Below are 56625 nucleotides of genomic sequence, written 5' to 3' on the forward strand. Positions count from 1 at the left end.
AGTGGTACGAGGACGGGAAGTTTCTGCAAAAGAAAAATACCTTCAATGATTACCTTGATGTCTGTGATGCACTGCTAAAACTGGGCTATGGCTCGCCTTCATTGTGCTACGGCATGGGGGGAAGCGCCGGAGGAATGCTGATGGGCGTTGCCATTAATGAACGCCCGGAGTTGTTTCACGGCGTAATTGCCCAGGTGCCGTTTGTCGATGTGGTGACCACGATGCTGGATGAGTCCATTCCACTGACCACCGGGGAGTTCGAAGAGTGGGGCAATCCGCAGGACGCCGAGTATTACACCTACATGAAAAGTTACAGTCCGTACGACAATGTAACCCGGCAGTCTTACCCGCATCTGCTGGTGACAACCGGGTTACACGATTCGCAGGTGCAGTACTGGGAACCGGCAAAGTGGGTGGCGAAACTGCGAGAGCTGAAAACGGACGACCACCTGCTGCTGCTATGCACGGATATGGATTCCGGGCATGGCGGTAAGTCCGGTCGTTTTAAATCCTATGAAGGTGTGGCCCTTGAATTCGCATTTTTAATAGGACTGGCGCAAGGGACACTGCCTGGTCAGGCTATAACTCAGGCGTTATCCAGATAGTGCTTGAGGGTCAGTCGCAGTTCCGGGCTCATATTGTCAAGGTTATTAAATAACCAACGCAAATAGCCCGGATCGCGTTCAGCCACTTCAGATACCGCTTTACCGCGGTATTTACCGAAGGTAAAGGTGGTCAACAACGCGGGACGGCCAGTTATGTCGACCATTTGTTCTGCTGACCAGCCAGAGGTGTTCATGATGTCGATCAGCAGGGCTGCCGTGATGTAGCAATCATAAAGCGCGCGGTGATGATGCAGGCCAGATGGCGTCTGCACGTTCAGTTTGCGGGACTTATAAAGCGCCATGTTACTGTATTTAATTCCCGGCCACAGGCGGCGGGAGAGTTTCATGGTGCAAATCCATTCACCGGGCATCTCGGGCAGAACCCGACGGTCAAAGCTCGCATTATGCGCCACATACCATTCGCTGCCGTAATAGTGCGGGATGACCTCTTCAATCCACGGCTTGTCCGCCACCATGGCTTCAGTGATACGGTGAATCGCCATCGCCTGAGGGCTGATAGGACGGTCGGGGCGCACCAGGTGGCTCATAGGATTGACAATCTTTCCGTCCACCACATCGACAGACGCGATCTCAACAATGCCTCCCTGCAGGCCACAGGTTTCAGTATCTATTATGCGCAACATGCCGGGCTCCTGACCGAAAACGACTAGCGTAATGGAATGATATCACCTTGCCAACCCTGAGCGGTGCGTTGACCGGTTAAGAGCAGTGAACCGCGATCGGCGCGGACAATCAGGCGGCCACGTTCATCCCATAAAGCGCTACTGCCGCGCGCATTGGCCATCAGTACTGCGATGGCGAATTTATGTGAAAAACTTTGCAGGCGTGAGGTTGAGGAGAGTAACTCGGGTTCGCTGACGCTTTGGCTGGTGGTAAACAGCGAAAACGTTGGATCAATATCGATACCTTCCGGCTGGCTGTCTACTACGCTGATGGCATTTTGCTGTCTGGCAATGCAGGCCCCGTGGCTTTGATGAAACGTTAATGGTGACGTCAACCAAGGGGAAAAAATGGCAATGCCTTTTACAAAGCGATTGTTATGTTCGACCGGTAAACCCGCGATAATGGTCATGCGATATGTTGCCGCGGCATGGGCGAGTGGCTGTAAGAATATATCATCAGGCGGGGCGGGAAGCGCGTCGCTCTCATCAACGCAGCCTAATAGCGACAGGGACGGAAAAACCAACAACTCACATTGGCATCTCGCCGCCGCCTGAATAAACTGCAGGTGATGTGCGACGTGTTCCGTAAGGGATTGTTTCAGAGGTTCGTACTGTGCTGCAGCTATTTTCCAGTGTGACATAATGACTTCCTTTTCATAGTGTCTACAATCATCCTTAAATTATAGATTAAGAATGTACTTATACTGTAGCAGGCATCATGTAAGGAATCGTAACGTAATATAAGGTTTATTTAACTTTCGGCTCGTAAGGTAAACGCGAGAGGGAAACAGACGCCAGACGGTGTGCAATTAACCGTTCACGAAACCAGTCGCGTAAATGTTCAGGTTGCTCACGCTCAACGACTTCGGCAACGACAGGCATGTTATAACGCTCTTTAAAGGCAACGCCAGCCGCGGCAAGGTCCACATTGACCTTATCCATTTCTGCTTGTTCAAGTTTGGCCAGATTGATGTTCATGCGTTTCTCCTTATCTGTATCCATCGGGCGCAGACGTTACTAAGAGTGGGCATTAATGGCAAGCCCGGCGTGATCATTCTCGACTCGATCATTGTAGAAGGTTATTCTCTATAGATTAGACATAACAAAAAGGAATAGTTGATATGGCTTCTTCTGCATCTTCACTTCGCTACACTCTCATCGCACTCGCTTCCGTTCTGACCGCTCCCGCTGCTTTCGCACATGCTCACCTCACGCAGCAAAATCCGGCGGCGAATGCACAAGTCTCAGCCTCCCCACAAGCGCTGACGATGACCTTTTCAGAAGGGATTGAACCGGCATTCAGCGGCGCGACGCTGACGGGGCCAAAACAGGAACAGATCAAAACAGGCAAGGCGACACGTAATGAACAGGATAAGAAGCAGTTGATTATCCCGCTCGCTCAGTCGCTGGATGCGGGGACCTATACCGTTGACTGGCACGTCGTGTCAGTCGATGGTCATAAGACAAAGGGACACTATACCTTCAGCGTGAAATAACCATGCTGGCATTTACCTGGGTCGCGCTGCGTTTTATTCACTTCATCGCGTTGATGCTGGTGTTTGGCTTTGCGCTGTACGGCGCCTGGCTGGCCCCGGTTTCGGTCCGTCGTTTAATGATGCGCCGTTTTCTACGTCTGCAACGGCATGCGGCAGCGTGGAGCTTTATAAGCGCAACGTTGATGCTGGCGATCCAGGGGGGATTAATGGGCGCTGGCTGGCAGGATGTGCTCTCCGTGGATGTGTGGGGAACCGTCCTGCAAACGCAGTTTGGCGGGGTATGGCTGTGGCAAATTATTCTCGCGCTGGTCACACTGGTGGTGACCCTCATCGTGCCGCGCAGTTTGTCACGGTTGTTGCTGATGCTGACGGTTGCGCAGTTTGTTCTGTTGGCGGGTGTTGGTCATGCGACGTTGCATGAAGGCGTGTCGCGGGCTGTGCAACAGATTAATCATTCTCTGCATTTGGTGTGTGCCGCAGCCTGGTTTGGTGGCTTGCTGCCCGTCCTCTACTGCATGAGAATGGCACAAGGTCGTTGGCGACAGCAGGCTATCTGCACGATGATGCGCTTTTCCCGCTACGGGCATCTTTTCGTTACGGGCGTATTGCTGACCGGCATCATCAATGTGCTGTTTATTGTGGGGTTGTCCATTCCTTGGCATGCGGCTTATGGGCAGTTACTGTTACTGAAATGCGCTCTGGTCGCGCTCATGGTGGCGATTGCGCTCGCAAATCGGTATGTTCTTGTACCCCGTATGCAGCAGGATAATCGTGCTATGACGGACTATTTCATTTGGATGACGAAGCTTGAATGGGGCATAGGGGCCGTAGTGCTGGCCATCGTCAGCCTGTTTGCAACCCTGGAACCTTTCTGATGGACTGGCAAAACGTATGAAAAAATTAGTTATCTCTTTATTATTACTGACAAGTTCAGGTGCTGCGCTGGCTGCGCCGCAGGTCATTACCGTCAGCCGTTTTGAGGTGGGTAAAGATAAGTGGGCATTTAATCGTGAAGAGGTGATGTTGACCTGCAGACCGGGCAATGCGTTGTATGTCATCAATCCCAGCACGTTGGTACAGTATCCGTTAAATGACATTGCAAGACAGCAGGTTGAAAGCGGTAAAACCACCGCAAAACCGATCGACATCATCCAGATTGACGATCCGGCAAAACCCGGTGAAAAAATGAGCCTTGCTCCGTTTGTCGAGCGCGCAGAAAAGCTCTGTTAATTGTCAGATGTACCACTCTGATTTCCAATAAAAAACCGCAAGGATCTCTTCAGAGAACTTGCGGTTTTTGCGTTGTTGCGGGTGACAATCTTCCTTTTTTTCAGGCCACTTTAGTCGCGGACTGGAAAACCTGGCGCTGTCATCTATTCTTAAATGGCAGGGTAACTTAGCCTGCATTAATGCCAACTTTTAGCGCACGGCTCTCTCCCAAGAGCCATTTCCCTGGACCGAATACAGGAATCGTATTCGGTCTCTTTTTATGTCTTTGTTTTTTCATGGGGGTTTTCAGTGCTATCACGAAATCCCACGAAAGTTACTTGAAATTTCCATATCCTGTCTAAACCATATCATATTCTGTACGGCGTTCGTCCAGGTATTTTTGGGGCATTGTTCACTTTTTCTACCTGAACAGCCTTCAGGGATCATTCCCGGCGCGTGACTATCAATCTGAACGCTATGATGACGCTCTGAAAATGTCCTGTAAAACTGAACGAACGCCAGACGGCCAGTTTTTTTGTACGTCGCTCTGAACGTGATGTAAGGACAAATGTCGGCACGCTTTTGTGTGATAAAAAATAAAGTCCAGAGGGCAATTTTGATAATAATGGACATTTTGAGTAATGATTGCTTAATGTTCGCCACGAATGCCAGGTTGCATAGCAGGGTAAACATTCAGTAATATTAATTTGTTTAATTATCATTGATAATGTAATGTGATAATATAAATACCCAAATAATCAATGCTATGTAAGAACGTTTGCATCTGGAAAGGTGAGTCTGATGTTATAAGACCATACCAGAAGTTAATGTTGATATTAATGCGCTGTGATTAGTTATAGATTAATAATGTATATTTTAATCGTTTATTATGTGGCATTAGTACCTTACAAATATGATTCTAACTTTTAAAGTATGTGAGTTAAATGAAAAAAAACAGTTCAAAATACTCATTCTTTTTTATCTCAATTGTTTTTTCCATTCCATTCTTGATCTTTTCTTTTGCTTCTTATTTGTACGTAAAAAAATCAACGGAAAGTAATTTAATTAGCACGATGTCACGGTTTAATGCTAATTCCGCTGCTGCAAGTATCGACAGACCTGTAGATGAAATGACTTTGTTGTTAAGAACGATGTCGAGTAATTTAACTCAGGAGTCAATTGAGCATTATTTATCGCAAAAAAATCTTGATATTGACAGTGTCTTGCCCTCAATAGTGAATTCTACCTTTTTTTTCAGGGCCGCGTTGCTGGCCGACAGCGATAACAAGTTTAAAACCTATCCTGCCGTTTACCCTGATGATTTCGAACCACGTGAAAGACCCTGGTATTATTCATCAGGTATAAAAGATGAAATTACATTTTCAGATCCCTACAAAAATAAACTGCCTCCGTATGAAAATGAAATTACGGTAGATATGAATTTGTTTGATAGCAAATCCAACATCATCGGGAATGTTGCATTCGTTCTCGATTTAAAGGCCATGAGTCGTCCGCTGAAGTCTATCAACGCTCCTTATAATGGTAGGTTTAAGATTGTCTCAGCAGATGGTTCAGTCATCTTATACAAAAATACGAATGAAATATTTCGTCGCAAGGTTCCTCTCAGTTGGCTCGAAAAAGCAAAAGAAAACGAGGGACATTTTTATGACGCCACAGCCAGAGAGTTTGTCTTTTATCGTACTTACAGCAATCCAAACTGGATTGCATTTTCAGTTGTTGACTACGACGAGTTTAAAAACTCAACCGATACAGTGTATGAAATTTTCTATGCATTGTTTGCGGTCTGTCTGACGTTGTATGCGTTAACAGTATATTTGTTTAACTTATATTATAAACGCTTTATGACGAATTTGTTTATGAGTATTAATGGAATGCAGCTTGTCGAAGAAAAAGGGATTGGTGAAGTTTATAATAAGTTAAAAGAACATAATAAAAAATTAACAGAAGCGGTACATGAATCAGAGACGGATACATTAACCGGCATCAGTAATCGTAAGAAATTTAATGCTGATTTGATCGCTGCAGTCGATAAGAAGCATCCTTTCTATTTGGCGATTATCGATATAGATAATTTCAAAACTAGTAATGACACGTTTGGTCATGATATCGGTGACATTGTTTTGACCACGGTATGCGGTATTGGTAAAAAAGTGGTCGAAGATAATCAAGGATCGCATATCTACCGCTATGGTGGAGAAGAAATATGCGTATTGATTTTAAGCGACGATGAAGATGAATGTTTTCAGGTTTTAGAAACGTGGCGTAATATCATTAACCTGAGAAAATGGCGTGAAGAGGGTATGCACGTGAGTTTCAGTGCCGGTCTGACTAAATGGAACGAAACGGATACGCCTGAGCAAATTATCAAAAGAGCCGATGTTTGCTTATACAACGCAAAAACGACCGGGAAAAATAAAATCGTTCTTGGCTGAGTTTGTTAACAGCAACGCATAATAGCCCATATTTCATGGGCTATTATGCGTACACACGACAAATCATGTCTGAAATACCTTCGGTTCACCTCACTCCGCCCCCTGATCGCCCAGACTTTTGCTGCTATGGTTACAGTTAAGTGAAGGTGATATTGGCACTCAGGAGGTCACATGAGACAGCCTGATACGATTTACCAGCGAATTGAAGGCACACGCTGGCGTCATGTCTGGGTCGTGGGGGATATTCACGGTTGCTTTTCCATGTTGATGGATAAATTGCGCCAATGCCGCTTTGACCCGTGGCAGGATTTACTGGTGTCTGTCGGAGATGTTATCGACCGCGGCCCAGACAGTCTGCGTTGCCTGGCGTTGCTGCCTGAAGCCTGGGTTGTGGCTGTCAGAGGTAATCATGAGCAAATGGCGCTGGATGCGCTGGCGAGTGGAGAACAATTACTGTGGGAGATGAACGGGGGAACATGGTATACGCAGGCGGCGCAACCGGCAGCCCGGATCGCGCTTGAAGAGTGTCAGCGATTACCCTGGGTTCTGGAACTGCATTGTCAGCATGGCGTCCATGTCATTGCGCATGCTGATTATCCGAGTGATGAATATAGCTGGCAAAAAGCGATCGATTTACAGCAGGTATTGTGGGATCGCACCCGATTGATGAATAAACGTGGCGGTATTCGCGGGGCGGATCATTTTTGGTTTGGCCATACGCCGCTGCGACATCGTCTGGATATTGAGAATCTGCACTATATTGATACTGGCGCGGTATTTGGCGGAGAACTAACGCTGGTGCAATTGCAATGATTAAAAATCACTGTATTCCTGTGCAGGACGCCAGAAGCGGTCAATATAGTCATCCGCAGGCAAACATCCGCCATTACGAATACGCTGATCGTCCATCGAAATAAGACACTGCTGCTCAGTTTTGTAGACATCGACCACGATATCTTCACAACCGCCATCCAGATAGCAAACAAAAAGAATCAGCGTGAACATTACACCCTCATATCGTACTGCCGTACCGATAGTGTAGAAGAGGTTAGAGCGAGGGGGAAATGAAGGGAAGAAATAACCCGCCTGGCGACGGGTTCTTTTTGGTATCAGGCAAAACGCATGATCCAGGCATCTGACTTACGATCGTAGTGCTCACGGAATAGAACGGAATGTTCCCCATTAAGGAGGGCCGGGACGCTGGTTTCGGCATCCCATGCGTCCAGTTGCATACATAAATCCGGGTCTGATTTACACGGGATGATTAACGTTCGGTCCCCTGGCGTTTCGCCATGTAACTCGGCGTCGTCGATTTCAAAAGCGCCAATGCGCACACTGGTTTTCATGATCGTGCTCTCCGTTAATTTGCTGGTTGTGGTACGACCAGTTAGGTCGCCCATTTTTCAGCGTAGTCAACGTCAGCAAAAGCGCCAGTAAAAACGTGCGTTATCCTGTAAAGAGTTTGCCATCCCGGACAAGATCGCGCGGGTAGCTGTTCTTTAACCGTGAGCCAATGCGTTTTGCCAGACCAATCGGCTGATGCTGGAATGTCACCAGGACATCATCGGCTGTCGGTGCCGTTTGCGGATAGACATCTCTGCCGCGATACCACTCCTCCGCTTCTTCAAGCGTCAGCTCAAACGCAATACGGTGATTGGGGTCGGCGAGAGCGACAACGGCCTCGTGCTGCCAGCGGTAACCTTTATTGTGGGTTTCAGCCAGTTTGATCCCTAGACGGGAAAAACGCACTTTGCCAATCAGTGGTTCAATGTGCGCCGGGAATAACCAGACTTCTTTGTCGCGTTGCCAGAGATGCAGATTGCTATCCCATTGTAGGCCACAAGCGTTAGCCGCTTCGGTGATGTGCGCTGTTTCGCGTCCTTTCAGCGGGCTGAAGGGAAAATTACCAACCTTGTATTTGGGGGCTGGCAGAGAAGGAATTGAGGTGGTTTTACGCAGACGGGCGACGAAGAACCCTTCACAGTCGTAAATCTGCGGGAAGACATGCAGAAACCCTTCCGGCGTCAGGGCACGTTCTGCTTCAGGGAATAAATCTCCGAGCGGAAGAAACTCGACCGCGTCCGGGTAGGTTTCTATCAGCCATTGCATGATAGATTCGTTTTCGTCACGGTTGAGTGTGCAGGTGGAATAGACCAGCGTACCGCCGGGACGTAAGGCATGAAATGCGCTGTCGAGCAGTTCGCGCTGTGTGGCTGCAATCTCGAGATTACTTTCTACGGACCAGTTTTTCAGCGCATCGGGATCTTTACGTACGACACCTTCGCCAGAACACGGCGCGTCCAGCAAAATGGCATCGAAAGTCTCAGGTAGCGCTGCACCAAACACGCGTCCGTCGAAATGGGTTAAGGCAACGTTACTGATCCCACAGCGACTGATATTCGCATGCAGAACTTTGACGCGGCTGGCGGAAAACTCATTGGCCAGAATCGCGCCTTCATTGCGCATGTTGGCGGCAATCTGTGTTGTTTTAGAGCCGGGTGCTGCCGCTACGTCCATGACACGATCCGGCATATTGCCATCGGCAAACAATGCGGCAACCGGCAGCATAGAGCTGGCTTCCTGAATATAAAACAAACCGCTTAAATGCTCAGCGGTGCTGCCGAGAGGCAGAGACTCTTCATCAATGCGTTCGATCCAGAAGCCTTCTTCACACCAGGGAACCGGGGTGAGCGACCAGCCGTAAGGCGCCGTTAACGCTAGAAAATCGGCAACGGAAATTTTCAGCGTATTAATGCGAATGCTGCGTCGTAATGGACGCTGGCAGGCAGCGAGAAAATCATCGAAAGAGAGCGTGGAAGGCATTGCTTCACGCATTTGTGTCAGAAAGGCGTCAGGAAAATAAGCCACTTGGAACCACCGGCAAAAAAATAGGTGCGCAGTGTAGCACATTGGCTCCGGCGCGAGTACGCCGGAGCCGGTGAGATTAACGTGGCAGGGCAGTTCCCCATTCACGCCACTCTTTCGGTTCACTTTCCAGCAACAGGAAGTGTTTACCTTCCTGCGCTTTCGGCGCCAGTGGCGTTCCTGGCGGGGTGGCAAAGGCGATGCCGCCGCGAATGAACTGATTAAAGGTACCGGTTTTCACCACTCCGCCGGTCAGGCCAAAGTCGAGATTGTAACCAGAGGCCAGCCAGAACACGGAGTTATTACGCACCAGGTGTTGATACCGTTTGCTGATACGCATGGCGACCATCACGCGGTCGGAAAGAGAGCCCAGCGTCAACCCGGTAATGGTTCCGACTTCAATCCCGCGGAACAAGACCGGGGTGCCGATATTCAGCGAACCGGCTTCCGGCGCTTCCACCACGATACTCAGGCCATCAAGGTAACGTGAGTCAGTAATGGTCGCTTCCTGCAGTTCGAAATCACGGCGCGGATTGCCGCGTCCGGGCTCAACGTTAATGTAAGGCTGGAGGATCGTATCCAGGTGCTCGACGCCAGCAGCAGAGATTTGCGGGGTGATCACCGAGAAACGCGTGCCGTTACGCGCAAATGTCTGAACGTATTCCGGGTACAGTACCGCTTTGGCCTGAACCTCATTGCGCGTCGTAATCAGTTCAAGGGTCTGAATCTGACCAATATCGATCCCCAGATAACGAATCGGCATGCCGGCGGCGAGTTTACCCGCGTCGAAGGCATGCAGGGTAATTTGCCCACCGACCGCACGCGCAGCGGTTTCGGAGGCATACAGAATACGCTTATCGCCTTTTCGCTGACTGGCGCTGGCGCCACTCAGGTTATCAAAGCTGATTGCGCCTTTGAGCGCCCGTGACAGGGGAGAGGCCTGTACGGTAAGTCCACTGCCGTTAAGCTGAACTTTCGCACCGCCCTCGGCCCAGAACACGCTGTTGCTGGTCAGCAGGTTGCGGTATTCCGGTTTGATATGCAGATCGATATCAAAGGCGTCGGCGCGGGGACGTACGCTAATCACTTCACCCACCTCGAATTTACGGTACAACACCACTGAACCCGCCTGCACATCCGGCAGGGTCTCGGCACGCAGGCTAAGCGTGGTGGTTGGCAGATCGCTCAGGCTATTTTCGATGGCTTTTTCCAGGTTGGCGTACAGCGGGTAGCTGTCTTTCATTTCACCCTTAGTGCCTGGTAAAATGCGTATACCGCCGCTAATCCATTCGCTGGCGCTGGCCCCCAGGAATTCAACGCCATCAATTCCCACTTTGACGTCCACGCGGCTATTGACCACAAATTTACTGTCACCCTGAACCAGCGCGCGATGTTGCGGCTCAATCGCGACAGTAAACGAAACCCCTTTGCTGGACAGTGTACGATTAATAACCTGGCCGACCTGTACGCCGTGCAGGATCAGCGGTTGACCGGCATCAATACCGTAACTTTCCGGTGCGGTCAGCGTGAGTGTCATGACACCGGGGTCGTGCAGGAGAGATTGTTCGCCGGGAACGACCACAAACTGGCTACGTGACTCACCGTCCCCGGGAACCAGTTCGAAGGTTTTTCCTGTGAGCAACGCGCTGAGATTGGCATCGCTTAACGACAATTTGGGACTGTGTAATTCAATGCGTGTCTTGTCCCGTAGCAGCGTGACCACGCTGGGATCGACCGTCATTTCACCGGTGACTTTTCCACCTGGATTCAAATCCAGTTTGGTGAGTTGGCCGACTTCCAGTCCCTGATACATCAGCGAAGTTGAGCCGGCCTTGAGTCCGTCACCGTTGGGTAAATCAAGCTTCACGATCACGCCGCGCTGACTGTGAGCGAGGTCCTGATACAAACCGAAATTGTCGTCTGCGGCGGCAGGTTGAGAATCTTCAGGCGAGTCAAAGGCGATTGCGCCATTCACCAGCGCGGCCAGGCTTTCCAGTTTGACTTTCGCGCCGCTGAGACTGACATCTGCATTCACGCCGGAAACGTTCCAGAAACGGCTGCCTTTTTTCACCAGATTGGTGAATCGGCGCTCAATCAACACGTCGATCGTCACGCCCTGATGATTAGGGTTAATCGTGTAATCATAAACCCGACCGACCGGGATTTTGCGGAAATAAACCAGCGACCCGCTATTGAGAGAGCCGAGGTCGGGTGCATGCAGATGGAGCATTAAATCGCCGTTATTCAGGCGATATTTGGGTTGTGTATCGAGCGCGACAAAGTGATCTTCCGGTTCACCTGTACCAGGCATCATCCCGATATAGTTACCGCCAACCAGCGCATCGAGGCCAGAGACACCCGCCAGCGACGCTTTTGGCGTCACCAGCCAGAACTGCGTGTCTTTGCGCAGCGCATCTTTCATACTGGATTTGATGCTGACGCGTACTTCAATTTTGCGCAGATTTTTGCTGAGGCTGATATCCTGTACCGTACCGACCTCGACGCCCTGATAGCGCACAGGGGTACGGCCCGGCACAATGCCGTCCGCCGACATAAAGTCGATCGTCACGGTGCTACCGCGATCCTCATAGCTTCCCCAAATCAGCCATCCTGCGATCATCAGCGCGATGAAGGGCAGCAGCCAGAACGGAGAGATACGGCGTTTTGTTTTAATCTGCGCTTCAGTCGGCGAAGCGGGCGTTTCCTGACTCATGTGCATCCCAAAGTAATCGGCTGTCCAGCCATTCCACTGCAAGAATAGTCAATATTACCGCTGCGCCGAAATAAAACGCAGCCGGTCCCATAGTAAAAGCGAGAATCTGATCGCGGTTAATCAGCGACATCGTTAAAGCAATAACAAAGAGATCCAGCATCGACCAGCGACCAATCCAGGTCACCAGGCGCAGCAGTAGGATACGCGTACGTAAACCCTGCTCACACTTAAAATGGATGCTGAACAACAACGTAAACATGACGATCACTTTGGTGAAGGGCACCAGAATACTGGCGATAAAGACGATAGCCGCGACGCCGATATTGCTGTTCGCCAGTGACATAATGCCCGACAAAATCGTATCTTCCTGCCGGGCGCCGTTGACATAAATGACGGAAATGGGCAGCAGGTTTGCTGGCAGGAGAAAGACAATGGAGGCCAATAGTGCGGCCCAACATTTTTGGATACTCTGATTTCTGCGCCAGCGCAACGGAATGTGACAGCGAGGGCAGCGTCCACGAGCGTCTGGATAGCCCGTAAAGTGACAACCGAGACACACGCGCAACTGCTCATCTGGGCGACGGGCTGGCCGCTGCGGATAAAAGCGTTCCCACAGTTGCTCTACATTGAGATGAGACAGGGTCAGAATACTGAGGATCACCAGCGCAATAAAAGCAAAAAGTCCCACACCGGGTTGCAAAAACGCGTAGTCCTGCACTTTGATGGAGGCAACGCCGATACCCACCAGGTAGATATCCAGCATCACCCACTCTTTGAGCCTTTCCAGCATCAGCAATACCGGACGCAGGTTCATGCCCAGAATATTTCCAAACCACAGATAAGCGATTGAGGTCACGAGTATGATTGGCGCGCCTGCCACGCAAAAGAGCACGAAGGATGCGGTCAACGGATCGCCTTGTCGGGTCATCTGCCAGATCCCCTGAAGGACATTGGCGTCGATACGCACCCCTAATAAATGGATATGTAAGAGCGGTTCTCCCCAGGCGAAGGGCATCAGCAATAGCATCGTAACGGCCATTGCCGCCAGTCGTGTTAAGGACCAGTCGCGCCCGTCACGGATTTTCGCCTGGCAGCGTGGACAGTATGCACTTTGGTGCGAACGCATCTTCGGCAGGCTAAATAGCATGTCGCATTCGGGACAGCGTTGGTAATGCGCGCGCGGTAGCGCCTCACCGATGGACCTGATCGCTATTTTTTTTCGTGGCGTAATGCGTGGAGTCGTTAAGGCCATGTATCGCGGATCAAAGTGTTAGAGTAATGTTATCTTAACTCATGACGGGAATGATCTTGAGCATTAACGCATTTAATGTTTATTTTAGTAGGCTGCAGCGATAAGTAAGACAACTAAGTGATTACATAATGAACAAAACAGAGCTATACACGGATCTGAACCGTGATTTTCAGGCATTGATGGCAGGTGAAACAAGTTTTCTGGCAACGTTGGCGAATACCAGTGCGTTGCTGTACGAGCGTCTTTCAGAAGTGAACTGGGCCGGTTTTTACCTGCTTGAGAATGACACGCTGGTGCTTGGCCCTTTCCAGGGCAAGATTGCCTGTGTGCGCATCCCGGTCGGGCGTGGTGTATGTGGTACAGCGGTCGCGCAAAACCAGGTACAGCGTATTGAGGACGTTCACGCCTTTGATGGGCATATTGCTTGCGACGCTGCCAGCAATGCTGAAATAGTATTGCCGATAACGGTTGAAAATCAGCTGATCGGCGTGCTGGATATTGATAGCACGGCGTTTGGGCGATTTACCGAAAAAGATGAACAGGGGCTGCGTACGCTTGTCGCCCAGCTTGAAACCGTGCTTGCAATGACGGATTACAAAAAATTCTTTGCGCCCGTCGCAGGATAATCAACGGATAACGTAGCAATTACTGATGGCGTCATTATAATGACGCCTGTTCATGCCTGCGCTTGTTGGCTACGTCCGTTGTAATCAGGAAATTTCATGGAAAATCAACCTAAGTTGAATAGCAGTAAAGAAGTCATCGCGTTTCTGGCCGAACGCTTCCCGCAGTGTTTTAGTGCGGAAGGCGAAGCGCGCCCGCTGAAAATTGGCATTTTTCAGGATCTGGTAGAGCGAATTGAGGGGGAAATGAACCTCAGCAAGACGCAACTTCGTTCTGCCTTACGTCTCTACACTTCAAGCTGGCGCTATCTGTATGGCGTTAAGCTGGGCGCAACACGTGTCGATCTCGACGGCAACCCATGCGGTGAGCTGGATGAGCAACACGTTGAGCATGCGCGTAAACAGCTTGAAGAAGCAAAAGCCCGCGTTCAGGCGCAACGTGCAGAGCAACAGGCGAAAAAACGCGAAGCGGCAGCTGCTGCTGGTGAAAAAGAAGATGCACCGCGTCGTGAGCGTAAGCCACGTCCAGCGCCGCGTCGTAAAGAAAGCGCAGAGCGTAAACCTCGCGCTGAAAAACCAGCTGCGAAAGCACCACGCGCGCCTCGCGAAGAACAGCATACCCCAGTGTCTGATATTTCAGTGCTGACGGTAGGGCAGTCCTTGAAGGTGAAAGCAGGTAATAATGCGATGGATGCCACCGTATTAGAAATCACCAAAGATGGCGTCCGTGTACAGCTGAATTCGGGTATGTCTTTGATTGTACGCGCAGAACACCTGGTGTTCTGAAACGGAGGCCTGGCCTGGCATGAACACTTTTTTTAGGCTTACTGCGTTAGCTGGTCTGCTTGCATTTGCAGGCCAGACTCTCGCTGCAGAAGACATCACGCGTGCCGATCAAATCCCCGTATTAAAGGAAGAAACGCAACATGCGACGGTGAGCGAGCGTGTGACATCGCGTTTTACGCGTTCACACTATCGCCAGTTCGATCTGGATCAGGCGTTTTCGGCAAAAATTTTCGACCGCTATCTGAATCTGCTCGACTACAGCCATAACGTGCTGTTGGCGAGCGATATTGAGCAGTTTGCTAAAAAGAAAACTGCCCTGGCCGATGAACTGCGTACAGGCAAGCTGGATGTCTTTTACGATCTCTATAATCTGGCGCAAAAGCGCCGGTTTGAACGTTATCAGTACGCATTAAGCGTGCTGGCGCGTCCAATGGATTTCACGGGTAACGACACCTTTAACCTGGATCGCAGTAAAGCGCCATGGCCGAAAAGCGAAGCTGAGCTCAATGCGCTGTGGGATGGCAAGGTTAAATTCGATGAGCTGAGTCTGAAACTCACCGGCAAGACCGATGCTGAAATCCGCGAAACGCTGACGCGTCGTTACAAATTCGCGATTCGCCGTCTGGCGCAGACCAACAGTGAAGATGTGTTCTCACTGGCGATGACTGCCTTTGCGCGCGAAATCGATCCGCATACCAACTATTTGTCCCCGCGTAACACTGAACAATTCAATACCGAAATGAGCTTGTCTCTGGAAGGTATTGGCGCAGTTCTGCAAATGGATGATGACTATACGGTCATTAACTCCATGGTGGCGGGCGGTCCGGCAGCCAAGAGCAAGGCGATCAGCGTAGGCGATCGTATTGTCGGTGTGGGCCAGACGGGCAAAGGCATGGTTGACGTGATTGGCTGGCGTCTTGATGACGTCGTTGCGCTGATCAAAGGGCCAAAAGGCAGCAAGGTTCGTCTTGAAATTCTGCCTGCGGGTAAAGGGACGAAGACGCGTACGGTAACGTTGACGCGTGAACGTATTCGTCTTGAAGACCGTGCAGTCAAAATGTCGGTGAAGACCGTTGGCAAAGAAAAAGTTGGTGTGCTGGATATTCCTGGTTTCTACGTTGGCTTGACGGATGACGTCAAAGTTCAGTTGCAGAAACTGGAAAAACAGAACGTCAGCAGTGTGGTTATCGACCTGCGTACCAACGGCGGGGGAGCCTTGACCGAAGCGGTGTCGCTTTCTGGTCTGTTCATTCCTTCTGGCCCGGTTGTACAGGTTCGCGACAATAACGGCAAGGTACGTGAAGACAGCGATACCGACGGCGTTGTTTACTATAAAGGCCCGCTGGTCGTGCTGGTTGATCGCTTTAGCGCGTCGGCATCCGAAATTTTTGCTGCGGCAATGCAGGATTACGGTCGCGCGTTGATTGTGGGTGAACCGACCTTCGGTAAAGGTACCGTACAGCAGTACCGCTCTCTGAACCGTATTTACGATCAGATGCTGCGCCCGGAATGGCCGGCATTGGGTTCTGTGCAGTACACCATCCAGAAATTCTACCGTGTGAACGGCGGAAGCACGCAGCGTAAGGGCGTTACGCCGGACATCATCATGCCGACAGGTAATGAAGAGACTGAAACCGGTGAGAAGTTCGAAGATAACGCGCTGCCATGGGATAGTGTCGATGCGGCAACCTATACTAAGTCCGAGAATCTGACGCCGTTCGGTCCTGAATTGCTGAAAGAGCATAATGCACGTATTGCGAACGATCCTGAGTTCCAGTACATCATGAAGGACATTGCGCGTTTCAATGCGATGAAGGATAAGCGTAATATCGCCTCTCTCAATTACGCTCAGCGTGAGAAAGAGAATAACGAAGACGACGCCCTGCGTCTGGCGCGTATCAACGATCGCTTCAAACGCGAAGGCAAGCCGCTGTTGAAGAAACTGGATGATCTGCCGAAGGATTACCAGGAGCCGGATCCGTATCTGGATGAGACGGTAAAAATCGCGCTCGACCTGGCGCATCTTGAAAAAGAGAAGCCAGCGGAACAGCCCGCAACCAGTCAGTAACGTCAAACAGGCACAAGAAATTGTGCCTGTTTTTTTAACAAGCGCATGAAGTCGTCAGCCAGATACAATAAAATGTAAAGTTGTGTCTTTCTGGTGACTTAGCACCTATGGATGCTTGAAAATAGCCGCAAGACCCATACGATATGGGTAATCGCATAGTGCGTTTTGTTAAATTGAGGTTAAAAGAAAATTATGATGCGAATCGCGCTCTTCCTGCTGACGAACCTGGCTGTGATGGTCGTTTTCGGGCTGGTATTGAGCCTGACAGGGATTCAGTCAAGCAGCGTTCAAGGCTTGTTGATTATGGCACTGCTGTTTGGTTTTGGTGGTTCCTTCATTTCGCTGCTGATGTCCAAATGGATGGCGTTAAAATCCGTTGGCGGGGAAGTGATCGAGCAACCCCGTAATGAAAGAGAACGCTGGCTGATGAATACGGTAGCGAATCAGGCTCGTCAGGCCGGGATCGCTATGCCGCAGGTCGCTATCTACCATGCGCCAGATATTAACGCGTTTGCAACCGGTGCGCGCCGGGATGCCTCGCTGGTGGCGGTCAGTACCGGTCTGTTGCAAAACATGAGCCCGGATGAAGCTGAAGCCGTTATTGCCCATGAAATCAGCCACATTGCCAATGGCGATATGGTCACCATGACGCTGATCCAGGGCGTAGTGAACACCTTTGTTATCTTTATCTCGCGTATTCTTGCGCAAATTGCCGCCGGTTTCATGGGTGGAAATCGTGATGAAGGCGAGGAGAGCAATGGTAACCCGCTCATCTACTTTGCCGTCGCAACGGTACTGGAGCTGGTGTTTGGTATCCTGGCAAGCATCATTACCATGTGGTTCTCACGTCATCGTGAATTCCACGCGGATGCCGGTTCAGCAAAACTGGTAGGTCGCGAGAAAATGATTGCGGCGCTGCAACGTCTGAAAACCAGCTATGAGCCGCAGGAAGCAACCAGCATGATGGCATTCTGCATTAACGGTAAATCCAAATCGTTGAGTGAGTTGTTTATGACCCACCCGCCACTGGATAAACGTATTGAAGCCTTGCGTAGCGGTGAATACCTGAAATAAGCCGCTGCAGAACAGGAAAAGCGCGTCGTAGGACGCGCTTTTTTTACGCCTGAACCCGGGGTTGCGTAATACGCAAACCACTGACAACTGCCGCTATCGCAGCCAGTACGCCTGCGGTGATCAGCGAGACGTGTGTCCCGCTGTCGCCAAACTGGTTCAACATCAGCGCCACCAACGCCGCACCACTACTCTGTCCCAGTAAGCGTGCCGTGCCCAGCATCCCGCTTGCGCCTCCGCTGCGTTCCCGTGGCGCGGAAGTGATGATGGTGTGATTGTTTGGCGACTGGAACAGACCAAATCCCGCTCCGCAGAGAATCATCGGCCAGATGATATTAAAATCCGTGGGTGAAGAGGGCAGGAGCACCAGCGAAAATAATCCACTCGCCATAAGCGCCATTCCCAGCGCACCTAACAACCCGGCATGGACGCGTTCAATTAAATAGCCGGCCAGCGGCGCCATGACCATGGTGGCAAGCGGCCATGGCGTCAGCAGCAACCCTGTTTCGACTTCGCTACGTCCTAACACCGTTTGCAGAAAGAACGGCAATGAAACCATGGCCAGCATCTGCGCGCAAAAGGAGCAGATAGAGGTACAAATGGAGAGCGAAAAGAGCGGTATGCGCAGGAGATCGACCGGTAGTAACGGGACAGGCAGTGCAAGTTGGCGGCGGATAAAGAAAAACCCTACTATCAGTAACCCTGCAAGTTCGGCGCCTGTCAGCGTAAGTGATTGTCCTTGTGCAAATCCACTGAGTGCCGTAATCAGCAAGCCAAAGGTAAGCGCGTTCATCACCGCACTGGGCAGATCAAAGCGGGGTTTATTGCTGCGAGGGGTATTGGGTGGCAGAAAACGCATGGCTAATAGCAGCGCGATAATACCCAGCGGGACGTTAATCAGGAATAACCATTTCCACGAGGCAATAGAGAGGATTGCCGCGGCAATGGTGGGGCCCGCCGCTGAGGAAACCGCGACGATAAAGGAGTTAATGCCCATTCCTCGGCCAAGTTGGCGATGGGGATAAATCAGCCGGATCAGCGCCGTGTTGACGCTCATCAGCGCCGCACCGCCAAAGCCCTGAGCGACGCGCGCCAGCGTCAGCATGTGCAGAGAATCTGACAGGGCACAAAATAGCGAAGCCAGCAGAAAAACGACCAGACCACATTTATAAATGCGTCGATAGCCAAACATGTCACCCAAAAAGGAAAGAGATAACAACGAAACCACAATAGCAATTTGGTAGGCGTTCACGATCCAAATTGAACTGGCAGGCGATGCCTGAAGATCGGTAGCAATAGTCGGAAGGGCAACGTTAGCAATTGCGCCATCCAATACGGCCATAGAGATGCCAATAATAATGGTTAAAATTGCCCCATAACGCTGGGGCAATGGCAGACCATCTGCCTGGATTTTTTCCATAGGAAGTCGATATCGTCGGAAATTATGATGAGAATAATGATTTTAGCATTGATATTCAGGTGTTATGTCGCAGATTTGTAACTAAGTAAGCAAAGATGGATTGCGAGCGCCGGTACGTGAAATTATAATAAAAACCGGTTCTGATTTTTATAAAACACTCGTAATGAGGTGATAAATGGCTATCGCAGATCTGGACAAACAACCCGATTCTGTATCTTCCGTGCTGAAGGTTTTTGGCATTCTGCAGGCGCTGGGTGAAGAGCGCGAGATTGGTATTACCGAATTGTCGCAACGCGTCATGATGTCAAAAAGCACCGTTTATCGCTTTTTGCAGACCATGAAAACGCTGGGTTATGTGGCACAAGAAGGGGAATCCGAGAAATACTCTCTGACCCTTAAACTGTTTGAGCTGGGCGCTCGCGCGTTGCAAAACGTTGATTTGATCCGTAGCGCTGATATTCAGATGCGTGAGTTGTCGCGTCTGACAAAAGAAACCGTGCATCTTGGTGCGCTGGATGAAGACAGCATCGTTTACATCCACAAAATTGACTCGATGTACAATTTGCGTATGTATTCTCGTGTCGGTCGTCGTAACCCGCTATACAGCACCGCTATTGGTAAAGTGCTGCTGGCATGGCGTGACCGTGAAGAAGTGAAACAAATTCTGGATGGCGTTGAATACAAACAAAGTACCGATCGTACGATAACCAATACCGATGAATTGCTGGTGCTGCTGGATAAAGTTCGTGAGCAGGGTTATGGCGAAGATAATGAAGAGCAGGAAGAAGGTCTGCGCTGCATTGGCGTACCGGTGTTTGATCGTTTCGGCGTGGTCATCGCAGGGTTGAGTATTTCATTCCCGACGTTGCGTTTCTCAGAAGAACGTTTACACGAGTATGTTGAAATGCTGCATACGGCAGCGCGTAAAATTTCAGAGCAAATGGGTTATAACGACTATCCATTCTGATCTGACAAATAAGCGTCATGTAAAAAAGCCCCAGGTGTTTTTTACCGGGGCTTTTTAATGACTAATAGAAGGGGCGTAGTAACAAATACCTTACCGATTTTTCTGTTCTTATTTTAACCGTTATCGACAACCACGGTGCTTTTCCTTAACAGGGGGCAATCCGACAGGCCAATGATACCACTGTTAGTGTGGACATATTGCGCGGTACTTGTCCCGCGGGCGGTAAGATATTGACATTGCAGACCCAGACCCGCCGCATTCTCCTTACTTCCTATCAAAACACCATAGCCGCTCAGTAATAAACCGATCCAAACCAGAGCTAACAACACAATAGCGCGGATAATCAGACGCATTACAACCTCTTATCATTTTTCGTTATTATTAGATTAGCCTGTACATGGTATGAAACAAGTGAATCATTCCTAAAAACATCTAATGCCGTTACAGTTAACGCTGGGTTTAGGTACCGCATGATAATTTATCGGCATAAGATGTAGATTCGAGAGTGGAGTGGGAGTGAAAAAAATTCGGTGGGTGGTGCTGATTGTTGTCGTGTTGGTATGCATACTGATGTGGGCGCAAGTGTTCAACATCATGTGCGATCAGGATGTGCAATTTTTCAGCGGAATTTGCGCCATCAATAAATTTATTCCGTGGTAAGCGCATTTTTGCAACTGTTGATTACCTTCTTGTGCGGCAGTGGTAAACTACGCTGTCTACATTGAGGTGGTGAAATGAACGAAGTTTTGAACTCTGGCGCGTTAAGTTTTGTGCCTTTTGTTGTATCGGTGGTGGTTCTGGTTCTCGGGCTTGTGTTGTGGTTCTTCATCAATCGGGCAAGTTCGCGTACCAACGAGCAGATAGAACTGCTTGAAGCGTTGTTAGATCAGCAAAAACGACAGAATGCATTGCTGCGTCGTCTTTGTGAAGCTAACGAACCAGAAAAAGCAGCGGAGCCTGCAGCGCAAAACCAGGACAGCGATGATGATATCATTCGTCTGGTAGCGGAACGGTAGTACTCAGGAAGACAGGGTGAGTTCTGCTGAGGGTATTCTCAGAAGCATCATCCTGTCGTCAACGATGTCAGATGATTTTCTTCTGTAACCATCACATCTATGTGCACTGACGTGCATGTTACCCCATACATTTCAGATGCTCTGACCAATTAATTTCATATCCCCGGTTGGAAATAAATATAATTACCCATACGACAATAATATGATTATGTCATTTTTGTGATAATGATCGGTTTTATTATCAGCGAAACGTTTCTCTTACTTTTTTTGTGCATTGTCATCAAACTTACATTATTTTGGTGAAAAATCAGAATGCGGATCTCATTTTTACGCTTGTGACATTTTATGCATTACTAAGCATAAAAAATGATAACCAGCAAAAGCCGTGATAGATAATCTGGAACAACCGAACCTATTGAGCTATGGTAAGAATGCCCCTGCAATGGCGCCAGTCAGCGGGAGCAAGGTGAGGGCGGCGAGGATATATCACTACGCAGTCTGTCGCATAACTGTGCAGTTACCGTTTGATGAACTTCAGGAATTGTGCGACTGATCGAGACACGTTTAAAAATGGCTTGCCATTATTAACGTTGTATGTGATAACACGTTTTGGGTTAAACGAGGTACAGTTCTGTTTATGTGTGGCATTTTCAGTAAAGAAGTCCTGAGTAAACACGTTGACGTTGAATACCGCTTCTCTGCCGAACCTTATATTAGTGCCTCAAGCAGTAATGTCTCAGTTTTATCTATGTTATGCCTGCGGGCGAAGAAAATACTCTAAGGAATTTTGCAAATGGCAAAGATTAAAGGTCAAGTTAAGTGGTTCAACGAGTCTAAAGGTTTTGGTTTCATTACTCCGGCTGATGGCAGCAAAGACGTGTTCGTACACTTCTCCGCTATCCAGGGTAACGGCTTCAAAACTCTGGCTGAAGGCCAGAACGTTGAGTTCGAAATTCAGGACGGCCAGAAAGGTCCGGCTGCTGTTAACGTAACAGCTATCTGATCGATACCACTGATTTGAAGCGCCCAGGCGCAACAATCTCAGATATAAAGCCTCGCTCATGCGGGGCTTTTTAATTCAAATTACGTCTAAATGTTTCCGAAAGCCTTTCTATTAGCGCTTTGTTGCAAAGGCATGATGTTCGTAGCATTGTTTTACCCGCTTTATCCCGCCAATTCCCGTTAAATCAGTCACCTGAATAACAAGCTTGCTGGAGACCAGGTGAAAAAGAAAAACGACGGCGATGCTCGCAATTTTACACCCGTACGTTTTGCCCTGCTTTGTGTGGCAATATTATTAAGTCTGGGATTGCTACTCGGCCGGGTTGCGTGGCTACAAATTGTTACGCCGACGAATCTGGTCAAGCAAGAGGACATGCGTTCTCTCCGCGAGGTAACAACGGCCTCGCCACGCGGAATGATCACCGACCGGGAAGGGCGGCCGCTGGCGGTAAGCGTACCGGTCAACGCCGTCTGGGCCGATCCGAAAGTCATCACAAGCAAAGGCGGCGTGGGCTATGACGCGCGCTGGCAGGCGCTGGCGAAGAACCTGCACCTGTCGCTTAGCGCACTGGCGCAACGCGTTAACAGTAACCCTGCCGGACGCTTTATCTATCTGGCGCGACAAATTTCACCTCAGCAGGCTGAATGGGTTGATGATCTCAATCTGCCGGGCATTAATCTGCGCGAAGAGTCCCGTCGCTTCTATCCTGCCGGTCATGTCGCCGCCAATCTGATTGGCTTTACGAACATTGATGGTCAGGGCATTGAAGGTATTGAGAAAAGCTTCAATTCGCAGTTGATGGGAAAACCCGGCTCCCGCCTGGTGCGTAAAGATAAATTTGGGCATGTGATCGAAAACATCACGGAAGTGTTGCCAGTGCCTGCGCATGAACTGCAGCTGAGTATTGATGAGCGTTTGCAGACGGTCACGGAAGATGCGCTGGATAATGCCGTGACGTGGAATAAAGCCGAATCCGGGGCCGCCGTGCTGGTCAGTATCGCAACCGGTGAAATTCTGTCGATGGCCAGTTTCCCCGACTTCAATCCCAACAACCGTGATGGCGCAGTGCTGGATGATTTTCGCAACCGCGCGATCAGTGACACCTTTGAACCGGGCTCTACCGTCAAACCGTTGGTGATCATGACCGCACTTCAACAGGGTATTGTGCAGCCTGATAGCGTGATTGATACTCATCCCTTTAATGTAGACGGGCACCGGATTCGTGACGTCGGCTTTTACCCTGAGCTCTCGCTGACCGGTATTTTGCAAAAATCGAGCGATACCGGGGTGTCTCATCTCTCGCTGGCGATGCCTGTGCAACGCCTGCTGGATACGTACAAAAACTTTGGTTTTGGTGATCCAACGGGTCTCGGCTTAACCGGCGAAAGCAGCGGTTTAATGCCCCAGCGACGTTACTGGAGCGATCTGGATCGCGCGACCTTCGCGTTTGGCTACGGATTGATGGTGACGCCGCTACAGTTGGCGCATGTCTACGCCACGATAGGCAGCTTTGGTATCTATCGGCCGCTTTCAATTACACGTATTGACCCGCCCGTGATTGGGACGCGTGTGATGCCGGAGACACTGGTGCATCAGGTTGAACATATGATGGAAAGCGTCGCGTTGCCAGGCGGTGGGGGAACAAAAGCGGCAGTACGAGATTATCGCGTCGCTGTTAAAACCGGGACAGCGAAGAAAATTGGCGATGACGGTAAATATGTCGATAAATACGTGGCGTACACCGCAGGCGTTGCTCCGGCGAGCGACCCCAAATTCGCGCTGGTGGTGGTAATCAACAATCCGCAAAACGGGGCGTATTACGGTGGTGCGGTTTCAGCGCCTGTCTTTAGCCAGATCATGGGGGATGTTTTGCGTCTGGAAAACGTGAAACCGGATGCGATGCCTGCCAACTCGGATCATTTGCTGGTTATGCACGGCAATCACGAACTTTCTCCGTCGCTGTAAGTTATTTTCCCAGGGCGCAATTCGCGTTACACTTGCGCCCTTAAGTCACCTGCCGGAGTTGTCATGTCGTTTTCCTGTCCTCTTTGCCACCAGCCCCTCACTCAAGCGAAAAACAGTTTTGTCTGCCCTGGGCGGCATCAGTTTGATGTGGCGAAAGAAGGGTATGTCAACTTACTTCCTGTTCAGCATAAGCGCTCGCGCGACCCAGGTGACAGTGCTGAAATGATGCAGGCGCGTCGGGCATTTCTTGATGCCGGACATTATCAGCCGCTGCGTGATGCCATCGTGAATGTGCTGAAAGAAGCACTGAGTTCAGACGACGCGACGATTCTGGATATCGGCTGTGGTGAGGGGTATTACACTCATGCATTTGCCGATGTGCCGGGGGCTCGCGCAACGTTTGGCCTTGATGTCGCGAAAGTGGCGATTAAGGCCGCAGCCAGACGCTATCCGCAAGTGACCTTTTGCGTCGCCTCCAGCCATCGTCTGCCTTTTGCCGATGCGTCAATGGACGCCATCATCAGGATCTACGCGCCCTGCAAGGCGCAAGAACTGGCTCGTGTGGTGAAACCGGGAGGATGGGTGATCACGGCGACGCCGGGGCCGCGTCATTTGATGGAGCTGAAGGGCTTGATCTATGACGACGTGCGCCTGCATGCGCCACATGCCGAGCAACTGGACGGTTTTGAACTGAAACAGAGCATTGCGCTGGGGTATCAGATGCAGCTCAATGGCAGCGAGGCTGTCGCATTACTGCAAATGACGCCGTTTGCCTGGCGAGCAAAACCGGAAGTGTGGGAAGCGCTGGCGGGGGAAAAGACCTTTAACTGCCAGACAGACTTTAGCATTCATATCTGGCAGCGTATCAATTAACCGTGGAAGTGAGCCCAGAGGATCTGGGCGCCAATTCCGATCAGAACCACCCCGCCCAGGATTTCGGCCCGTTTGCCTAGCATCGGGCCAATAAAACGACCAATCATCATACCGAGTGTGGACATGATCAGCGTAGCGCAGCCGATGGCCAGCGCAGTGGCGATGATGTTTACCTGCAAGAATGCCAGGCCTACACCGACGGCCATCGCGTCAAGGCTGGTGGCGATAGCGGTAGTGACCAGTAACCAAAAACCGTGGCGACGCTGTGGCTCTTCATCTTCATCGCCATTGTCGCGGAAACCTTCGATGATCATTCGTCCGCCTAAAAATATCAGCAGGATGAAGGCAATCCAGTGGTTCCACTCGAGGACGAATTTACTTGCCAGCATGCCCATTCCCCAGCCAATTAACGGCGTCAGGGTTTCGACTGCGCCAAAAATAAGGCCAGTGCGTAGCGCTTCAGAGAATTTGGGTTTATGCAGGGTGGCACCTTTGCCAATTGATGCAGCGAAAGCATCCATCGACATGCCGAACGCGAGGAGAACAGTAGCGGTGATATTCATAACAGCATCCTGACCGGGGTATCCATTAAACACATCACTGCCCCCAGTAACCATGCACGCCAGAACACGCAGTTCATACGGTATGCATTGCAGTTGATGTGTCTATGGTCTCGCCTGACTAAACCTGAGTGTTCAGTCCGTACGCGCCACGTTTTTCAACGAGTATGTTGACACGTACATTTCCGGAGTCTGGAAATCGGCTACTCCCCAATGACGGGCGCAACCTTAACATATTTTGAGAATATAAAACAAGAAAGGAGGAAAATATTATTTGACTTCTAATTGAAAACGATTTTCATTTAGATTTAATTATGGATAAAACGTTAAATAAAATAACAAGCGGGGAAATGGAATATAGCCTTAGCTATGTTTAATGTTTACTGATATACCGAAAACATAGTTCAGGCTATATTTCTAAGTTATTGATTTGAGATTAGTAATTTATATATCTTCTCAAGGTCGTCTATATTTCGTACGCGGATGAGCAATCGCCGCTGTTCTAATTGCATAACCAGCACGCCATCTTCCGATAAATTCATCTCTTTAATCCGGTTATATTCAACCCAAACATTGGCGAAGAAAAAACCTTTTTGTTTAAAGATGATTTTGGGTGTACGGATCCAGAACAGATACAACCCCATCAATACCAGTGCACATAATAACCATGTGGTAAATTGCGCCCCGTGGCTGGTGATATTGTTGTAGATAAGAATGACGATCAACCCAATGAAGATAACGCTATCAACACGGCTGCGCGGCAGCAGGAGAACAGTAAGCAGAGTAGGGCCATTACGGCGGGGCATGATGAACTGATCGTAAATGGCGAACGCCAGTAGCGATAAGATAAAAAGAACCAGCACCAGGTCCGTGATAGTCATGAATCCTCAACCCTCTAAATAGAAAAACCGGGGGCAAGCCCCCGGTGATAGACAACACTCTTACAGGCCGAGCAGACCGACAGCGTAACCCGCGATACCGATGACGAAGAAGCCAACGATGATCCACAGTGGGTTCACTTTCTTACGCAGCAGCCACATACAGGCGAAGGTCAGCAACAGCGGTACCAGGCCAGGCATCAGCTGATCAAGGATAGTCTGTACGGTGGTAACACGTGTCTGGCCATCCTGACCCGTGATAGTAGAAACTACCAGCGGGATGTTGACGTGCGTCCACTTGTTAACCAATGCCCCCATGACAAACAGGCCGAGGATTGACGCCCCCTCAGTCAGTTTTTGCAGGAAGCCGCCGCCCATATCTTTAACGATATCGACACCTTTACGGTAACCGTATGCCACACCGTAGTAACGGGTCGCCAGACGAACCATGTTGAACAGGATAAAGAACAGCAGTGGTCCAAGCAGGCTGCCGCTCATCGCGATACCTGCGCCGAGTGCGGCGAATACCGGACGTACAGTACCCCAGAAAATCGGGTCGCCCACGCCTGCCAGCGGACCCATCAGACCAACTTTGATACCGTTGATAGCACCATCGTCAATCTCTGCGCCGTTAGCACGCTGTTCTTCCATCGCCAGCGTTACGCCCAGTACAGGCGCTGCGACGTACGGATGGGTGTTAAAGAATTCCAGGTGACGTTTAATCGCTTGTTTACGTGCGTCGTTGTTTTCCGGGTACAAGCGGCGGATAGCCGGTACCATGGAGAAACAAAAACCCAGCGCCTGCATACGTTCGAAGTTCCATGAACCCTGAAACAGGTTAGAACGAATGAACACGCCACGAATGTCACTCTGAGTGAGTTTTTTCTCGGTGGTAGTTTTAGTCATATCAACCATTTCGCTCACCTGCTAGTCCAGTTCGTTATCAAGATCGTTGTTACCCGCCGCCTGTACTGGCGCACCGGCTACGCGGTTATATTTCGGGCTCAGCTGAATGTAGAGGATGGCCATGACTGCACCAATCACACCCAGAGCAACCAGGTTGAAGTTAGTGAATGCCGCGGTGACAAAGCCGAGGTAGAAGAATGGCATCAGGTAGCCTGCGCGCATCATGTTGATGACCATCGCATAACCGACGACGACAATCATACCACCCGCAATGTTCAGACCGCCGGTCACGACTTCAGGGATGGCGTTCAGCATGCTCTGTACTTCACTGGTACCGACAGAAATCGCTACGATAACCGCCGGGATAGCGATACGCATAGCCTGCAGGAACAGCGAGGACACGTGGATCCAGGAGAGCGCTGTCAGGTTGCCGTTTTCGGCTGCCTTATCCGCTGCGTGCTGGAAGGCGACGGTGATGGTACGAACGATGATGGTCAGAACCTGGCCTGCTGCGGCCAGCGGGATTGCCAGCGCGATACCGGCACCAATGCTTTGGTGACCCGCGATAACCAGAACGGTAGAAATAATAGAGGCCAGTGCGGCATCGGGTGCAACGGCGGCACCGATGTTCATCCAGCCCAGGGCGATCATTTCCAGGGTACCACCGATGATAATACCGGTTTTCATATCCCCGAGAACGGCACCAATCAGCGTACAGGCCACCAACGGACGGTGGAACTGAAATTCATCGAGTACCGACTCCATACCCGCGATACATGCGACGATGAACACCAGCACAATCTGAAGAGTGGTAATCTCCATTGTACTTCTCCTATTGCTATACAGACTTAAGTGTGAAAACTAAGTAAATGCCTGGGGGCTATTTCGCCGCTTTGGCAATCAAATCCATCATTTTCAGTTTCTGATCGGTAGAAACCTTACGGGCCTCAAGCTCGATGCCGCGCTCGTTGAGTTTCTTGAAGGCTTCGATGTCTTTCTCATCGACAGAAATTGCGTTGTTAACCTGCGTTTTCCCCTGACGGAAAGCCATGCCGCCAATGTTTACGGAGGTAATCTTCACGCCACCTTCGACGATACGTTCAACATCGGTTGGATTGGTGAACAGCAGCATCACACGTTCGCCTGCGTATTTCGGGTTGTTGTAGACGCGGATCATTTTCGCGACATCAACCACGTGCGCTGTCACACCCGGAGGGGCGACCTGAGTCAGCAGCGTTTTACGTACGGTATCGGCAGCCACTTCATCACTGACAACAATAATGCGGGTAACGTTTGTTTCTTTGGTCCAGCGCGTTGCAACCTGACCGTGGATTAAGCGGTCATCAATACGCGCGAGGCCGATCTGCATATAATCGTTCGGGCCCATCGGTTTAGTCGGTGCGGCGGCTTTGGGTGCTGCTGCTACTGCAGCCGGCGCGGCTTTTTCGACCGGTTTGGCTTTCAGCGCTTTTACGCCTTCGCTTCCGGTTTCCACGGCCAACGCAACTAATTCGTCGAAGCTTGGATTGTCATCACGTGCCATGAACGTTTCGACCAGCATCGGAATGTTCACGCCCGCGATCACTTCGTAATGCTCTTTATCGACGACAATGCGGCTCGCAGCGTTGAATGGACTGCCTCCCCATGTGTCAACGAGAAACAGCACGCCTTTACTGGTGTCGAGTTTTGCCAACTGAGCGTTGTACTTTTCAATCAGCGTTTCGGCATTTTCGCCTGGAACGAAATCGATCCAGCCGACATTTTCCTGCTCGCCTAACAACATCTCTGCTGTTTTAAGTAACTGCTCTGCAGCCCAACCATGTGTGCCTATAACAATAGCAATGGTCACTTGCTACCTCCTTTATTATCGTTAACACATCAACGTGAAGATGTATTTTGAATCGTCGTCCGCAATCGAATCGATTCAGATAAGGGTTACAAAGAAAAACGTATGATTTTCGTGAATTATTTTAGATATCGAAAAAATTATTTTGTGTGATGAAGATCCGTTAATTAACTTCCGGTTAAAAGAAATTTCGAAGAGTAAAATATCTCCGAAACAACTTATTGCAAAGGAAGGTAAATCTTTGCTAAAAAACGGTTGTCTCTGTTATGTTTAGCATATGTTTAACTAATCAGGAGTATAGGGCAGTAGCCCACCGTATGGATCGTCACCGACGTCATTTCACCTTTAGGCCTCTCCGCGCCTGTCTGTTTGGCACTTTTTGCCACAAAATTTATCTGCATATTGCTTCAACGCCTGACGTATTCAGGACGCAAACTGATCATTCCTTAAGCAGGAGCTTGTCATGGAACTCTTAATGGACCCGTCGATTTGGGTGGGTTTGCTCACGCTTGTTGTTCTCGAAATCGTTCTGGGTATTGATAACCTGGTCTTTATTGCGATTCTGGCCGATAAGCTGCCGCCAAAACAGCGAGATAAAGCGCGTCTTATCGGTTTGTCGTTAGCGCTGGTTATGCGCTTAGGCTTGTTGTCCGTGATTTCATGGATGGTGACGCTGACCAAACCGTTGTTCACCGTGATGGACTACGCGTTCTCGGGGCGTGACCTGATTATGCTGCTGGGGGGGATATTCCTCTTGTTCAAGGCCACCACTGAGTTGCATGAGCGGCTGGAAAACCGAGAGCATGATACCGGGCAGTCAAAAGGCTATGCGAGTTTTTGGGTCGTCGTGACGCAGATTGTTATCCTGGATGCGGTCTTCTCCCTGGATGCGGTGATTACCGCGGTCGGTATGGTTAACCACCTGCCGGTTATGATGGCGGCGGTCGTGATTGCGATGGCGGTGATGCTGCTGGCGTCCAAGCCACTGACGCGATTTGTGAATCAGCATCCGACGGTTGTGGTGTTGTGTCTGAGCTTCTTGCTGATGATTGGTTTAAGCCTTGTCGCAGAAGGGTTTGGCTTCCATATTCCGAAAGGTTATCTGTACGCGGCCATTGGCTTCTCGATTATTATCGAGCTGTTTAACCAGATTGCCCGTCGTAACTTTATTCGCCATCAGTCAACGCTGCCGCTGCGCGCGCGCACCGCAGACGCCATTCTTCGCCTGATGGGCGGTAAACGTCAGGCGGGTGTGCAGATGGAATCGGATAACCCGGTGCCAGTTCCGGTGCCTGAAGGGGCGTTTGTCGAAGAAGAACGCTATATGATCAACGGCGTGCTGTCCCTGGCGTCACGTTCATTACGCGGCATTATGACGCCCCGTGGTGAAATTAGCTGGGTAGATGCTGATCTGAGCGTGGATGAAATTCGTGAACAGTTGCTCTCTTCTCCGCATAGCCTGTTCCCGGTGTGTCGTGGCGAGCTTGACGAAATAATCGGTATCGTCCGGGCAAAAGAGTTGTTAGTGGCGCTTGAAGACGGTGTGGATGTGGCGGCGATTGCTTCTGCGTCACCGGCTATCGTGGTACCGGAAACGCTGGACCCGATTAATCTGTTAGGTGTCTTACGTCGCGCCCGCGGTAGCTTTGTTATCGTCACCAATGAGTTTGGTGTGGTGCAAGGTCTGGTTACGCCGCTGGACGTACTGGAAGCCATCGCTGGCGAGTTCCCGGATGCGGATGAAACGCCGGAGATTATTGCTGATGCAGGCGGCTGGCTGGTGAAAGGCGGGACCGATCTGCACGCGTTACAGCAAGCGCTGGACGTTGATACGCTGGTGGATGAAGACGAAGACATCGCCACCGTGGCCGGGTTAGTCATAGCGGCTAACGGTCATATTCCACGTGTAGGTGATGTTATTGAGGTCGCGCCGTTGAGCATTACGATTGTCGAAGCCAATGACTATCGTGTGGATTTAGTTCGCATTGTTAAAGAACATATTGCTCACGACGAAGACGAGTAATCGGGTTTAACGCAGCGGTACAGCGGGCATGATATGCCTCCCGTTGTGCCGGGCGGGCGGTGGTGTACTGCCCGCCAACCATTTTGGGAAGTCGCGAAGCGGCATTGGCTTAGCGTAGAGAAAACCCTGCAATATATGTACGCCATGTCGCCGCAAATGCTGCGCCTGCGCCTGCGTTTCAACACCTTCCGCCACCAGTTCGATATTCAGTTTTTTACCCAGCGCAATAATGATGTCGATAACGGTTGAGTTCACGGCGTCAGTGCCGATCGCTGAAGTAAATGATTTATCTATCTTCAGCACATCCGGGCGCAACTTCTCCAGCCACGAAAGTGAACTGTTGCCGGTACCAAAGTCATCAATCGCCAGCTTAGCGCCAAGGCGGTTCAATTCACGCACAATCCGATAATCCACATCCAGTAAGGCATCGCGTTCGGTCAGCTCGATCACCAGTTGTTGAATGGGATGCTGACTGAACCAGTACTGATTGAGATCTTTTAACAGCGTGCCGTGGCGAAAATGGCTGGCGGCGACATTAATACCGATGTGAAACTGGCTGTTCATCGGGAAGACGTGGCGTTGCTGAATGGTTTCTGCGATGACATGACGGGTGAGGGGGACAATCAGGTTGTGCTCTTCCGCAATAGGGATAAACACGTCCGGTGAAATCCACCCCTGGCGCGGGTTATTCCAACGCAACAGGATTTCCACCCCCATGCATTGCTGAGTCTGGGCATTGAGCAGGGGCTGACAAAATAGCTCAAATTCACGTTGGGCAAGCGCCAGGTTAATTTCCCAGGAAAAGCTCATTCTGTTGGCTGTCGCAAGCCAGGCAAGGTATCCCACTAACAAGCTGAGCATGACCGCCAGCGGCAATTGCGTCGGTAAGTGCTTAAACGCCAGTTCACTGGCCCCCGGTCCGGTGACGCTGATGGTGAAGGGAAAATGCTGTGATGAGAGCTGGTAGCGTTTTTCATTATTGAGCTCGGGTAAGGTATCCACAACGCCTTGCCCATAGAGCAGGTGCTGGTTGCCAACGGTCAGACTTGCATTGGTGATTTGCGGCGGCTGAGGCTCAAGCAGCATGCTGGATAATAAATCGATATTGATAATTTCCACCACGCCATCGTCACCACTGGAAGAAGAGGGATACCACTGCGTCAGTATAGGACTGCCTTTGATCAGTGCGTGGTCAGTGGAAAGCAGCAGTCGTGGCTCCCGGCTGGGCAGTTCAGGCTGAAGCTGGCGTATTGGGATATTGCGATAACCAAAAATGCTTGAACAATAAAGAATCCCCCCCTGAATCAGGTTGATGGAGCGTACCGTCTGCAGTCTGGCAGCGTGTTTGCTCAGGGGTAAGCGCGCAACGGAACAGGGTAAACCAATCAACGGCAACAGAATATCGCGTCCGGCCTGCAACGGAAGGAGCACGTCGTCCAGTGCTTCTACGGCATGATTCGCAAAAGTGACCGTGGAATGGTGATTTAAATTACGCTCCGAAATAAATCGTGCAGACAATGTAAGGATGAGTGTAAGAAGTGCACAAATCGTGCAGACGATTAAGCGATTACGGCGATAGTTTTTGATGATCCGTTGTGCTGTTTGCATGCGGGCCGCCCGATAAGCCGTTGGTCACATAAGCCAATGGCAACAGAGCAAGTGTAGTGGGGAAAATTACAGTAGACGAGGGAGAGGGTGTAAATTCGCCCATCCGTCGCAGATGGGCGAAAATGAAGTATTAGTCACACTGAACTTTAATCGCCAGACCACCGCGTGACGTTTCACGGTATTTGGCGTTCATGTCCTTGCCTGTCTCATACATGGTTTCGATGACTTTATCCAGCGAGACACGCGGCGCACTGGTACGGCGCATGGCCATACGTGCGGCGTTGATCGCTTTCACAGAGGCAATCGCGTTACGCTCAATGCACGGTACCTGAACCTGTCCTGCAACCGGGTCACAGGTTAAGCCCAGGTTGTGTTCCATACCGATTTCAGCGGCCACACAGACCTGCTCCGGGCTTGCGCCGAGCAGCTCTGCCAGACCGGCTGCCGCCATGGAACATGCCACGCCGACTTCGCCCTGACAACCGACTTCCGCACCAGAGATAGAGGCGTTCATTTTGTACAGCGCACCAATGGCACCGGCCGCCAGGAAGTAACGGGTATAGATATCCGGGCTGACGGATTCGATGAAATGATCGTAATAGGCCAGCACGGCAGGCACGATACCGCAAGCGCCGTTGGTTGGCGCCGTCACCACGCGACCACCGGCGGCGTTCTCTTCGTTGACAGCCAGCGCAAACATGTTGACCCAGTCGATCACGTTCATCGGATCGTTAGAGAGCTTATCGCTGGAGACCAACATACGACGCAGGGCAGACGCACGACGCGGAACACGCAGTGGCCCAGGCAGAATACCTTCGGTGTTCATGCCACGATCGATACATGCCTGCATGGTTTGCCAGACATGACCAAAATACTCTTCAATCTCTTTTTGGCTGTGCAGTGCCAGTTCGTTCTGCATCACCATGCCAGAAAGGGACAGACCGGTGCTGTTGCAGTATTCCAGCATTTCAGTGGCGGATTTGAACGGATAAGGAACACTGACTTCGTTCGCGGCATCCTGGCCAAAATGTTCTTCATCAACGATGAATCCACCGCCAATGGAATAGTACGTTTTGCTGTAAATGGCGGTTTCGCCGTTATACGCGTGGATCTGCATGCCGTTTTCATGCAGCGGCAGATTGCCATTGTGAAAACGCATGCCGTCATTTTGCGGGAAATCCACTTCGTGCTGTCCCTGCGCAAGCAGCAGGCGACCACGCGTTTCTACGTCGCGGATAAATCCGGGAATGCTGTCAATATCCACGGTTGCAGGTTCATTACCTGCCAGACCCATAATAATGGCGATATCGGTGTGGTGACCTTTACCCGTGAGCGACAGTGAACCATACACGTCGACGGCAACACGGGTAACGCTGTCAAGCAATCCTTTTTCGACCAGGTCATCGACGAACTGTTTACCCGCCTTCATAGGCCCTACGGTGTGGGAAGATGAGGGACCAATCCCCACCTTAAACATGTCGAATAGACTAATCACGATAATACTCCTACAGGGCGACTGGGCTTTCCAGTAACGATGTTATAACTGCGCATAGTGTAAGAGGGAACGCGGCGATCGGCTTAACTATTCACATGAATTAAACTAATAGATAACCGCGATTTTACTAATATTGTGACGGGAGTTTCAGGTTGTGTCTTCCGCGCGTAAAGATAAGTATAGTCAGGGCTTCACGCCAATTTGCAGTGCCAGCTCACGAATTATCCCGGCTGTCATTCCCCAGACGAAATAATGCTCATACCAGGATAACCATACGCGATGAGAATCGCCACGACGGTAAATATCCAGCGGATGATAACGTCCCAAATGCAGAGCCTGCGCCAGCGGCATTTCAAAAACAGCGGAGACTTCATCTTCACTTGCGCGATAAGGCAAATTCGGCGGGATAATGCCGACCACCGGCGTGACCTGAAATCCCGTTACGCTGTCAACCGGAGGCAGAACACCGATCACCTCAACGCATGAGGGGGGAATAGCCACTTCTTCTTCGGCTTCCCGCAGCGCCGCGGCGATCAGCGAGGCATCGCTGCTGTCCACCGCACCGCCGGGGAAGGCAACCTGCCCGGCATGTTTACGCAGATGGACGGAACGCTGAGTCAGAAGGAGTCCCGGTTGTGGACGTCGCACGACGGGAATCAGCACAGCAGCCTGGCGCTGGTTTAGCGCTTCGCGGTTGATTTGCGGACGCAAAAGTTGGAAGCGCGACAGGAAATCATTGAGCGTCAGGCTGTTGTATTCCACGGTTCAGTTCTCCAGTTGGTGCAAAATACGATTCACTTTATCAAACGTTTCCTGATATTCCGCATCTTCCTGACTGTCCGCCACAATGCCGCCACCCGCAGAGCAGTAGATTTGTCCGTCAATCGCGGTCAGTGTGCGGATGGTGATACTGGTATCCATATTGCCGCAAAAGCTCAGATAACCAATGCTGCCGCACCAGGCGTTTCGTCTTTGTGGCTCCAGTTCATCAATAATTTCCATCGCCCGCACTTTCGGCGCGCCGGTAATGGATCCTCCCGGGAAGGCCGCGCGTAGCAAATCTGTGGCGTGTAGCGCTGCGGGCAGCTGCGCGGTGATGGTGCTGACAAGATGGTGCACCGCAGGGAAAGGTTCGACCACGAACAGTTCTGGAACTTTAACCGACCCTGGCACGGCAACGCGACCAATATCGTTACGCATCAAATCGACGATCATCAGGTTTTCCGCGCGATCTTTTGGCGAATTAGCCAGCTTTTGCGCCTGCAGACGATCGGCATCAGGGGCGTCCAGTCTGGGTAACGTCCCTTTTATGGGGCGCGTCTGGATCTGCTGATTTTCTAACTGGATAAAACGTTCCGGCGAAAGGCTGAGGATCGCACCGTCTTCAAAACGTAAAAATGCGCTGAACGGGGCGCGGTTAGCGTGATTGAGTCGCACAAAGGCTTGCCACTCATCCCCCTGATAACGCGCCTGAAAGCGCTGGGCAAGGTTAACCTGATAACAGTCGCCGCTGTGCAGGTAGTGCTGCACCTGACGGAACTTTTGCCCGTACTGTTCACGGCTCATGTTCGATTGCCATGCTGATGTTAAGGCAAACGGTTCTGCCGGGCGGATTTGCTGCTGTTCCAGCCAGTTCAGGCGAGCCTCAACATCGCCATGGCTAAGCAGCGAAACGGTTTGCCGCTGGTGATCGACAATCAGAGCCCAGTCGTAAATCCCGACCGCCATATCCGGCAGGGCGATATCCTGTGCGGCTATGTCCGGGAGAGATTCAAAGCGGCGACCCAGATCGTAACCGAACAGGCCCAGTGCGCCGCCCTGAAAGGGGAAGTCAGGATGGTATTCTGGTTGAATCGCCAGCGACGTTAGCGCAGAGCGTAGTACCGTCATCGGGTCATCAACGGTATGAGTGATACCGTGGGAGCAGCGCAGAACGGTCTCTTCGCCGCAGGTGACCAGCGTTGTGATCGGATCAGCAACCAGTATATCAAAGCGATTATGCGGATGATCTGCATGACCAGAATGCAACAGCATCGCCCACGGCAGATGGCTTAAAGTCGAAAAATAGCGTTCAGCGGCATCCTGACGCCAGGGTAATGTGATTACTGCGGGAGATAACGTCTTCATCTGTCCTGACTCGTTACTACTCTACTGGCTTACTGCCCGGTAGCATGAAATAATTAGCGCTGACAATTTAGCAGGAGTTAACAATGTTTGCAGGTTTACCTTCACTCAGTCATGAGCAGCAGCAAAAAGCGGTAGAGCGTATTCAGGAACTGATGTCACAAGGGATGAGCAGCGGACAAGCGATTGCTCTGGTTGCTGAAGAGCTACGCGCCACCCATACCGGCGAGCGGATCGTGGCGCGTTTTGAAGATGAAGATGAGTAACGTCGCTTACACCGCGGCGATAATCTTTATCTCTACTTTGTATTTTGGATTCATCAGTCCGGCCTGTACCGTACAACGAACCGGCGCGTGACCGGCAACAACCCACGCGTCCCAGGCTTTATTCATAGCGGCAAAATCGTTTTTGTCTGCCAGAAAGAGGGTAGCATCAAGAATACGTGACTTGCTGCTGCCCTGTTTTTCCAGTACCGCATCAATTTGCGCCAGCGTGTTTGCCGTTTGTTCGAACGCGTCGGCATCCAGGTTTTCCGGCACGCCGGTGTAATACAGCGTGTTGTTATGGATCACTACGTCAGACCAACGTGCTTCGGCATCAATGCGCACAATCGTCATAAATCATTCCTTATTTACATTTTTCTTAATGGGCTTCAGATTGCGCCAAGACTGCCATAATGTTGCGCCCACGTCACCTCTTCAACTGGCGAAAGACCCGCTGGCCTGACATAATCCCTGTTCAAATGAACAGGGGGTAGTGTGACGGACGATTTTGCAGCAGACGGTCAGTTGGCTAAAGCGATACCGGGTTTTAAACCGCGTGAACCACAACGACAGATGGCCGTAGCCGTCGCGCATGCCATTGAAAAATCACAACCGCTTGTGGTGGAAGCCGGAACCGGAACAGGGAAAACCTACGCTTATCTTGCGCCTGCGCTGCGCGCCGGGAAGAAAGTGATCATCTCTACGGGGTCAAAAGCGCTGCAGGATCAGCTCTACAGCCGCGATTTGCCGACCGTGGCGAAAGCGCTGGAATTTACCGGCAAACTGGCCTTGCTGAAAGGGCGCTCTAACTACCTCTGTCTGGAACGCCTTGAGCAACAGGCGTTAGCGGGAGGCGACCTGCCGGTTCAAACCTTAAGCGATGTTATCCTGCTACGCTCGTGGTCCAATCAAACACAGGATGGCGACATCAGCACCTGTGTCAGCGTGGCGGAAGATTCGCAGGCGTGGCCGCTGGTGACCAGCACTAACGACAACTGTCTTGGCAGCGACTGCCCACTGTATAAAGAGTGCTTTGTGGTCAAAGCGCGTAAAAAAGCGATGGATGCCGATGTGGTCGTGGTCAACCACCATCTGTTTCTCGCTGATATGGTGGTGAAAGAGAGCGGGTTCGGTGAACTGATCCCCGAAGCTGATGTGATGATCTTCGATGAAGCCCATCAGCTACCGGATATCGCCAGCCAGTATTTCGGTCAATCGCTTTCCAGCCGCCAACTGCTTGATCTGGCAAAAGACATTACCATTGCGTATCGCACCGAGCTTAAAGACACCCAGCAATTGCAAAAATGCGCCGACCGGCTTGCGCAAAGCGCGCAGGATTTTCGCCTGCAATTGGGCGAACCGGGTTATCGCGGAAACCTGCGGGAGTTGCTGGCCGATCAACGTGTTCAGCGGGCATTGTTACTGCTCGATGATACGCTGGAGTTGTGCTACGACGTGGCGAAATTGTCGCTGGGGCGTTCGGCGCTGCTGGATGCTGCGTTTGAGCGCGCCACGCTCTATCGCGCCCGCTTGAAACGCCTGAAAGAGATTAACCAGCCTGGATTCAGTTACTGGTATGAATGCACCTCGCGTCATTTCACTCTGGCGCTGACGCCGCTCACCGTTGCGGATAAATTCAAAGAGGTGATGGAACAAAAGCCTGGCTGCTGGATTTTTACCTCCGCCACGCTGTCGGTTAACGACGATCTCCATCACTTCACGGCGCGGCTGGGCATTGAGCAGGCCGAATCAATGCTGCTACCCAGCCCCTTTGACTACACGCGCCAGGCACTCCTGTGCGTTCCGCGCAATTTACCGCAAACCAATCAGCCGGGCGCGGCGCGTCAGTTGGCATCCATGCTGCGGCCGATTATCGAGGCGAACAATGGTCGCTGCTTTATGCTCTGCACCTCGCATGCCATGATGCGCGATCTTGCTGAGCAGTTTCGCGCCACCATGACGCTCCCCGTACTGCTGCAGGGAGAGACCAGTAAAGGACAACTGTTACAGCAGTTTGTTAACGCGGGAAATGCCTTACTGGTCGCAACCAGCAGCTTCTGGGAAGGGGTAGACGTGCGTGGCGATACGCTGTCGCTGGTCATTATCGACAAGCTGCCGTTTACCTCGCCGGACGATCCGCTACTCAAAGCGCGCATGGAAGACTGCCGCCTGCGCGGGGGCGATCCTTTTGATGAAGTCCAGCTCCCGGATGCAGTGATTACGCTGAAACAGGGCGTGGGTCGTCTGATACGCGACGCGGACGATCGCGGTGTGCTGGTGATTTGCGACAACCGTCTGGTCATGCGTCCCTATGGCGCGACCTTCCTGGCAAGCCTGCCGCCTGCGCCCCGAACCCGTGACATTGCCCGTGCCGTTCGATTCCTTGCAATACCAACGGCTGAGTAATTTGTGATGGAGTGTGGTAAGATGCGCGCCAAATTTATTGACCTGATCACGAAGACCCATGCGAATTCTGGCTATTGATACCGCCACAGAGGCGTGCTCCGTTGCCCTGTGGAATGACGGTAATATCAAGGCTCATTTCGAGCTTTGCCCACGAGAACATACCCAACGAATCCTGCCGATGGTTGAGGATATCCTCGCCGCTGGCGACATCACGTTAACTGACATTGACGCGCTGGCGTTCGGGCGCGGTCCCGGCAGTTTTACCGGCGTACGCATTGGCATTGGCATCGCTCAGGGGCTGGCGTTAGGCGCGGATTTACCCATGATCGGTGTGTCTACGCTGGCGACCATGGCGCAGGGAGCCTGGCGTAAAACCGGCGCGACGCGCGTACTGGCGGCGATTGATGCGCGTATGGGGGAAGTTTACTGGGCCGAATATCAGCGTGATGAAAATGGCATCTGGCACGGCGAAGAAACGGAAGCGGTGTTAACACCGGAACAGGCGCATGAGCGCATGTTGCAACTTTCCGGTGACTGGGTGACGGTCGGAACGGGCTGGCCGGCATGGACTGAACTCGGCAAAGACAGTGGTCTGACGCTGGTTGATGGCGACGTGCTGCTTCCGGCGGCTGAAGATATGCTGCCGATTGCCACACACATGTTGGCTGCCGGTAAGACGGTTGCAGTGGAACAGGCTGAGCCGGTTTATTTACGTAACACCGTGGCGTGGAAGAAACTTCCCGGTAAAGAATGAATCTTAGTAGTAAATACCCTGATGAAGATGAATTGCAGATCATGTATGCAGTTTGAACATTACAGGGGCTGGCGCTGAGAAAAGGGAGTCGCAACATGGCGGTTCAAAAACAGGTAATAAGGGGCGTGCTGGCAGGCGCACTGGCGTTAATGCTGAGCGGTTGCGTCACTATCCCGGATGCGATTAAAGGTTCAAGCCCAACGCCACAGCAGGATCTGGTCCGGGTGATGAATGCGCCGCAATTGTATGTCGGACAAGAAGCGCGTTTTGGCGGCAAGGTGGTGGATATTCAGAACCAGCAAGGGAAGTCCCGCCTGGAGATTGCGACTGTCCCCCTCGACAGTGGGGCGCGACCCGTACTGGGTGAAGCCTCACGCGGCAGAATTTATGCTGATGTAAACGGCTTCCTCGATCCGGTTGATTTCCGTGGGCAGCTGGTCACCGTCGTCGGGCCGATTAGCGGCACCGTGGACGGTAAAATCGGCAGTACGCCATATAAGTTCATGCTGATGCAGGTAACCGGTTATAAACGCTGGCATATTACTCAGCAGATTGTCATGCCTCCTCAGCCTATCGACCCCTGGTTCTACGGCGCGCGCGGCTGGCCTTACGGTGGCTACGGCGGATGGGGATGGTACAATCCCGGTCCCGCGCAGGTTCAGACAATAGTAACTGAGTAACTCTTTGTTTTATCTGTAAAAGAAACAGCGGCCAGTCCGCTGTTTCTGCATTAACGTGGATATAAAAAAAATAAATAGTGACGTGCTTCGCAACCTTGTCGTTGTGTAATAAACAAACTGGTACGCTGAGTTAATATTATGTTAACAGTTTGTTTATTGCCTGGGGTTGTGATGACGACAAATACGCATTTTAGAGGTGATGTATTGAAAAAGGTTTGGCTTAACCGTTATCCCGAGGGTGTGCCCGCGGAGATCAATCCTGACCGTTATCAATCCCTGGTGGAACTCTTTGAACACTCCGTAAGACGCTATGCCGATCAGCCTGCGTTTGTGAATATGGGGGAGGTGATGACCTTCCGCAAACTGGAGGAACGCAGTCGGGCATTTGCGGCGTACTTGCAACAAGGTCTCGGGCTGAAAAAGGGCGATCGCGTCGCGTTGATGATGCCGAACCTGCTGCAGTATCCGGTAGCGTTGTTTGGCATTCTGCGTGCCGGAATGATAGTCGTGAACGTTAACCCGCTGTATACGCCGCGAGAGCTGGAACATCAGCTTAATGACAGCGGTGCAGCGGCGATCGTGATCGTTTCCAACTTTGCCCACACGCTGGAGAAAGTGGTCGATAAGACGTCGGTGCAACACGTGATCCTGACGCGAATGGGCGATCAACTCTCTACCGCCAAAGGCACGCTGGTGAACTTTGTCGTGAAGTACATCAAGCGTCTGGTGCCGAAATATCACCTGCCTGATGCCATCTCCTTCCGTAGCGCATTGCAACATGGCTATCGCATGCAGTATGTGAAGCCGGAAGTGGTATCAGAGGATCTGGCCTTTCTGCAATATACCGGCGGAACAACCGGTGTGGCGAAAGGGGCTATGCTTACGCACCGCAATATGCTGGCTAACCTTGAACAGGTAAATGCCACATACGGTCCGCTGCTACATCCTGGGAAAGAGCTGGTGGTGACGGCGCTGCCGCTGTATCACATCTTCGCGTTGACGATGAACTGCCTGCTGTTTATTGAACTGGGCGGTCAGAACTTGCTGATCACCAACCCACGCGATATTCCGGGTCTGGTGAAAGAGTTGGCAAAATACCCGTTTACCGCGATGACCGGCGTCAACACGCTGTTTAACGCGTTGCTGAATAACAAAGAGTTCCAGCAACTGGACTTTTCATCTCTGCATCTTTCGGCGGGCGGTGGTATGCCTGTTCAGCAGGCGGTGGCAGAACGTTGGGTGAAGCTGACCGGGCAGTATCTGCTGGAAGGTTACGGTCTGACCGAATGTGCGCCGCTGGTGAGCGTCAACCCTCATGATATCGACTATCACAGCGGCAGTATCGGCCTGCCGGTTCCCTCCACCGAGGTTAAACTGGTGGATGATGACGATAACGAAGTCCCGCCGGGAGAGCCGGGCGAGCTGTGCGTGAAGGGGCCGCAAGTGATGCTGGGGTACTGGCAGCGACCGGATGCGACCGATGAAATTGTTAAGGATGGCTGGTTGCACACCGGAGACATTGCGGTGATGGACGATGAAGGCTTCCTGCGTATTGTCGATCGTAAAAAAGACATGATCCTGGTCTCAGGTTTTAACGTCTACCCGAACGAAATTGAAGATGTGGTGATGCAACATACCGGCGTGCAGGAAGTGGCCGCGGTTGGTGTACCGTCAGGCAGCAGCGGTGAAGCGGTGAAGATCTTTGTTGTGAAAAAAGATCCCTCGTTAACAGAGGAAGCGCTGGTGACCTTTTGTCGTCGTCATCTGACGGGGTATAAAGTGCCGAAGCTGGTGGAATTTCGCGATGAGTTGCCAAAATCTAACGTTGGCAAAATTTTGCGACGAGAATTACGTGACGAAGCGCGTGCCAAAGTGGACAATAAAGGCTGAGCGTTAAGTCCGTCATCAGAAAGCGCCGGTTAATCCGGCGTTTTTTTTGGCGCAAACCGAAGAGAATATGATTTGAATTACCAAATGATCACCACGGACGATGCACTGGCAAGCTTGTGCGAAGCCGTTCGTGCCTTCCCGGCCATTGCCCTGGACACAGAGTTCGTCCGTACTCGCACCTATTATCCGCAGTTGGGACTGATCCAGCTGTTTGATGGCGAACACCTGGCGCTTATCGATCCGCTCGGTATCACCGACTGGTCGCCGCTGAAGGCCATTTTGCAGGACACGGCCATCACCAAGTTTCTGCATGCGGGAAGCGAAGATCTGGAAGTGTTCCTCAATACCTTTGGTGAGATCCCACAGCCGTTAATCGATACTCAAATTCTGGCCGCGTTTTGCGGGCGTCCACTGTCATGGGGATTTGCCTCGATGGTGGAAGAGTATACGGGCGTGGCGCTGGATAAAAGTGAATCCCGCACAGACTGGTTGGCGCGTCCATTAACGGAACGTCAGTGTGAGTATGCGGCGGCGGATGTCTGGTATTTATTACCGATCACCACAAAGCTGATGGCGGAAACGGAGGCCTCCGGCTGGCTGTCTGCTGCGCTGGACGAGTGTCGTTTAATGCAGCAGCGTCGTCAGGAAGTTCTGGCGCCTGAGGATGCCTGGCGTGATATCACCAACGCCTGGCAACTGCGTACTCGTCAGCTTGCCTGCCTGCAATTGCTCGCCGACTGGCGACTGCGTAAAGCGCGTGAACGCGATCTGGCGGTCAACTTTGTGGTTCGTGAAGAGCACCTGTGGTCGGTTGCGCGTTATATGCCTGGCAGTCTGGGCGAACTGGACAGCCTGGGGCTTTCCGGCAGTGAAATTCGTTTTCACGGTAAAACGCTGATTTCGCTGGTGGAAAAGGCGCAGGCACTACCGGAAGAATCCCTGCCGGAACCGCTGCTGAATCTGATGGATATGCCCGGGTATCGCAAAGCATTCAAGGCCATTAAGGCACTGGTTGCAGAGGTGAGTGCGGAACACAATCTTAGCGTTGAGCTACTGGCTTCGCGTCGTCAGATTAACCAGTTGCTGAACTGGCACTGGAAATTAAAGCCGCAGGCGTCCCTGCCAGAACTGATTTCCGGTTGGCGTGGTGAACTGATGGCCGAGCGGCTCAACGCGCTGCTGCTGGAATATCCGCAGTAAGTCTCCCGTCAGGCCGGGCAACCCGGCCTGATAAATTCTACAAATCAAGCACCAGACGCTTGCCTTTGGCGCGCGAACAGCAGATCAGCATACTTTGCTGGCTGGCTTTTTCGTCGTCGCTGAAGTATTGATCGCGGTGATCGGCTTCCCCTTCAAGAATGGTCGTTTCGCAGGTTCCACATACGCCTTCACGGCACAGACATTCAACTTTCGCCGCTTTGTTATTTTCAATCACCTGCAAAATGGTCATCTCTTCCGGGACGATAAATTCACGTCCTGAACGAGCCAGCACCAGCGTAAATGCCTCGCCGCTCTTATCTTCGACGGCAAATTGTTCAAAGTGCAAGGTATCGTTATCCAGTCCATGGCGGCTGGCCTCATTTCTGACAGCATCGTTCAGTGCGGCAGGACCACAGGTATAGATATGCGTACCGGGCTCAACATCGGCCAACAGCCGCGCTAAATCGAGGCGGGTTCCTTCGGTCGAGAGATGCAGATGAATGCGATCGGCACTGACGTGTTGCGTCATTTCAGCATAAAACGCGCAGTTTTTCTGACTGGGAGAGCAGTAATGCAGTTGCCAGTCAGCGTGTGATTGTTCCAGTTCAGGGATCTGAGATAAGAAGGGCGTGATGCCAATCCCCCCTGCAATCAGGATATGTTTGCGCGCCTGAGGTGCGAGGGCAAAAAGATTGTTTGGTGTGGAGATCGTCAGTGTATCGCCGGGCTTGACGCTCTGGTGCAGGAAACGTGAACCGCCTTTGGAATCTTCCTCCAGACGTACGGCAATTTGATAATGGTTTGTGTCCAGTGGAGAACTCATCAGCGAATAAGCATTACTGTAGCTGTTTGCGCCATCCTGCATCTGCACGATAATATGGCTGCCACCACTGAATGCAGGCAACGGGGCACCCGTAGCGGCCGTAAAAGTGAAACGTTTTACATGAGCGGTGATGGTTTCAATCTGACTGACCCGGACTTCATGCATTTGATATTCAGACATCGCGGTACTCCCTTAAAAATCTGTCCGGCGCGGGGACATTTTCCGCGCCGGAATCTGTCGTTACAGCCCCTGGCAGAGGTATTTCATCTCCAGGTAATCTTCAATACCGTGTTCAGATCCTTCCCGACCCAGACCCGATTGCTTAACGCCGCCAAACGGGGCAACTTCATTCGAGATAAGTCCGGTATTGATCCCCACCATGCCGTATTCCAGTTGTTCAGAAACACGCCAGATACGCGCTGCGTCATTGCTGTAGAAGTAGGATGCCAGGCCGTAAATCGTGTCATTTGCCTGACGGATCACATCCTGTTCATCGTCAAATTTCACCAGTGCGGCAACCGGTCCGAAGATCTCTTCTTGTAACAGCTGCGTATCGGGTTGCACATTACCGATTACCGTGGGGGTGAAGTAATTGCCCCCCAACGGATGGCGTTGCCCCCCGGTTAACAATGTGGCGCCGCGCGTCAGGGCGTCATCCAGCAGTGACTGCACTTTGTCGACGGCAGCGGCGTTGATCAGCGGTCCGGTCTGTACGCCGGGCTCGCCGCCGTCACCCACTTTCAGTACGGCGACCCGGGCGACAAACTTCTCACAAAAGGTGTCATAAACGGCCTGGTGAATATAAAAACGGTTCACACAGACGCAGGTTTGCCCGGCATTGCGGAATTTGGCCACTAACGCGCCTTCAACGGCTTTATCGATATCGGCGTCATCGAACACAATAAATGGCGCATTGCCGCCCAACTCCAGTGAGACCTTTTTGATTGAGTCAGAGCACTGGCGCATCAGCACACGCCCAACCTCGGTTGACCCGGTAAAAGAGAGTTTGCGTACACGATCATCTTCGGTGAACTGCGCGCCAATTTCGCGTGATTTCCCGGTCACAACGTTGATAACACCTGCCGGTATGCCAGCCTGACGTGCAAGCTCAGCCAGCGCCAGAGCGGTAAACGGTGTCTCGTTGGCGGGTTTTACCACCATCGTACAGCCAGCCGCCAGTGCGGGACCGGCTTTGCGGGTGATCATCGCGGCGGGGAAATTCCAGGGAGTGATGGCGGCGCATACACCGACACCCTGGCGGATAACCATCAGGCGTTTGTCCGCCGCAGGTGAAGGAATGATCTCGCCGTTAGTGCGTTTTGCCTGCTCGGCGAACCACTCAATAAACGACGCCGCGTAGACAATTTCGCCTTCCGCTTCTGCCAACGGTTTTCCCTGCTCGGCAGTCATGATTTGCGCCAGCGCCGTTTTATTGTCGAGAATTAAATGATGCCAGGTTTTGAGCAACGTTGAGCGCTGTGCGGCGGTCATTGCGCGCCAGGCGGGGAGCGCCTGCGATGCGGCATCAATGGCTCGCCGGGCTTCTGACATCCCCATGTTTGGGATTTTACCCAGTACCGCACCCGACGCGGGATTGGTGACGGATAACGCGCCATTATCATCGGCATCACACCAGTTGCCGGCAATAAACGCCTGCTGGCGAAACAGTGAAGTCTGAAAAACGGTCATGACGAACTCCTTCGCGTATTAATCCTGAAATACCTGGGCGACCAGATTATGGAAGTGGGCGATGCCATGCTCGGAAATGCCGCTGCCGCTGCTGTCCGCCATAATGCGTCCCTGACCGCGATAACCGCGTGATTTCAGACCTTTTTGTACGCTTTCCACCAGACGTAAATCTTCAGGGCGGAAGACGTTGCGATACCATTCGATCAGTTCTTTCTGCTCTTCGGTCAGCTCTTCATTGGTGAAGTAGATGTCATAGTTTTGCAGTGTGGTTTCGGCATCCACCGGGAATTCATAGATAACCGTCATCATGCCTTTGATGGGCGTGACGTTGAGCATGGTGCAGGGCCACAGCCAGAAACCGTGAAAGGCGGCATCAACACCTTCTTCAAACTTAAATGACTGCTCAGAAGGTTTGGCAAAGCCGTATTGCAGCGTCCAGTTTCCGTGCATTGTGTGCCAGTAGCGATCAACCTGTACTGAATCGGAGAAACCCGGGTGTGCCGGGCCGCAGTGGTAGCACTCCAGATAGTTATCCACGATATTCTTCCAGTTAGCCGGAGTGCGGGTCGTAAAGCGAGCGGCCAGTTTCAGATCGTGTACATCGGGGCAGGCTTCAACAACTTTGGCTTCCAGCCCCGGGAGCTGCTCTTCAACACTGCCCGCGTTCGGATCCATGTTGATAAAGACAAAACCGGCATATTCTTCCAGGCGTACCGGTGTGAGATGGGCTTTCTCACTGTCGAAGTTGGCGACGTTCTCGCAATTACGGGCGTGAGCCAGATTGCCATCGAGCTTAAAAGCCCAGGCGTGGTAAGGGCAGGTAATCACATTCTTCGCTTTCCCTTCGCCGCTCAGCAACTGATGTCCCCGATGCGGGCAGACGTTATAAAAGGCACGCAGAACGTTATCGCGTCCCCTGACCAGCACAATGTTCTCGCCAATCACTTCTCGGGTGACATAGTCATTCGGCTTCGTCAGTTCGCTACTGTGTGCAACACAAATCCAGCTTTTGGCAAAAACCTGCTCTTTTTCGTGCTCAAACGCCTGTTGGTCGGTGTAAAAGCGTGCCGGAATTGTCCAGGCGTCCTGCGGGTTAGCACAAAAATTATTGGGCAGAATAAACTCAGGGCTCAGATTGCTCATTGGATTACCTTTAATTTGTGAGTAAGAGGATGTTTTTATACAGGCGCTTAATGGCCGCCTTTGAGTAGTGTCCCGGCCGGTGGCGTGACGGGCACGTCGGCAGGTGTATCGGGAAGATGACTTTCAACCTGATGGGCAGGAATATGGGCATAATCCTGTTTAACCCAGCGGAGAAAACCGCCGACCTTCACCAGCAAAATGGCGAGGAAGGGGAGTGCGGTCAGCACGACGGTGGTCTTCATGGTTTCCAGCGACGCACCGGTAAACAGAATTGATAAAGGAATCAGGGTAATGACGACGCACCAGAACAGACGTAAACTGCGCTCGGGATCTTCCCCTTCCTGTAGATTGCGTGTGCTGGTCGCCGCCATGGTGTAAGCCACGGCATCCATATGCGAGGCCAGGAAAATAATCATGATTGCCAGGTAGGCCACCAGGAACAGCTTCCCGGCAGGCAGCGACATCAGCACCTGTTGCACAGCGGTTTCACCGCCGAGGGTTGCCATAATCTGTGGAACATCCACCACGCCGTTCACAAACTGGTGAATAGAATAGCTTTCCATCACACCGAAGAAGAACCAGCACCCTACGGTACTGCCGAGGATCAACGCCCAGATCACTTCTTTAATTTTGCGCCCACGGGACACGCGAGTAACAAACATTGCCACGCCCGGGGTATAGGAGATCCACCACAACCAGTAGAATACAGTCCAGTTACGGGTAAATTCGCCGTTACCGAGCGGGTCGGTGAACAGACTCATTTGCAGGAAGTTTTGTGTGGTCAGGCCAATGGCATTAATGATGTTGTTGGTGATGAACTCGGTTGGACCGACGATCAGTACCAGCAGCGGCAGTAAAAATGCGCCCCAGCCCACCATTTTGCTCAGACGTTGCAAACCGTTGTTGATACCAATCCAGGAACTGAGGCAGAAGATGCCGCCTGAGAACAGGATCACGAATGCCTGCACCGTGAAATTATCCGGCAGACCCGTGAGTGCCGATAATCCGCGGGTAAACGTGGCCGCAGTGACCACCAGGGAGATGGTGAGTGCGCCGACGGTGGCTATCAGGAACATCAGATCGACCAGCCGTCCCCAGACTCCCTGCGGATGGACGCCGGTAATTGCGGCGATAATACCGGACAGGCTCAGCCCTTTGTTTTTACGCACATGAAAGTGGTAAGCCATGGTTAATGAAGCCAGGGTATAGGTTGCCCATGCGCTGATCCCCCAATGGAAAAAGGAGTAGGGCAGACTGAATTCCAGTGCTTTTTGTGAGTGAGGGGCGATATTCAGGCCTGGCGTCTGGTAGTAATAGGCCCACTCAGCGACACCCCAATAGAGTGTGGAGGAGCCCAGACCGGCGCAAATAAACATAAACAGCCAGGAAAGCGTACTGTATTCCGCTTTCCCTTCTCCCAGACGAATATTGCCGTATTTACTGGTAGCCAGATAAATGACCAGTCCCATGGCCATCAGTACCAGTATCTGAACGGCTGAACCCAGCATGCGGGTGACGCCGTTAAAAATGGTGTTTGCCGCTTGTGCAGATTGCTGAGGAAAGAGACTCAGTGTGGCGGCGATAAAAAGGATAGCCACCAGGCTGATGGCTATCAGTGGCACATCTTTTTTCTTTACGTTGCTCAACATGGATGATCTCCTGGGCATAATTGCCCGCGTTTGGCATTAGCCTGTCGTTGTTATCATGCTGTAGGGGCAGAATGTGTTGCTTCGATATTTAACAATTTAATTATTTGTTCTTTACATGAATTAAACAATTGCCGGATGCGTGAAGCAATAAAACACGGAACGGAAATAATAAAAGGTGAATTGGCGCAGGTTATTTCGGTAATGGAACGCATAAAAAAGCCGCGTCAGTGACGCGGCTCAAATTAAGTGGTTTGACCTTTAACGAAGCGCCTGACAGATGGCCTCGGCAACCTGCTGTGTAGTGGCACTGCCTTTCATATCCGGTGTTTTCGGACCACTGGCAATAACCTGTTCAATCGCTGCCAGAATGCCATCGTGGGCAGCCTGATAATTCGCATCCCCATTGCCGAGGAAATCCAGCATCATGGCGCCCGCCCAGATGGTGGCAATCGGGTTAGCGATATTTTTGCCGTAGATATCAGGTGCTGAGCCGTGTACGGGTTCAAACAGCGACGGGAAGGTACGTTCCGGGTTCAGGTTGGCAGAAGGCGCAATACCGATTGTTCCCGTGCAGGCTGGGCCTAAATCGGAAAGAATATCGCCAAACAGGTTAGAGGCGACCACCACGTCGAAGCGTTCCGGCTGCATGACAAAACGGGCGCACAGAATATCGATGTGTTGTTTATCCCAGCGAATCTCGGGATAGTGGGCGGCCATCGCTTCAACGCGTTCATCCCAGTAGGGCATGCTGATGGCAAGACCGTTTGATTTGGTGGCTGAGGTCAGTGTCTTACGCGGACGGCTCTGCGCCAGTTCGAAGGCGTAACGTAAAATGCGATCAACCCCGCGACGGGTGAAGACGGACTCCTGAATGACCACCTCATGCTCGGTACCTTCGCCCACGCGCCCACCCAGTGACGAGTATTCCCCTTCGGTGTTCTCACGAACGACGTAGAAATCAATGTCGCCGGGTTTTTTACCCGCCAACGGGCAGGGGACGCCAGGGAACAGGCGAACCGGACGCAGGTTGACGTACTGATCAAATTCACGGCGAAATTTGAGTAATGAGCCCCACAATGAGATGTGGTCCGGCACAGTATCCGGCCAACCGACGGCGCCAAAATAGATGGCATCGAATGATTTTAGCTGCTCATGCCAGTCATCCGGCATCATCTTGCCGTGATGTGTGTAGTACTCACAACTGGCCCACTCCATTTGCTCAAAGCTGAGCGACAAATCCCAGCGCTCGGCGGCGGCCTGAAGCACATGAATACCTTCAGGCAGAACTTCTTTACCAATGCCATCTCCAGGAATAGCGGCAATACGACAGGTTTTCTTCATAGCAGCTCTCACTTGTACGCCATCAAAATTGACTTTCCCCTTATCCTATAATTGACTGATTAATAGTTAATGCCCCTAACTGGTGAAACATAAAACACAGATCATGAACAATCTGCCGCTGCTGAATGACTTACGCGTTTTTATGCTGGTTGCCCGTCGTGCCGGATTTGCCGCCGTCGCGGAAGAGTTGGGCGTCTCCCCGGCATTTATCAGCAAGCGCGTTGCGCTGCTGGAGCAGACGCTGAATGTTGTGCTGCTACATCGCACCACACGGCGCGTGACCATCACCGAAGAAGGGGAGCGGATCTATGAATGGGCGCAGCGGATCCTGCAGGATGTGGATCAGATGATGGATGAGCTGTCCGATGTGCGGCAAATCCCTCAGGGAATGTTACGCATTATCAGCAGCTTTGGCTTTGGCCGTCGCGTTGTCGCGCCTGCGTTGTCTGCGCTGGCAAAACAGTATCCGCAACTGGAACTCCGCTTCGATGTTGAGGATCGTCTGGTGGATCTGGTGAATGAAGGGGTCGATCTGGATATCCGCATTGGCGATGATATCGCCCCCAATTTGATTGCACGCAAGCTGGCAACGAACTATCGCATCCTGTGCGCTTCACCGGCATTCGTGGCGCAGCATGGGATGCCAAAGCAGCTTAATGAGTTGGCAACGTTGCCCTGTCTGGTGATTAAAGAGCGCGATCATCCCTTTGGCGTCTGGCATATGCACAATAAAGAAGGTGAACACTCAATCAAAGTGACGGGGCCATTATCCTCTAATCACGGTGAGATTGTTCATCAGTGGTGCCTGGATGGGCAGGGCATTGCGCTGCGTTCCTGGTGGGATGTCTGTGACAACATTGCCAGCGGACATTTGGTTCAGGTATTACCGGAGTATTATCAGCCTGCAAATGTCTGGGCGGTTTATGTTTCCCGCCTGGCGACGTCGGCAAAAATACGTATTACGGTTGAGTTTTTACGCCGCTATTTTGCGGAGAACTATCCAAAGTTTACTTTGGAATAAACGTGAAAAATAAAAAAGGCAGAATACTCTGCCCTTTTTGCGATCCTGATGCTATTACAAAAGAGGTTATTTTGACTCTTCTGCTTCAGGTAATGTCACGTTAAGTTCGAGGATAGAAATATCGCCGTCTTTTTGTTCAAGCTGTACGGTGACCATTTCGGGATCAATTTGTACATACTTGCAGATAACGTCGAGAATATCCTTCCTCAACTGCGGTAAATAATGCGGTTCTGCGTCACTACGACGACGTTCCGCTACAATAATCTGCAGTCGCTCTTTAGCGATGTTCGCTGTGCTCTTTTTCCGCGAGAGAAAAAAATCCAGTAATGCCATAACTTATCCTCCGAACAGGCGTTTGAGGAAACCTTTCTTCTCTTCTTCTATGAAGCGGAAAGGACGTTCTTCTCCCAACAGACGGTCTACGGTATCCGCATAGGCTTTACCGGCATCAGCATTGATGTCGAGAATAACCGGCTCACCCTGGTTAGATGCGCGCAGGACTGACTGATCTTCAGGAATCACGCCGACCAGCTTGATTCGCAGAATTTCCAATACGTCTTCCATGCTGAGCATGTCGCCTTTATTGACCCGACCCGGGTTGTAGCGCGTGAGTAGCAGATGCTCTTTAATCGGATCTTCACCGTTTTCGGCGCGACGAGATTTCGACGCCAGAATACCCAGAATACGGTCAGAGTCACGTACTGAGGAGACTTCCGGGTTGGTGGTGATGATCGCTTCATCGGCAAAATAGAGTGCCATCAATGCGCCGGTTTCAATACCTGCCGGGGAGTCGCAGACGATGAAGTCAAAGTCCATTGCTTTCAGGTCATCCAGAACTTTTGCGACGCCTTCACGCGTTAACGCGTCTTTATCGCGAGTCTGTGAGGCCGGAAGAATAAAGAGATTTTCAGTCCGCTTATCTTTGATTAACGCCTGATTTAACGACGCATCGCCCTGAATAACGTTGACGAAGTCGTAAACGACGCGGCGTTCACAACCCATAATCAAATCAAGGTTACGCAGGCCGATATCAAAATCAATAACGACAGTTTTCTTTCCCTTCTGGGCCAAACCTGTAGCGATGGCCGCGCTGGAGGTGGTTTTGCCAACGCCCCCTTTACCCGAAGTAACAACAATAATGCGTGCCATAGAAATTCCTTGTTAAAAAGGGATCAATTCAACGGTTGAACTGTCAAAGCGTTCTCTGCTAATTGCAGACGTGCCGCTTTGCCATAAAATTCTGCTGGGATTTTATCACTCAGCCAATAAACACCTGCGATAGACACCAGTTCTGCCGTCAGATGGGTACAAAAAATTTGCGCTTCCCGATCGCCGTTGGCGCCTGCCAGTGCACGGCCTCTCATCATGCCATAAACGTGAATATTGCCATCAGCGATAAGCTCTGCACCTGCACTGACGTGACTTGTAACAATCAGATCACATTGTGGTGCATAAATACGCTGACCGGAACGAACCGGCACATTTATTAATCGTGTTTTTGTGATGGGAGTAACGTTTTGCGGTGGTGCAACGGGGGCAGGAGCCTCAACAGGTGCTGAACGCATGGCTTTTTCTTTACCTTCAGTCAGTAAAGGAAGACCCATACCATCAATTTCTGCCTTAAGTCTGGCGTCTTTACATCCACTCACGCCGATAATGCGCAGACCAGTAGACGTGACAACTTTCTGCAACGCCGACCAGTTTACCGGGCTTTCAAGGCCACTGACATTGATTACCACGGGAGCATGTTTTAAAAAAGCAGGTGCCTGCGCGATTTTGTCTTCCAACGCCTGACGAATAACCTCGGGTTCTGCTTGATGTAAGTGAACCACTGATAAGGTGAAGCTACTGCCTTTAAGCTCGATGGGCGTGTTTGACATCCTGGCCTTACTCAATTTGCTATTTATCATCCCCAGCGCGGGGCGATATTCCGAAGACTATAAGGCATGTTATAGTCAGTATTATATTGAGGCAAGCCACCATTCCGTTAATTCAGAGTAAAAGATATGTTTTGTGTGATCTACCGAAGCAGCAAACGTGACCAGACCTATTTATATGTCGAAAAAAAAGACGATTTCTCTCGTGTTCCTGAAGAACTGATGAAAGGTTTTGGTCAACCGACGCTGGCAATGATTTTACCGCTTGATGGGCGAAAAAAACTGGTGAACGCCGATCTTGAAAAAGTAAAACAGGCGCTCACTGAACAGGGCTATTATTTACAATTACCGCCACCACCCGAAAATTTACTCAAACAGCATCTGTCTGTGGCGAAACAAAATACACCAGACGCTAAATCTTAAACTGTGTTCGGCCGTCGTCTGTCCCGTCGATGCAGTTCCTGAAATCAATCACGACGTTAGGGGAAAATCATGTATCAACATCACAACTGGCATGGTGCTCTGCTGGATTACCCGGTGAGTAAGGTGGTTTGTGTAGGCAGCAATTACGCTAACCATATTAAAGAGATGGGCAGCGTGACGCCGGAAGAACCGGTGCTGTTTATCAAACCTGAAACGGCACTGTGCGACCTGCGTCAGCCGCTGGTTATTCCGGCGGATATGGGGTCGGTTCACCACGAAGTTGAGCTGGCGGTGCTGATTGGCGCGACCTTGCGTCAGGCGACAGAAGAACATGTACGTAAAGCGATAGCGGGATATGGCGTCGCGCTGGATCTGACCCTGCGTGATATTCAGGGTAAAATGAAGAAGGCGGGTCAGCCCTGGGAGAAAGCGAAGGGATTTGATAACTCCTGTCCGCTGTCAGGCTTCATTCCTGTCGCGGAGTTTAATGGCGATCCGCAGAATACCCAGCTTGGTCTGACGGTAAACGGTGAAACTCGCCAGCATGGCTCAACGGCGGATATGATTCATCATATCGTTCCGTTAATTGCTTACATGAGCCGGTTCTTTACGCTTAAAGCGGGGGATGTTGTGTTGACCGGTACGCCAGAAGGCGTTGGACCGTTGCACAGCGGCGACGAGTTGGCCATCAGTTTCCATGGTCAAACCCTTACGACCCGCGTACTGTAATCTCCTCTTGCCGCCTTTTCGGGCGGCAAAACTTGCATCAGCGTGCCAGAGTGGTTATAAGGTGCAACTTTATTGCAATGGCGGATACCCTGATGAGCGACACACCTTTCTGGCAAAGTAAAACCCTGGATGAAATGACCGATGCCGAGTGGGAGTCATTATGCGACGGATGTGGACAATGCTGCCTGCATAAGCTGATGGATGAAGACACGGACGAAATCTACTTTACTAACGTCGCGTGCCGCCAACTGAACATTAAAACCTGTCAGTGCCGTAACTACGAGCGTCGGTTCGAGTATGAACCTGATTGCATCAAGCTGACGCGCGACAATCTCCCAACCTTTGAATGGTTGCCGATGACCTGCGCTTACCGTCTATTAGCGGAAGGAAAGGGATTACCTGACTGGCACCCGTTGCTCACGGGGTCTAAAGCGGCGATGCACGGTGAACGTATTTCGGTGCGCCATATTGCGGTAAAAGAATCCGAAGTGCACGACTGGCAGGACCATATCCTGAACAAACCTTCATGGGCGGACTGAACCGCCCATTCAATAAAGGTACTCAGGATGACGACTTTTTCGCCTGATACATCTCATCTGAGTGGTTGTCATCTTCAACCCAGAAATTAATGTTGAATTGCGCGTCATCGCTTAATTCAACACGATGCCAGTACTGTGGTGGGCTGGTCGCGAACTGACCGGCATTAATGACCACTTTCACCTCAGGCTCTTTCGCGCCTTCATTGGCAAAGCCGAAATAGGTTACCGTTCCTTCCATCACGCAGAGTTGTCCAAAGACGCCTGCTGCTGTGTTGTGATGAGAAAGGAGCGCGGCCGGGACATTGTCTTTGGTAAAGAAGGGGGTGGAGCGTTTGATTTTCCAGTTTGCCGGGATGCGTAAGTGGGACATAAGACATCTCCTTGGTGTTGGCATCTATAAGATGTATTTAATATACATCTTATAGATGCCAACACGCAACGACATCATGGCGAAAAAAAACGCCCCCGAAGGAGCGTTCTGTTAGCGACCGAAGAGGTCACGTTTTTTCGGTTTAAACGGCTGTGCCAGTACGACCAGCACTGCGACAACAAGGTAAGCGGCAAAAATCCCTAACAGCCATTGCGGCATTTCCAGGGTTAAAAAAGACCACTGACGCTCTGCACAATCACCGGATGCGACAAACACCTGCGGTAGCCATTTATCCAGCGGTAACCAGCCTGGGAAGCGCGCGGCAAAATCACAAGTCATGAACGGTGAGGGATGAAGTTGAATCATCGTGTGCTCATACGCTAACTGCAGACCGCGCCAGGCACTGTAAATCCAGATAACCATCGCGACATAGCGCAGGGGGGTTTTTGGCGCAATGGCACCTACGAGGCCTGCACCCATCACGCCGAATAATGCGCTACGTTCGTAAATACACAACACGCAAGGTTTAAGCAGCATGACATGCTGGAACCACAACGCAACGAGTTCCAGCGCCAGGGCGGTTAACGCCAACAATAACCATGCTCCACGACCGCGGGAGCACTGGTTTAAAAATCGCAACATAATCATTTCCCTGCAACATGCGTAGAGAGCGCAGTTTAAACCAATTCACTTTATGCGCCACTAGTGACAATTGAAATATTGTGTAATTGGATAATTATCATGCAAAAAGTCAAACCGGGCAGTGATTTGCCCGGTGAATTGTTATGAGAGTGTAGCTAACCAGCCTATCTGGGTCATCCACTGTGTGACAGGGACCAGCGTGAACTCCACGCAAAGAAGGCCTACTAGTGTCAGAACGAGCGTATAAGGCAGCGCCATCCACACCATGCGGCCATAAGAGAGGCGAATCAATGGCGCCAGCGCAGAGGTGAGCAGGAACAGGAATGCCGCCTGGCCATTCGGTGTCGCCACGGAAGGCAGGTTGGTTCCGGTATTGATCGCCACCGCTAACAGCTCATACTGATTCAGGCTGATTGTCCCGCTTTCCATTGCCGCTTTTGCTTCATTGATATAAATCGTCCCCACAAAGACGTTATCAGAAATAGAAGAAAGCAGACCATTGAAGAGATAGAAAAGCGTCAGTTGCGCATGTTCAGAGGACTGTAAAACAAACTGAATAATGGGCGCAAAAAGCTGCTGATCAATGATCACGGCGACAATTGAGAAAAATACGGTAAGCAGCGCGGTGAATGGCAGTGATTCGGTGAACGCTTTGCCAATGGCATGTTCATCGGTGAC

General features: G+C 51.3%; 60 protein-coding genes and 1 riboswitch (2 of these 61 only partly in view). Of the genes, 29 read left to right on the plus strand and 31 right to left on the minus strand.

Annotated elements, in window-relative coordinates:
- On the plus strand, positions 1-605 hold the end of the coding sequence (gene ptrB, locus N7268_RS19600) for an oligopeptidase B (RefSeq protein WP_260864132.1). The gene continues 1471 nt to the left of window position 1, outside the view; only the last 605 of its 2076 coding nucleotides appear in the window; the start codon falls outside the window, past its left edge; its stop codon occupies positions 603-605.
- Here the strand turns inward: ptrB and exoX are convergent.
- The 3 genes from exoX to N7268_RS19615 all read right to left on the minus strand — a co-directional run bounded on the left by exoX (position 587) and on the right by N7268_RS19615 (position 2266).
- On the minus strand, positions 587-1249 hold the full coding sequence (exoX, locus tag N7268_RS19605) for an exodeoxyribonuclease X (RefSeq protein ID WP_260864133.1): 663 nt from the start codon (positions 1247-1249) through the stop codon (positions 587-589). The two genes, ptrB and exoX, sit on opposite strands and share 19 nt — an antisense overlap.
- 23 nt (positions 1250-1272) lie before the next feature.
- Complete coding sequence (locus N7268_RS19610) at positions 1273-1929, minus strand: carbon-nitrogen hydrolase family protein (protein ID WP_260864134.1); 657 nt, start codon at positions 1927-1929, stop codon at positions 1273-1275.
- 106 nt (positions 1930-2035) lie between these two features.
- Positions 2036-2266 (minus strand): DNA polymerase III subunit theta, encoded by a 231-nt coding sequence (locus N7268_RS19615; protein WP_003034925.1) that lies wholly within the window; start codon positions 2264-2266, stop codon positions 2036-2038.
- A 143-nt stretch (positions 2267-2409) separates the two neighbouring features.
- Here N7268_RS19615 and yobA point away from each other — a divergent pair, with 143 nt between their 5' ends.
- The 5 genes from yobA to pphA all read left to right on the plus strand — a co-directional run bounded on the left by yobA (position 2410) and on the right by pphA (position 7259).
- Complete coding sequence (gene yobA / locus N7268_RS19620; protein WP_260864135.1) at positions 2410-2784, plus strand: CopC domain-containing protein YobA; 375 nt, start codon at positions 2410-2412, stop codon at positions 2782-2784.
- A gap of 2 nt (positions 2785-2786) precedes the next feature.
- A complete protein-coding gene (gene copD, locus N7268_RS19625) occupies positions 2787-3659 on the plus strand; it encodes a copper homeostasis membrane protein CopD (protein ID WP_260864136.1) in 873 nt (290 codons plus the stop codon).
- Positions 3660-3675: 16 nt separating this feature from the next.
- Positions 3676-4014 carry a YebY family protein gene (locus tag N7268_RS19630; protein WP_260864137.1) on the plus strand — a complete coding sequence of 113 codons (339 nt, stop codon included), beginning with the start codon at positions 3676-3678 and terminating at the stop codon, positions 4012-4014.
- Between the two features lie 923 nt (positions 4015-4937).
- The gene (locus N7268_RS19635) at positions 4938-6446 is read left to right on the plus strand and encodes a sensor domain-containing diguanylate cyclase (RefSeq protein ID WP_260864138.1); all 1509 of its coding nucleotides are present in this window, start codon (positions 4938-4940) and stop codon (positions 6444-6446) included.
- Between the two features lie 171 nt (positions 6447-6617).
- Positions 6618-7259 carry a protein-serine/threonine phosphatase gene (pphA, locus tag N7268_RS19640; RefSeq protein WP_260864139.1) on the plus strand — a complete coding sequence of 214 codons (642 nt, stop codon included), beginning with the start codon at positions 6618-6620 and terminating at the stop codon, positions 7257-7259.
- Here the strand turns inward: pphA and N7268_RS19645 are convergent, their stop codons facing one another.
- From N7268_RS19645 to yebS, 5 genes are all read right to left on the minus strand, one after another.
- A complete protein-coding gene (locus N7268_RS19645) occupies positions 7260-7451 on the minus strand; it encodes a YebW family protein (protein WP_198903917.1) in 192 nt (63 codons plus the stop codon).
- A gap of 104 nt (positions 7452-7555) precedes the next feature.
- Positions 7556-7792, minus strand: a complete 237-nt coding sequence (locus N7268_RS19650) for a YebV family protein (protein ID WP_198903918.1) — start codon at positions 7790-7792, stop codon at positions 7556-7558.
- Positions 7793-7892: 100 nt separating this feature from the next.
- Positions 7893-9314: a 16S rRNA (cytosine(1407)-C(5))-methyltransferase RsmF gene (rsmF, locus tag N7268_RS19655; RefSeq protein ID WP_260864140.1), complete on the minus strand. Its 1422-nt coding sequence runs from the start codon at positions 9312-9314 to the stop codon at positions 7893-7895.
- 76 nt (positions 9315-9390) lie between these two features.
- Positions 9391-12024 carry a PqiB family protein gene (locus tag N7268_RS19660; RefSeq protein ID WP_260864141.1) on the minus strand — a complete coding sequence of 878 codons (2634 nt, stop codon included), beginning with the start codon at positions 12022-12024 and terminating at the stop codon, positions 9391-9393.
- Positions 11993-13276, minus strand: a complete 1284-nt coding sequence (yebS, locus tag N7268_RS19665) for a membrane integrity lipid transport subunit YebS (RefSeq protein ID WP_260864142.1) — start codon at positions 13274-13276, stop codon at positions 11993-11995. The genes N7268_RS19660 and yebS overlap by 32 nt, the downstream gene beginning before the upstream one ends.
- A gap of 128 nt (positions 13277-13404) precedes the next feature.
- Here yebS and N7268_RS19670 point away from each other — a divergent pair, with 128 nt between their 5' ends.
- From N7268_RS19670 to htpX, 4 genes are all read left to right on the plus strand, one after another.
- Complete coding sequence (locus N7268_RS19670) at positions 13405-13902, plus strand: GAF domain-containing protein (protein ID WP_260864143.1); 498 nt, start codon at positions 13405-13407, stop codon at positions 13900-13902.
- A 96-nt stretch (positions 13903-13998) separates the two neighbouring features.
- Positions 13999-14685 carry an RNA chaperone ProQ gene (proQ, locus tag N7268_RS19675; protein ID WP_198903922.1) on the plus strand — a complete coding sequence of 229 codons (687 nt, stop codon included), beginning with the start codon at positions 13999-14001 and terminating at the stop codon, positions 14683-14685.
- Between the two features lie 19 nt (positions 14686-14704).
- Positions 14705-16753 carry a carboxy terminal-processing peptidase gene (gene prc / locus N7268_RS19680; protein WP_198903923.1) on the plus strand — a complete coding sequence of 683 codons (2049 nt, stop codon included), beginning with the start codon at positions 14705-14707 and terminating at the stop codon, positions 16751-16753.
- 192 nt (positions 16754-16945) lie between these two features.
- Positions 16946-17827 carry a protease HtpX gene (gene htpX / locus N7268_RS19685; RefSeq protein WP_137363906.1) on the plus strand — a complete coding sequence of 294 codons (882 nt, stop codon included), beginning with the start codon at positions 16946-16948 and terminating at the stop codon, positions 17825-17827.
- A 43-nt stretch (positions 17828-17870) separates the two neighbouring features.
- On the opposite strand, the gene N7268_RS19690 is transcribed toward htpX, so the two are convergent.
- Positions 17871-19244, minus strand: a complete 1374-nt coding sequence (locus tag N7268_RS19690) for an MFS transporter (RefSeq protein WP_260864144.1) — start codon at positions 19242-19244, stop codon at positions 17871-17873.
- 175 nt (positions 19245-19419) lie between these two features.
- Here N7268_RS19690 and kdgR point away from each other — a divergent pair, with 175 nt between their 5' ends.
- The gene (kdgR, locus tag N7268_RS19695; RefSeq protein WP_260864145.1) at positions 19420-20211 is read left to right on the plus strand and encodes a DNA-binding transcriptional regulator KdgR; all 792 of its coding nucleotides are present in this window, start codon (positions 19420-19422) and stop codon (positions 20209-20211) included.
- Positions 20212-20324: 113 nt separating this feature from the next.
- Here the strand turns inward: kdgR and N7268_RS19700 are convergent, their stop codons facing one another.
- The gene (locus N7268_RS19700) at positions 20325-20564 is read right to left on the minus strand and encodes a YobH family protein (RefSeq protein WP_198903926.1); all 240 of its coding nucleotides are present in this window, start codon (positions 20562-20564) and stop codon (positions 20325-20327) included.
- Positions 20565-20727: 163 nt separating this feature from the next.
- Here N7268_RS19700 and mgrB point away from each other — a divergent pair, with 163 nt between their 5' ends.
- From mgrB to rlmA, 6 genes are all read left to right on the plus strand, one after another.
- On the plus strand, positions 20728-20871 hold the full coding sequence (gene mgrB, locus N7268_RS19705) for a PhoP/PhoQ regulator MgrB (RefSeq protein WP_003034977.1): 144 nt from the start codon (positions 20728-20730) through the stop codon (positions 20869-20871).
- 74 nt (positions 20872-20945) lie between these two features.
- Positions 20946-21227, plus strand: a complete 282-nt coding sequence (locus N7268_RS19710) for a YebO family protein (RefSeq protein ID WP_260864146.1) — start codon at positions 20946-20948, stop codon at positions 21225-21227.
- A gap of 637 nt (positions 21228-21864) precedes the next feature.
- Positions 21865-22008: a DUF2627 domain-containing protein gene (locus N7268_RS19715; protein WP_003034983.1), complete on the plus strand. Its 144-nt coding sequence runs from the start codon at positions 21865-21867 to the stop codon at positions 22006-22008.
- Between the two features lie 12 nt (positions 22009-22020).
- Positions 22021-22230: a transcription antiterminator/RNA stability regulator CspE gene (gene cspE, locus N7268_RS19720; RefSeq protein ID WP_001062678.1), complete on the plus strand. Its 210-nt coding sequence runs from the start codon at positions 22021-22023 to the stop codon at positions 22228-22230.
- 219 nt (positions 22231-22449) lie between these two features.
- Positions 22450-24195: a peptidoglycan glycosyltransferase FtsI gene (ftsI, locus tag N7268_RS19725; RefSeq protein WP_260864147.1), complete on the plus strand. Its 1746-nt coding sequence runs from the start codon at positions 22450-22452 to the stop codon at positions 24193-24195.
- A 63-nt stretch (positions 24196-24258) separates the two neighbouring features.
- Positions 24259-25068, plus strand: coding sequence for a 23S rRNA (guanine(745)-N(1))-methyltransferase (gene rlmA / locus N7268_RS19730; RefSeq protein WP_260864148.1), 810 nt, complete (start codon positions 24259-24261; stop codon positions 25066-25068).
- Here the strand turns inward: rlmA and mntP are convergent.
- The 5 genes from mntP to manX all read right to left on the minus strand — a co-directional run bounded on the left by mntP (position 25065) and on the right by manX (position 29261).
- Complete coding sequence (gene mntP, locus N7268_RS19735; RefSeq protein ID WP_260864149.1) at positions 25065-25631, minus strand: manganese efflux pump MntP; 567 nt, start codon at positions 25629-25631, stop codon at positions 25065-25067. The two genes, rlmA and mntP, sit on opposite strands and share 4 nt — an antisense overlap.
- Positions 25632-25752: 121 nt before the next feature.
- Positions 25753-25852, minus strand: a riboswitch (yybP-ykoY riboswitch).
- 198 nt (positions 25853-26050) lie between these two features.
- On the minus strand, positions 26051-26509 hold the full coding sequence (locus tag N7268_RS19740; protein WP_260864150.1) for a DUF986 family protein: 459 nt from the start codon (positions 26507-26509) through the stop codon (positions 26051-26053).
- A gap of 60 nt (positions 26510-26569) precedes the next feature.
- Positions 26570-27421, minus strand: coding sequence for a PTS mannose transporter subunit IID (locus N7268_RS19745; RefSeq protein ID WP_198903932.1), 852 nt, complete (start codon positions 27419-27421; stop codon positions 26570-26572).
- A 12-nt stretch (positions 27422-27433) separates the two neighbouring features.
- Positions 27434-28234 (minus strand): PTS mannose transporter subunit IIC, encoded by an 801-nt coding sequence (manY, locus tag N7268_RS19750; protein WP_134708066.1) that lies wholly within the window; start codon positions 28232-28234, stop codon positions 27434-27436.
- A gap of 58 nt (positions 28235-28292) precedes the next feature.
- Positions 28293-29261: a PTS mannose transporter subunit IIAB gene (manX, locus tag N7268_RS19755; protein ID WP_260864151.1), complete on the minus strand. Its 969-nt coding sequence runs from the start codon at positions 29259-29261 to the stop codon at positions 28293-28295.
- Between the two features lie 314 nt (positions 29262-29575).
- Between manX and N7268_RS25245 the strand changes: the two genes are divergently transcribed.
- Positions 29576-29734 carry a protein YoaL gene (locus N7268_RS25245; protein ID WP_409929208.1) on the plus strand — a complete coding sequence of 53 codons (159 nt, stop codon included), beginning with the start codon at positions 29576-29578 and terminating at the stop codon, positions 29732-29734.
- On the plus strand, positions 29722-31281 hold the full coding sequence (yoaE, locus tag N7268_RS19760; RefSeq protein ID WP_260864152.1) for a CNNM family cation transport protein YoaE: 1560 nt from the start codon (positions 29722-29724) through the stop codon (positions 31279-31281). The genes N7268_RS25245 and yoaE overlap by 13 nt, the downstream gene beginning before the upstream one ends.
- Before the next feature lie 6 nt (positions 31282-31287).
- Here the strand turns inward: yoaE and N7268_RS19765 are convergent, their stop codons facing one another.
- The 4 genes from N7268_RS19765 to pabB form a co-directional block, all read right to left on the minus strand.
- Positions 31288-32889, minus strand: a complete 1602-nt coding sequence (locus N7268_RS19765) for an EAL domain-containing protein (RefSeq protein WP_260864153.1) — start codon at positions 32887-32889, stop codon at positions 31288-31290.
- 130 nt (positions 32890-33019) lie between these two features.
- Positions 33020-34384 (minus strand): L-serine ammonia-lyase, encoded by a 1365-nt coding sequence (gene sdaA / locus N7268_RS19770; RefSeq protein ID WP_260864154.1) that lies wholly within the window; start codon positions 34382-34384, stop codon positions 33020-33022.
- Positions 34385-34567: 183 nt separating this feature from the next.
- The gene (locus N7268_RS19775) at positions 34568-35146 is read right to left on the minus strand and encodes a CoA pyrophosphatase (RefSeq protein ID WP_198903937.1); all 579 of its coding nucleotides are present in this window, start codon (positions 35144-35146) and stop codon (positions 34568-34570) included.
- Between the two features lie 3 nt (positions 35147-35149).
- Positions 35150-36511, minus strand: coding sequence for an aminodeoxychorismate synthase component 1 (gene pabB / locus N7268_RS19780; RefSeq protein WP_260864155.1), 1362 nt, complete (start codon positions 36509-36511; stop codon positions 35150-35152).
- Between the two features lie 83 nt (positions 36512-36594).
- On the opposite strand from pabB, the gene N7268_RS19785 reads away from it, so the two are divergent.
- Complete coding sequence (locus N7268_RS19785) at positions 36595-36774, plus strand: YoaH family protein (protein WP_043000413.1); 180 nt, start codon at positions 36595-36597, stop codon at positions 36772-36774.
- Positions 36775-36780: 6 nt separating this feature from the next.
- Here the strand turns inward: N7268_RS19785 and N7268_RS19790 are convergent, their stop codons facing one another.
- Positions 36781-37125 (minus strand): RidA family protein, encoded by a 345-nt coding sequence (locus N7268_RS19790; RefSeq protein ID WP_016153387.1) that lies wholly within the window; start codon positions 37123-37125, stop codon positions 36781-36783.
- Positions 37126-37266: 141 nt separating this feature from the next.
- On the opposite strand from N7268_RS19790, the gene N7268_RS19795 reads away from it, so the two are divergent.
- The 5 genes from N7268_RS19795 (at position 37267) to rnd (ending at position 43701) form a co-directional block, all read left to right on the plus strand.
- The gene (locus N7268_RS19795; protein ID WP_260864156.1) at positions 37267-39177 is read left to right on the plus strand and encodes an ATP-dependent DNA helicase; all 1911 of its coding nucleotides are present in this window, start codon (positions 37267-37269) and stop codon (positions 39175-39177) included.
- A 58-nt stretch (positions 39178-39235) separates the two neighbouring features.
- Entirely contained in the window at positions 39236-39931 is a 696-nt protein-coding gene (gene tsaB, locus N7268_RS19800) for a tRNA (adenosine(37)-N6)-threonylcarbamoyltransferase complex dimerization subunit type 1 TsaB (protein ID WP_260864157.1), read from the plus strand.
- 95 nt (positions 39932-40026) lie between these two features.
- Positions 40027-40611 (plus strand): Slp family lipoprotein, encoded by a 585-nt coding sequence (locus tag N7268_RS19805; RefSeq protein ID WP_198903941.1) that lies wholly within the window; start codon positions 40027-40029, stop codon positions 40609-40611.
- A 204-nt stretch (positions 40612-40815) separates the two neighbouring features.
- Complete coding sequence (gene fadD / locus N7268_RS19810; protein ID WP_260864158.1) at positions 40816-42501, plus strand: long-chain-fatty-acid--CoA ligase FadD; 1686 nt, start codon at positions 40816-40818, stop codon at positions 42499-42501.
- An 84-nt stretch (positions 42502-42585) separates the two neighbouring features.
- Positions 42586-43701: a ribonuclease D gene (gene rnd / locus N7268_RS19815; RefSeq protein ID WP_260864701.1), complete on the plus strand. Its 1116-nt coding sequence runs from the start codon at positions 42586-42588 to the stop codon at positions 43699-43701.
- A 37-nt stretch (positions 43702-43738) separates the two neighbouring features.
- On the opposite strand, the gene N7268_RS19820 is transcribed toward rnd, so the two are convergent.
- From N7268_RS19820 to N7268_RS19840, 5 genes are all read right to left on the minus strand, one after another.
- Positions 43739-44704: a PDR/VanB family oxidoreductase gene (locus N7268_RS19820; RefSeq protein ID WP_260864159.1), complete on the minus strand. Its 966-nt coding sequence runs from the start codon at positions 44702-44704 to the stop codon at positions 43739-43741.
- 60 nt (positions 44705-44764) lie between these two features.
- The gene (locus N7268_RS19825) at positions 44765-46213 is read right to left on the minus strand and encodes an NAD-dependent succinate-semialdehyde dehydrogenase (protein ID WP_260864160.1); all 1449 of its coding nucleotides are present in this window, start codon (positions 46211-46213) and stop codon (positions 44765-44767) included.
- Between the two features lie 18 nt (positions 46214-46231).
- Positions 46232-47356, minus strand: coding sequence for a carnitine monooxygenase, oxygenase subunit YeaW (gene yeaW / locus N7268_RS19830; RefSeq protein ID WP_260864161.1), 1125 nt, complete (start codon positions 47354-47356; stop codon positions 46232-46234).
- A gap of 47 nt (positions 47357-47403) precedes the next feature.
- Positions 47404-49005 (minus strand): BCCT family transporter, encoded by a 1602-nt coding sequence (locus N7268_RS19835; RefSeq protein ID WP_260864162.1) that lies wholly within the window; start codon positions 49003-49005, stop codon positions 47404-47406.
- A gap of 258 nt (positions 49006-49263) precedes the next feature.
- Positions 49264-50346, minus strand: coding sequence for a tartrate dehydrogenase (locus tag N7268_RS19840; protein ID WP_198903947.1), 1083 nt, complete (start codon positions 50344-50346; stop codon positions 49264-49266).
- Positions 50347-50449: 103 nt separating this feature from the next.
- Here N7268_RS19840 and N7268_RS19845 point away from each other — a divergent pair, with 103 nt between their 5' ends.
- The gene (locus N7268_RS19845; RefSeq protein WP_198903948.1) at positions 50450-51367 is read left to right on the plus strand and encodes a LysR family transcriptional regulator; all 918 of its coding nucleotides are present in this window, start codon (positions 50450-50452) and stop codon (positions 51365-51367) included.
- A gap of 66 nt (positions 51368-51433) precedes the next feature.
- On the opposite strand, the gene minE is transcribed toward N7268_RS19845, so the two are convergent.
- Genes minE through minC form a run of 3 tightly spaced genes read right to left on the minus strand, consistent with a single transcriptional unit; the run spans position 51434 to position 53247 of the window.
- A complete protein-coding gene (gene minE, locus N7268_RS19850) occupies positions 51434-51700 on the minus strand; it encodes a cell division topological specificity factor MinE (RefSeq protein WP_003833739.1) in 267 nt (88 codons plus the stop codon).
- 3 nt (positions 51701-51703) lie between these two features.
- Entirely contained in the window at positions 51704-52516 is an 813-nt protein-coding gene (gene minD / locus N7268_RS19855) for a septum site-determining protein MinD (protein ID WP_005122235.1), read from the minus strand.
- 23 nt (positions 52517-52539) lie between these two features.
- Positions 52540-53247 (minus strand): septum site-determining protein MinC, encoded by a 708-nt coding sequence (gene minC, locus N7268_RS19860; RefSeq protein WP_260864163.1) that lies wholly within the window; start codon positions 53245-53247, stop codon positions 52540-52542.
- A gap of 126 nt (positions 53248-53373) precedes the next feature.
- On the opposite strand from minC, the gene N7268_RS19865 reads away from it, so the two are divergent.
- The 3 genes from N7268_RS19865 (at position 53374) to N7268_RS19875 (ending at position 54935) form a co-directional block, all read left to right on the plus strand.
- Positions 53374-53667 (plus strand): YcgL domain-containing protein, encoded by a 294-nt coding sequence (locus tag N7268_RS19865; RefSeq protein ID WP_198903950.1) that lies wholly within the window; start codon positions 53374-53376, stop codon positions 53665-53667.
- Between the two features lie 69 nt (positions 53668-53736).
- Entirely contained in the window at positions 53737-54396 is a 660-nt protein-coding gene (locus N7268_RS19870; RefSeq protein ID WP_260864164.1) for a fumarylacetoacetate hydrolase family protein, read from the plus strand.
- A 92-nt stretch (positions 54397-54488) separates the two neighbouring features.
- Positions 54489-54935, plus strand: coding sequence for a YcgN family cysteine cluster protein (locus tag N7268_RS19875; RefSeq protein WP_198903952.1), 447 nt, complete (start codon positions 54489-54491; stop codon positions 54933-54935).
- Between the two features lie 22 nt (positions 54936-54957).
- Here the strand turns inward: N7268_RS19875 and N7268_RS19880 are convergent, their stop codons facing one another.
- The 3 genes from N7268_RS19880 to nhaB form a co-directional block, all read right to left on the minus strand.
- Positions 54958-55305 carry a DUF1971 domain-containing protein gene (locus N7268_RS19880; RefSeq protein WP_260864165.1) on the minus strand — a complete coding sequence of 116 codons (348 nt, stop codon included), beginning with the start codon at positions 55303-55305 and terminating at the stop codon, positions 54958-54960.
- 111 nt (positions 55306-55416) lie between these two features.
- Positions 55417-55947 (minus strand): disulfide bond formation protein DsbB, encoded by a 531-nt coding sequence (gene dsbB, locus N7268_RS19885; protein WP_198903953.1) that lies wholly within the window; start codon positions 55945-55947, stop codon positions 55417-55419.
- A gap of 141 nt (positions 55948-56088) precedes the next feature.
- On the minus strand, positions 56089-56625 hold the 3' end of the coding sequence (nhaB, locus tag N7268_RS19890) for a Na(+)/H(+) antiporter NhaB (RefSeq protein WP_260864166.1). The gene runs 1008 nt beyond the window's last position; only the last 537 of its 1545 coding nucleotides appear in the window; the start codon falls outside the window, past its right edge; its stop codon occupies positions 56089-56091.

Origin of the sequence: Citrobacter sp. Marseille-Q6884, assembly GCF_945906775.1 — a bacterium.
Classification (GTDB): domain Bacteria; phylum Pseudomonadota; class Gammaproteobacteria; order Enterobacterales; family Enterobacteriaceae; genus Citrobacter.

Excerpts from the sequence above, each read along its gene's own strand:
- kdgR (WP_260864145.1), top strand. The coding sequence starts at position 19,420 with ATGGCTATCGCAGATCTGGACAAACAACCCGATTCTGTATCTTCCGTG.
- N7268_RS19870 (WP_260864164.1), top strand. The coding sequence starts at position 53,737 with ATGTATCAACATCACAACTGGCATGGTGCTCTGCTGGATTACCCGGTG.
- N7268_RS19690 (WP_260864144.1), bottom strand. The coding sequence starts at position 19,244 with ATGGAAAAAATCCAGGCAGATGGTCTGCCATTGCCCCAGCGTTATGGG.
- N7268_RS19740 (WP_260864150.1), bottom strand. The coding sequence starts at position 26,509 with ATGACTATCACGGACCTGGTGCTGGTTCTTTTTATCTTATCGCTACTG.
- htpX (WP_137363906.1), top strand. The coding sequence starts at position 16,946 with ATGATGCGAATCGCGCTCTTCCTGCTGACGAACCTGGCTGTGATGGTC.
- proQ (WP_198903922.1), top strand. The coding sequence starts at position 13,999 with ATGGAAAATCAACCTAAGTTGAATAGCAGTAAAGAAGTCATCGCGTTT.
- N7268_RS19650 (WP_198903918.1), bottom strand. The coding sequence starts at position 7,792 with ATGAAAACCAGTGTGCGCATTGGCGCTTTTGAAATCGACGACGCCGAG.
- N7268_RS19825 (WP_260864160.1), bottom strand. The coding sequence starts at position 46,213 with ATGACCGTTTTTCAGACTTCACTGTTTCGCCAGCAGGCGTTTATTGCC.
- N7268_RS19880 (WP_260864165.1), bottom strand. The coding sequence starts at position 55,305 with ATGTCCCACTTACGCATCCCGGCAAACTGGAAAATCAAACGCTCCACC.
- yoaE (WP_260864152.1), top strand. The coding sequence starts at position 29,722 with ATGGAACTCTTAATGGACCCGTCGATTTGGGTGGGTTTGCTCACGCTT.
- pphA (WP_260864139.1), top strand. The coding sequence starts at position 6,618 with ATGAGACAGCCTGATACGATTTACCAGCGAATTGAAGGCACACGCTGG.
- N7268_RS19615 (WP_003034925.1), bottom strand. The coding sequence starts at position 2,266 with ATGAACATCAATCTGGCCAAACTTGAACAAGCAGAAATGGATAAGGTC.
- N7268_RS19745 (WP_198903932.1), bottom strand. The coding sequence starts at position 27,421 with ATGGTTGATATGACTAAAACTACCACCGAGAAAAAACTCACTCAGAGT.
- copD (WP_260864136.1), top strand. The coding sequence starts at position 2,787 with ATGCTGGCATTTACCTGGGTCGCGCTGCGTTTTATTCACTTCATCGCG.
- N7268_RS19765 (WP_260864153.1), bottom strand. The coding sequence starts at position 32,889 with ATGCAAACAGCACAACGGATCATCAAAAACTATCGCCGTAATCGCTTA.
- N7268_RS19875 (WP_198903952.1), top strand. The coding sequence starts at position 54,489 with ATGAGCGACACACCTTTCTGGCAAAGTAAAACCCTGGATGAAATGACC.
- yobA (WP_260864135.1), top strand. The coding sequence starts at position 2,410 with ATGGCTTCTTCTGCATCTTCACTTCGCTACACTCTCATCGCACTCGCT.
- N7268_RS19660 (WP_260864141.1), bottom strand. The coding sequence starts at position 12,024 with ATGAGTCAGGAAACGCCCGCTTCGCCGACTGAAGCGCAGATTAAAACA.
- N7268_RS19700 (WP_198903926.1), bottom strand. The coding sequence starts at position 20,564 with ATGCGTCTGATTATCCGCGCTATTGTGTTGTTAGCTCTGGTTTGGATC.
- yeaW (WP_260864161.1), bottom strand. The coding sequence starts at position 47,356 with ATGAGCAATCTGAGCCCTGAGTTTATTCTGCCCAATAATTTTTGTGCT.
- N7268_RS19645 (WP_198903917.1), bottom strand. The coding sequence starts at position 7,451 with ATGTTCACGCTGATTCTTTTTGTTTGCTATCTGGATGGCGGTTGTGAA.
- minD (WP_005122235.1), bottom strand. The coding sequence starts at position 52,516 with ATGGCACGCATTATTGTTGTTACTTCGGGTAAAGGGGGCGTTGGCAAA.
- N7268_RS19790 (WP_016153387.1), bottom strand. The coding sequence starts at position 37,125 with ATGACGATTGTGCGCATTGATGCCGAAGCACGTTGGTCTGACGTAGTG.
- mntP (WP_260864149.1), bottom strand. The coding sequence starts at position 25,631 with ATGAATATCACCGCTACTGTTCTCCTCGCGTTCGGCATGTCGATGGAT.
- N7268_RS19610 (WP_260864134.1), bottom strand. The coding sequence starts at position 1,929 with ATGTCACACTGGAAAATAGCTGCAGCACAGTACGAACCTCTGAAACAA.
- N7268_RS25245 (WP_409929208.1), top strand. The coding sequence starts at position 29,576 with ATGGATCGTCACCGACGTCATTTCACCTTTAGGCCTCTCCGCGCCTGT.
- N7268_RS19635 (WP_260864138.1), top strand. The coding sequence starts at position 4,938 with ATGAAAAAAAACAGTTCAAAATACTCATTCTTTTTTATCTCAATTGTT.
- rnd (WP_260864701.1), top strand. The coding sequence starts at position 42,586 with ATGATCACCACGGACGATGCACTGGCAAGCTTGTGCGAAGCCGTTCGT.
- N7268_RS19845 (WP_198903948.1), top strand. The coding sequence starts at position 50,450 with ATGAACAATCTGCCGCTGCTGAATGACTTACGCGTTTTTATGCTGGTT.
- N7268_RS19630 (WP_260864137.1), top strand. The coding sequence starts at position 3,676 with ATGAAAAAATTAGTTATCTCTTTATTATTACTGACAAGTTCAGGTGCT.
- cspE (WP_001062678.1), top strand. The coding sequence starts at position 22,021 with ATGGCAAAGATTAAAGGTCAAGTTAAGTGGTTCAACGAGTCTAAAGGT.
- N7268_RS19715 (WP_003034983.1), top strand. The coding sequence starts at position 21,865 with ATGTGTGGCATTTTCAGTAAAGAAGTCCTGAGTAAACACGTTGACGTT.
- prc (WP_198903923.1), top strand. The coding sequence starts at position 14,705 with ATGAACACTTTTTTTAGGCTTACTGCGTTAGCTGGTCTGCTTGCATTT.
- N7268_RS19820 (WP_260864159.1), bottom strand. The coding sequence starts at position 44,704 with ATGTCTGAATATCAAATGCATGAAGTCCGGGTCAGTCAGATTGAAACC.
- N7268_RS19835 (WP_260864162.1), bottom strand. The coding sequence starts at position 49,005 with ATGTTGAGCAACGTAAAGAAAAAAGATGTGCCACTGATAGCCATCAGC.
- N7268_RS19670 (WP_260864143.1), top strand. The coding sequence starts at position 13,405 with ATGAACAAAACAGAGCTATACACGGATCTGAACCGTGATTTTCAGGCA.
- N7268_RS19785 (WP_043000413.1), top strand. The coding sequence starts at position 36,595 with ATGTTTGCAGGTTTACCTTCACTCAGTCATGAGCAGCAGCAAAAAGCG.
- dsbB (WP_198903953.1), bottom strand. The coding sequence starts at position 55,947 with ATGTTGCGATTTTTAAACCAGTGCTCCCGCGGTCGTGGAGCATGGTTA.
- pabB (WP_260864155.1), bottom strand. The coding sequence starts at position 36,511 with ATGAAGACGTTATCTCCCGCAGTAATCACATTACCCTGGCGTCAGGAT.
- yebS (WP_260864142.1), bottom strand. The coding sequence starts at position 13,276 with ATGGCCTTAACGACTCCACGCATTACGCCACGAAAAAAAATAGCGATC.
- N7268_RS19865 (WP_198903950.1), top strand. The coding sequence starts at position 53,374 with ATGTTTTGTGTGATCTACCGAAGCAGCAAACGTGACCAGACCTATTTA.
- manY (WP_134708066.1), bottom strand. The coding sequence starts at position 28,234 with ATGGAGATTACCACTCTTCAGATTGTGCTGGTGTTCATCGTCGCATGT.
- N7268_RS19710 (WP_260864146.1), top strand. The coding sequence starts at position 20,946 with ATGAACGAAGTTTTGAACTCTGGCGCGTTAAGTTTTGTGCCTTTTGTT.
- minC (WP_260864163.1), bottom strand. The coding sequence starts at position 53,247 with ATGTCAAACACGCCCATCGAGCTTAAAGGCAGTAGCTTCACCTTATCA.
- exoX (WP_260864133.1), bottom strand. The coding sequence starts at position 1,249 with ATGTTGCGCATAATAGATACTGAAACCTGTGGCCTGCAGGGAGGCATT.
- tsaB (WP_260864157.1), top strand. The coding sequence starts at position 39,236 with ATGCGAATTCTGGCTATTGATACCGCCACAGAGGCGTGCTCCGTTGCC.
- minE (WP_003833739.1), bottom strand. The coding sequence starts at position 51,700 with ATGGCATTACTGGATTTTTTTCTCTCGCGGAAAAAGAGCACAGCGAAC.
- N7268_RS19805 (WP_198903941.1), top strand. The coding sequence starts at position 40,027 with ATGGCGGTTCAAAAACAGGTAATAAGGGGCGTGCTGGCAGGCGCACTG.
- rlmA (WP_260864148.1), top strand. The coding sequence starts at position 24,259 with ATGTCGTTTTCCTGTCCTCTTTGCCACCAGCCCCTCACTCAAGCGAAA.
- N7268_RS19840 (WP_198903947.1), bottom strand. The coding sequence starts at position 50,346 with ATGAAGAAAACCTGTCGTATTGCCGCTATTCCTGGAGATGGCATTGGT.